The sequence below is a fragment of the Marinactinospora rubrisoli genome, from assembly GCF_042664915.1.
GTDB lineage: Bacteria > Actinomycetota > Actinomycetes > Streptosporangiales > Streptosporangiaceae > Marinitenerispora > Marinitenerispora rubrisoli.
Map to the genome: position 1 here is coordinate 393469 of NZ_JBHTBH010000004.1, position 55266 is coordinate 448734.

Below are 55266 nucleotides of genomic sequence, written 5' to 3' on the forward strand. Positions count from 1 at the left end.
CGGACATGATCCGCCACCTCATCGTGCACACCTGTGCCGAGCGGGAACGCGCCCTCGCCGAAGGCGGCCCCACCCGCCGGGCGAGCTGGGAGGCGACGGCGACCGGCCTGATCGACGCCCTCGTCGGCCTCTGGCAGGCGCCCGTGACGCACCGGCGCTCCGGCGGCGACACGTAGACGGCGGCGGGAACGCCCGCCGCGACCCCTGAAGCATGGGCGGAGGAGAAACAGCGATGAGAGTCAGTGTGGACCAGGACAAGTGCTGCGGAGCGGGCACGTGCGTGCTGGTCGCGCCGGACGTGTTCGACCAGCGGGAGGACGACGGCATCGTCGTCCTGCTCGACGGCGAACCGGCCGAGCCGCTGCACGACGCGGTGCGCGAGGCCGCCAGCGTGTGCCCGGCCGCGGCGATCCAGGTGGGCGAGGACGCGTGAGCGCTCCCGCCCGCGTCCTCGTGGTCGGGGCCTCCGCGGCCGGGCTCGCCACCGCCGAAGCCCTGCGCCGCAAGGGCTACCGGGGCGGACTCACCCTGCTGGGCGCCGAGCCGCACCCGCCGTACGACCGGCCGCCGCTGTCCAAACAGGTGCTCTCCGGCGCGTGGGAGCCCGAGCGCGCCCGGTTGCGGCCGGAGGCGGCGCTGGCCGCGCTGGACGCCGAGTTCGTGCTCGGCGACCCGGCCGTCCACCTCGACGCCGCCGAGCGCGCCGTGCACACCGCGTCCGGCCGGGTGCTGCGGGCCGACGCGATCGTGATCGCCACCGGACTCCGCGCCCGCACGCTCCCCGGACAGCAGGACCTGGCCGGCGTGCACGTGCTGCGCACACTCGACGACGCGCTCGCCCTGCGGTCGGAGCTGCCGGCCGCCGAGCGGGTGGTCGTCGTCGGCGACGGCGTGCTCGGTGCCGAGACCGCCGCGACCGCGCGCGAGATGGGCCGGGCGGTCACCCTGGCCGGCCCGCAGCCCGCGCCCCTGGCGAGCCAGTTCGGCCCGCTGGTGTCGGAACGGCTCGCCGCACTGCACACCGAGCGGGGCGTCGACCTGCGGCTCGGCGCCGCGGTCGGCGGACTGGACGGCCGGCGTGGGCGGGTCACCGGCGTCCGCCTGGAGACCGGCGAGGTGCTGCCCGCCGACGTGGTGGTCGTGGCGCTCGGCGCGGCCCCCGCGACCGACTGGCTGGCGGACAGCGGCCTGGGGGTGGCCGACGGCGTGCTGTGCGACTCCCGGTGCCGGGCGGCCGACGGCGTCTACGCCGCCGGTGACGTGGCCCGATGGCGGCACGACGGACTCGGGACCACCGTGCGCCTGGAGAACCGGACCAACGCCACCGAGCAGGCCGGTGTCGTCGCCGCGAACATCCTCGGCGACGACCGCCCCTACACCCCCGTGCCCTACTTCTGGACCGACCAGTTCGACGCCCGGATCCACGCACACGGTGTGCCCTCCGCCGACGCGGAGGCCGGGGTGGTGGAGGGAGACGCGGCGGACGGCCGCTTCGTCGCGGTGTACCGCCGCGACGGCCGGGTCACCGCGGTGCTCGGCTGGAACATGCCCAAGCAGGCGCGCCTGCGCCGACGGGAACTCCTGGAGGCTCCGCCGGACCCGGCGCCCCTGTCCGGCTCGCTCGCCGGGCAGTGACCAGGTCCGCCGATCCCCGCTGATCCCTGCTCCCCTTCTCCGACCAGCGGGAACCGCTGGCGCGACCGGCGGCGTGCCGACACCGTCCCGCGGCGCCAGCGGGCGAACACGGCTCGATCGAGAGGAAACGTCATGAGCAGTACGGTGGACTCCGCCGGCACGAACACCACCGGCATCCCGGAGTTCCCGATGCCCCGGGCGGCCGGGTGCCCGTTCGACCCGCCGCCGGCCCTGCGGGAGCTGCAGAAGGAGACACCGCTGGCCAGGGTCCGGCTGTGGGACGGCGGCACGGCGTGGCTGGTCACCCGGTACGCCGAGCAGCGCGCCCTGCTCGCCGACCCGCGGGTCAGCGCCGACATCACCCGGCCCGGGTACCCGTCGCAGGCCCCGCGCCAGGGCGGCTCACGGCTCAGCTTCATCCTGATGGACGACCCCGAGCACGCCCGGCTGCGGCGCATGGTGCAGGCGCCGTTCACCGTGAAGCGGGTGGCCGCCATGCGATCGGATGTCCAGCGGATCGTCGACGACCTCATCGATGACATGCTCGCCGGGCCGGCACCGGCGGACCTGGTGGAGGCGTTCGCCCTGCCGGTGCCCTCGCTGGTGATCTGCGAGCTGCTCGGCGTGCCCTACACCGACCACGACTTCTTCCAGGAGAACAGCAAGACCATCGTCCGCCGGGACAGCACGGCCGAGGAGCGGAACACCGCCATGATGCGGCTCGCCCAATACCTGGACGGGCTGGTGGGGCAGAAGCTCGCCGATCCGCAGGACGACCTGCTGTCCCAGCTCGCCGGGCGGGTGCAGGCCGGGGAACTGCCCCGCGACGAGGCGGCGCGGATGGGCGTACTGCTGCTGATCGCCGGGCACGAGACCACCGCGAACATGATCGCGCTCGGCACCCTGGCCCTGCTCGAACACCCCGGCCAGCTCGCCGCGCTGCGCGAGACCGACGACCCGAAGGTGGTCGCCGGGGCGGTCGAGGAACTGCTGCGCTACCTCAACATCACGCACACCGGGCGGCGCCGCGTGGCACTGGAGGACATCGAGATCTGCGGGCACACGATCCGGGCCGGCGACGGCCTGATCATGGCCAACGACATCGCCAACCGCGACGCGGACGCCTTCGCCGACCCCGACCGGCTGGACATCCACCGCCAGGCCCGCCACCACGTGGCCTTCGGCTTCGGGGTGCACCAGTGCCTGGGCCAGCCGCTGGCCCGGATGGAGCTGCAGGTCGTCTACAGCACCCTCTACCGGCGGATCCCCACGCTCCGGCTGGCCACCGACCTGGACCGGATCCCGTTCAAGCACGACGGCTCCGTGTACGGCGTCTACGAGCTGCCCGTCACCTGGTGACGCCGGCCGCGGCGCGACCCGGCCCACCGCAACCCACGAGGGGGAGAGTCCCATGAAGGTCACCGTCGACCAGGAGAAGTGCGTCGCTTCCGGCCAGTGCGTGATGGCCACGGAGGAGGTGTTCGACCAGCGTGAGGAGGACGGCGTCGTCGTGCTGCTCACCTCCGAGCCGCCCGCGGAGCTGGCCGAGGAGGTCCGTCAGGCCGCGGCGGTGTGCCCGGCGCTGGCCATCACCGTTCACGAGTGACGAGCCGGACCCGTCCGGCGCCGCGCCCGGCCGTCCGCAGAAATCGGGGCGGCCGGGCGCCGGTGTGCGGGCGCCCTCCGGCGGGACGGCGCTCACCCGGTCCAGCCGGGGAGGTGGGCGATGACGGCCTCGGTCACCTCCCGGGTGCCGGCGGTGCCGCCGACGTCGCGGGTGCGGATCCCGCGCGCGGTGCACGCCTCGACGGCGGCGTTGATCGCCTTGGCCTCGTCGGGCAGGCCGAGGTGGCCGAGCATCATCGCGGCGCTCCCGATCGCGCCGACCGGGTTGCACACCCCGCGGCCGGCGATGTCGGGCGCGGAGCCGTGGACGGGTTCGAACATGCTGGGAAACCGCCGCTCGGGGTTGAGGTTGGCGCTGGCCGCGAGGCCCAGACTGCCGGCCAGCGCACTGCCGAGGTCGGACAGGATGTCGGCGTGCAGGTTCGAGGCGACCACGACCGACAGCTCCTCGGGGCGCAGCACGAACTTCGCCGACATCGCGTCCACCAGGACGCTCTCGGTCTCGACGTCGGGGTAGTCACGGGCGACGCGCGCGAACGTCTCGTCCCAGAGCACCATGCCGTACTGCTGGGCGTTGCTCTTGGTCACGCTCGACACCTTCCGGCGTGCCCGGGTACGGGCGAGGTCGAAGGCGAACCGGAAGATGCGCTCGCAGCCCACCTCGGTGAACAGCGCGGACTGCACGGCCACCTCGCCGCCGGGGCCGCGCGCCGAGAGATTGCGCCCGCCGAGCCCGGCGTACTCGCCCTCGGAGTTCTCCCGCACCACCACCCAGTCCAGTTCGGTGTCGTCGGCGGCGCGGAGCGGGCCGGTGATCCCGGGAAGGAACGTCACCGGGCGGACGTTGGCCCATTGGTCGAACCCCTGGCAGATCCGCAGCCGGAGCCCCCACAGGCTGACATGGTCGGGCACGGTCGGCCAGCCGACGGCGCCGAAGTAGATCGCGTCGAAGTCGCGCAGCCGGTCGAGCCCGTCGTCGGGCATCATCACGCCGTGCTCGGCGTGGTAGGCCGAGCCCCACGGGAACTCCGTCCAGTCGAGCGCGAATCGCCCGGCGGAGCGGTCCGCCACGGTGTCGAGGACCGCGCGCCCCGCGGCGACGACCTCGGCGCCGACGCCGTCGGCGGGGATGCAGGCGATGCGGAAGGTCTGTTCGGCGGTCATGGTCCCTCCGGGGTTCGGGAAGCGGCATCCCGAGTCGACCGCATGCGGTGACCGGGTGTCCAAGACGCGTCCGCGATCCCGCTCATAGGTGCCGCCTATGGATCGGCGCGCGCCTCACGGGCGTAGCCGACGGCCACCTCCAGGAAGGCGCGCGCCCCCGGCGTCAGCATCGACGCCCGGTGCACGACGGCGATGCGCAGGTGCGACGGCGGGTCGATCCGGCGCACCGTGGCCCCGGCGCGCAGCGCCAGCGGGGTCCACGACGACGGCAGGACGGCGTGCCCGAACCCGGCGAGCACCAGCGGCAGGATCGACGTGCGGTGCGCCACCTCCGCCGCGAGCCGGACCTCGACGCCGTCCGCCTGCAACTCGTCCACGAGCCGGCGCATGAGGCTGCCGCGGTGCGACACCACCATCCGCAGCCCCCGGAGCCCGTCGCGGCGCACCACGTCACCGGGCGGCAGCCCGTGGCCGGGCGGTGAGACGAGGATCAGCGGCTGTTCCTCGACCGGCAGCACCCGCAGCCGCGCCGCCGCGGGCAGGTCGCCGGCCGAGCCGACCAGACCGATCTCCGCCGCGCCCGACCGCACGCTCTCCACCACCCCCTCAGGGGTGAAGGCGGCGTCGACGTTGACCGTCACGCCGGGGTGCGACTCGGCGAAGCGGCTCATCATCGTGGTGAGCGGTTCGATCCCCGGAGACGGCATGGAGACCAGATCGATCCGGCCGCTGCGCACCTCCCGGACCGTCTGCACGGCGGCGCGCGCCGCCTCCAGGTCCCGCAGCACCTGCCGTGCCGGCTCGACGAGCTGCCGGCCCGCCTCGCTGAGCACGACCCCGCGCCCGACCCGGTGGAACAGGGGGGTGCCGACCTCGCGCTCCAGGCTCGCGATCGCCTGCGACAGCGAGGGCTGCGCGATGTGCACGTGCTCGGCCGCGCGCCCGAAGCCGTCGTGGTCGACCACGGCGAGGAAATACCGCAGTTGGCGGGCGTCCACGGTGCCTCCTGCCCGGCATTCCATAGGAAACGCCTATGGGAAGCGTAGTCAAGACGTCTTGGACAGGCCATGGGCGGACGTTCAAGAGTGGTCTCCATCACATTGGATCGCTTCAGGAGGCCCCCATGACGCTGCAGCCACGCGGGACCGTGCCGGACGACGGCGGCCGAAGAACCGACGTCGCCGAGGCGCTCCTCGGCGGACGGACCTACCGCAGCCTCAGCGAGCAACGGCTCTCCCCCACGGAGGAGCGGTTCGAACGCGGCCGGCGGACGGTCGGCTGGGTGCTCGCCCCGGTCGTGGCCATCGCGTTCGGGCTGGCCCCGATCGACATGCCCGGCGACCAGCAGTCCCTCGCCGCCGTGCTGCTCGGCGTCATCGTGCTGTGGGTGTGCGAGCCGGTGCCGATCCCGGTCGGCGGCCTCATCGGCGTCGCCGCGATCGTGCTCCTGGGGGTCGCGCCGGCGGACGACGTGCTCGCGCCGTTCGGCTCCACGACGGTGTTCACCTTCATCGGGGCGTTCATCCTGGCGCAGGCGATGCTCAAGCACGGTGTCGCGCAACGGGCGGCCTTCCTCGTCCTGGGAATCCCCGGGGTGGGACGGTCCACGGTGCGCGTCGTGCTGGCCTTCGGCGGCATCACCTGCGTGCTCTCGGCCTTCGTCTCCAACACCGCCACGGTCGCCATGCTCATGCCGACCGCGCTCGGCATCCTGACGGTCATCGCCCGGCTGCTGCAGGACCGTGGCGCCGTCGCGCCCGACTTCGACCCCCGGCGCATCCGGATCGGCGCCGCGCTGATGCTCATGCTCGCCTACGGCGCCAGCGTCGGCGGGCTGCTCACCCCCGTCGGCTCCCCGCCCAACCTCATCGCGCGCGGCCTGATCGAGGAGGCCACCGGCGAGCGCATCTCGTTCGCCCAGTGGTCCGCCATGGCGCTGCCCATCTGCGCCTGCATGTTCGTCGTCCTCGGCGCCGTCCTGCTGCTCCTCAACCGGCCGGAGATCCGCCGTATCGACGGCGTCGAGGAGTACGTGCGCGACCAGCGCGCCGCGCTCGGCCGGATGAGCCGCGCGGAGATCAACACCCTCATCGCCTTCGGGACGACCGTCACCCTCTGGCTGGTGCCCGCCGTCGTCGGCCTCACCGCGGGGACCGAGTCCGCGCTGTACACCACGGTCTCCGACCACCTCGACGAAGGCGTCGTCGCCGTGGTCGGCGCCTGCCTGCTGTTCGTGCTGCCCACGGACTGGCGGCGCCGGCAGGCCACGATGGACTGGTCCGACGCGGCGCAGATCGACTGGGGGACGATCCTGCTCTTCGGCACCGGCATCATCTTCGGATCGCTGCTCGCCGACACCGGGCTCGCCCAGACCATCGGCGACGCCGCCTCCGGAGCGACCGGCGTGGCGAGCACGTTCGCCATCACCGCGTTCGCCGTCGTGCTCGCCGTCGTCATCTCCGAGACCACGAGCAACACCGCGTCGGCCGCCGTGGTCGTCCCCATCGTGATCCCGCTCGCGGCCGGAGTGGGGGTCGATCCCCTCGTCCCGGCGCTGGCCGCCGGGTTCGCCGCGTCCTTCGGGTTCATGCTCCCGGTGTCCACCCCGCAGAACGCGATCGTCTACGGATCCGGGTGCGTTCCGATCACCCGGATGATCCGGTCCGGGATCTGCTTCGACGTGCTCGGCGCGGTGCTGATCATCCTGCTGCTGCCCCTCATGGTGTCGCTCGCCGGAGTCGGGTGACCGAAGGCCGCCGCTCGCCCGGTCAGGGGCCCGCGGCTCAGACCTCGTTCATCAGGAGGAAGGCGAGCGGGGACGCGACCAGCAGCGTGCCCAACGGCTCGGGGAGCCGGAAGCGCAGGTGGAGGACGTCGCCCTCCAGACGGGCGAGTTCGGCGCCGGCCGGATCGGTGTAGATCGCGTGCCCTCCGCCGCGCGGCCGGTCGAGGTGGCCGCCCATCTCGACCGGCTCCCAGGCGACCGCGCACAACGGCCGCTGGTGCGCGTCCACCACGTGATGCGCCTGCCGGAAGGAGGACCGGCCGCCGGGCAGCGCGCTGCGCCCCTCCAGGAAGCTCTGCGCGAAGGCCGCCGCATCGTGCACGATCCCGCCGACCGGCCGCCCGTCGGGGGCCACCACGGTGCAGGGCGGTTGCAGGGCCGAGTCCGCCCGGCCCGCGGCCCGGTCGACGAAGAACAACGGGGTGCCGCCGGGCGCGTCGGCGCGCACCACGATCCGGGAGCGGTCCGGGTACGGGGAGAGGAACCGGTTCAGCCCGCTCTTCGGCGGTGGCCCCACGACCTGGTGCACCTCGGCGAGCACCTGCTCCTCGTCGGCGGTGCGGATCTCGTGGCGGCGCGGCTCGCCGACGTCCCGATAGACGAGGGTGGGGGAGTCGTACAGGCCCATTCGCCGATGGTAGTGCGGCCGGCACGGGAAGCGCCGTCGAGACCCTGGCCGGTACGGGTCTGCGCCGGGCCGCCGAGGGGCCGCCCCCCGGCCGCGCACCCCCGGTGCGGGGAGTCCGCGAAGACGGGTAATGACAGGGCCTCCCTGCGCCGCCGGCTCCGGCCTAGCGTGGATCCCGGTCCGGACACGGCACGACAGCGGGCCGGGTGCGTGTCGGGGACGAAAGACCACGCGGCGTACCGGGCCGCCTCCCGGCGCGGCGGACCCGTCACAGGAACGCGCTGCCGCGCTCCGCTCCGCACCCGGCCGCCCGCACGGTTAGCCCGGCAGCACCCCGCCCCGGAACAGTGGCCGCGAACTGCCATGCCCGGTGCGGCGCCCACACCGCGACATGAGGGGAAGAACGCAGATGCACCCGCCGTCCGACGCCCCCGGACCCGCCTCCGGCGTCCGTGCCGCCGGCGCGTCCGCCCCGGCCGTGGCCACACCGCGGCGGGATCGGCGCGCGCGGCGGCCGTCCACCCGGACGGCGTTCGTGGGCGCCACCGCGTCACTGGTCGCGGTGTTCGCGGCCTCGGCCGCCCCGATCCCGCTCTTCGACGGCTACCGCCGCCTCGACGGCCTCACCAACGCCGACCTGGCGACGGCCGCGGTCACCTACTTCGCCGGAGTGCTGACGGCGCTGCTCGTGTTCGGCCGGCTCTCCGACCACCTGGGCCGCCGCCCGGTGGCGCTCGCCGCGCTCGTTCTGGCCGCCGCGGGCTGCCTCGTGCTCACCGGCGTGGACGGCACGCCGCCGCTGCTGGCCGGCCGGGTGCTCCAAGGGCTCGCGTGCGGGCTGGCCTCCAGCGCGCTGGCCTCCTACGTCGTGGACTCCGCACCCCCGTCCCCCGGCTGGCTGGCCGCCACCGTCACCGCGTGCGGACCCATGGTCGGCCTGACCATCGGCGCCCTCGGTTCCGGCGCGCTCGCCCAGTACGGCCCCGCCCCGCAGTCGCTCGGCTATCTGATCTGCGCGGGTGTGCTCACGGTGTGCGCGGTGGCCGTCGCCGCCGGACCCGACACGGTCGCGCGCACCCGAGGGGCCCTGGCCTCCCTGCGCCTGCAGGTGGGCCTGCCGCGCACCGCGCGGCGGCTGTTCCCGGTGGCCGCGTGCGTCTTCGCCGCCACGTGGGCGCTCGGCGGCTTCTACCAGGCGTTCGGGGCGTCCGTCGCGGCCGACCAGCTGGGTACGGGCAACGCGCTGGTGGCGGCGGCGGTGCTCGCCTCCTACATGGCGCCCAGCGTCGTGGGCGGGACGCTGGCCGGCCGGATCACCCCCGCGACGGCGCAGCGCGCGGGCATGGCCGGATTCCTGCTGTCGGTCGTCGCCCTCCTCGTCTGCCTGCGGGCCGGCGCGGTGCTGCCGTTCCTGGCGGCGAGCGTGCTGGCCGGCGCGAGCCAGGGCGCGGCGTTCGCCGGCAGCATGCGCGCGCTGCTGGCCGGGACGGGACCGGCGCAGCGGGCGAGCGTCCTGTCGACCACCTACATCGCCTCCTACAGCGGTGCCGCGATCCCCAGCTTCGTCGCCGGCCAGCTCTCGCACACGCTGGATCTGGGCGAGATCTCCCTCGGCTACGGCGCGCTGGCGGCGGTGTCGTGCCTGGTCACCCTGGTCGCGGCACGTAATCCGCGCGTCGGCCCGGCATCCGTGGCCCCGGGCGAGCGCCCGGGGACGGCCGCCCCGAGACGGTGACCGCCCGGCGCCGAGGCCGAACGGAGCCGCGCGTCCACTGGCCGCCGCCGCGCACGGGACGGGGACCGGGGCCGCGTCCGGTGAAGGCGCGGCCGGGGCCGGACCGCACGCGGCTACCCTCCTCACGAGGGGCGCGATCCCCGGCCCCCGGCCGGAGCGTCCCGCGACGGCGGGAGCGCCCGCTGGCGCGACGGGAGGTACCGATGACGGAGATCGCGGACCCGTTCAGCGGCGACGAGGAGTGGGCGGCGTTCTGGGACCGCCTCTGGCCGGTGTGGCGGCGGGTGCTGTGCGGGTCCGACACCGGCACGCCTCCGCCGCGTGGCCCGATCCTGCGGCGTCGCCGGCTCACCACCGACCTGCGGTGGGTGGGAACGTTCGAGCCCGTCAGGTGGCTGCCGGCGGTGACGCAGGCACTGCTCTGGGACGAGAACGGCATGGACCTGGGGCCGCTGACCGGCCGGTGGTGGGAGCTGCTGCAACTGGCCGGCCCCGCCAACGTGGACCTGCGGCGGCTGCGCGGTACGCCGATCCGGCGGCTGATCCTGTCGAACGTGGACGTGGCCGGCCTGTCCGCGCTGCGAGACGTTCCGGGGCTGGAGTCCCTGACCCTCGCCCACGGCGACTTCGGAACGCTGCCGCGCCTGCCCGGCCTGACCGAGCTCGTCCGGTACGCGGAGGCGGACGTCGACGTCGCCGCCGGGCGGCTCCCCGGCCTCCGGGTCGTCCGCATCGACGAGCCCTACCTCCCGCCGTTCGGTCCCGAGGACGTCTGACCTCCCCGCCACTCGCGGCGGAGGCCGCAGGGACCGCCCGGGAGCCGGCCGGCCGCCGGCCCCCGGGAGTCCGTCCGGACCGTCGTGCTACCCGGGCAGCAACCCGACGGGCAGGTGCACCGGGAGCAGCGACGGCAGCCCCCCGACCACCACCGCCGCGGTCAGCGTGTACAGCACGACCGTGCGGGTGCGGACCCGCGCGACATACAGCAGGAACGCCGGGACGAACAGCAGCAGCGCCGCGACGTAACCGCCCAAGGCGACCAGGACCAGGAACGCCGCTATCCAGGCGAACGTCCGGCCGGCGACCGCCACGCCCGCCGAGGCCCCGGCGCCGACCGGCACCATCTCCCGCTCCGGCTCCGGTTCCCCGGCCGGCGTCGGCGCATCCTCCGCCGGCACCTCTTCCGCCGCCGCGTCCGCGGCCGGGGGAGAGACCAGGGGCGGAGGGGGAGAGCCGGCCCCGTCCCGGCGGCGTCGGCGGAACCGCGCCAACTCCTGGAACACCAGCCAGGCCGCCGCGAGCGCACCGGCCGCGCACACCAGCCGCGGCACGAGCTGCGCGTCTGCGGAGTAGGACCCCGCCGCCGCGAACGCCGCGCCGAACACCGCGAGCGCGCCCACTCCGGTCAGCAGGGACCAGGGGGAGTCGGCGAGCGGCGCCTCCTCCTGTAGGGCCGCCGCGCCGGACGCGGCGTCGCCCGCCCCGGAGCGCCGGGCGCGGACGGCCCGCGCGGCGGCGGTGACGCCCGGCAGCGCGAGCACGGCGAGGAAGACGAGCACCCACGGCCGGCCCACCCAGTCCAGGCCGTCGTACACCTGGTCGGTGAGGAAGTAGTACCGCTCCAGCGGGATCGCCAGGACGAATCCGATGAGGAACGGCGCGCGCGGGAAACCGGTCCCCTTGAGCAGCCAGCCCAGAACGCCCAGCGCGAGCATGACCCACAGGTCGCCGAGCTGGCCGCTCTCCTGGAACGCGCCGAGCAGCATGACGACGACGAGGCCGGGCCCGAGCACCGCGAACGGCACCTCGGTGATCCGGGCCAGCCATCGGGTGCCGAGGAAGCACAGCAGCGCTCCCAGCACGCTGGCGATGGCGAAGGACCACACGATGAGGTACATCAGGTCCAGGTGGTCGGTGACGATCGCCGGGCCGGGCTGCACCCCGTAGGTCAGCAGCATCCCGAGCAGCATCGCGGCGGGCACCCCGCCAGGGATGCCGAACAGCAGCGTGGGGATGAGGTCGCCGGCCTCGACCGAGTTGTTCGCGCTCTCCGGCCCCACGATGCCGCGCGGGTCGCCCTTGCCGAACTTGCGCCGGTCCTTGGCGGTGGCGACCGCCTGCCCGTAGGCGAGCCAGGTGCCGGCGGTGGCGCCGATGCCGGGCAGGACGCCGGCCCAGATCCCGATGAGCGAGCCGCGCAGGACGTGCGACCAGTACCGCAGCCACTCGCGGACGCCGGCCAGCCAGCCGCCGCCCAGGCGCACGGTCCGCTCCGGGCCGGTGCCGCGCTGGCCGACCCGGGAGGCGATCTCGGCCAGGCCGAACACGCCGAGCGCCACCGCCACCAGGGAGAGCCCGTCGCCGAGGAAGAGGCTGCCGAAGGTGAACCGGTACTCCGCGGTCGTGGGGGACGTGCCGACCATGCCCAGCAGCAGCCCGAGCAGGCCCGCGACCAAGCCCTTGGCGACATTGCCCCGCGACAGCACCGCGGCGAGCGCGACGCCGAGCACGGTCAGCATGAACAGTTCCGGGCTGCCGAAGGACAGCACGAGCGGCCGGGCCAGGGGGATGGCGATCGTCAGCCCGACGGCGCCGAGGATGCCGCCGGCCATGGACGACAGGAAGGCCAGGCTGAGCGCCCGCGCGGCCTGCCCCCGGCGCGCCATGGCGTAGCCGTCGAGCATGGTGACGCTCGCCGAGGCCGAGCCCGGAGCTCCGAGCAGGACGGCCGCCACCGTGTCGGAGGTGTGGACGACGGCCAGCGCCCCGATGAGCAGCGCCAGCGCCTGCGGCGCCTCCATGCCGAAGGTGACCGGGAGGAGGACGGCGACGGCGCCGGTGCCCCCGAGGCCGGGGATGAGGCCCATGAGGAGGCCGGCGAGGACGCCTGCCAGGAGCATCACCAGCAGGGAGGGGTCGGCCAGCGAGATGAGCGCGGCCAGTGCTGCTTCGCCCATGACCCGTCACCCCTCACCCAGGTCGACCTGGTAGTCGCTCGCCAGCAGCGCGAGCAGGTAGTCGCGGACGTCCGGCTCGACCTCGTAGGCGTCGCGGGTGCGTTGGGGCAGGTCCTCCCCGGCCTCCAGCGGGTAGCCGCCCAGCACCTCGGCGGCATCACGCTGGAACCCGGGGTCCGCACCCAGTTCGTGCGCGGCCCCGCGCAGCGCCGCCACCGCCGGTTCCGGTGTGTCGCCGGGGACCCACATGGCCTTCTGGTAGGTGTAGGTCAGGCCGAGCATGGTCCGGTAGGCGTCGAACGCGGGGCCGTCCGGCGCCGACCCGTGCAGTTGCTCGTACACCTCCGGCACGGTCGCCAGGTCGGGGAAGTTGGGGTCGCGGACCACGTCGCCGTTCTCGTCGAGCTGGCCCAGCGACATCAGCGGCACGGCCGTGCCGTCGTCCAGCAGCGGCTGCACGGCGGGACCCCAGGCGGACGTGGTCTGGTAGTCCAGGTCGATCTCACCGCGCTGCAGCGCGAGGTTGACCGGTCCGCGCCCCTCGAACCCGAAGATCGCGGTCACGTCCACGTCCAGCAGGTCGAAGGCGACCATGGTGGTCAGGTCCAGCCCCGTGGGGCTGATGCCGCCGAACCGCAGCGGCTGGCCGCGCTCCATCAGGTCCTCGACTCCGTCGAGCCCGGCCCCGGCGCGGCCGTAGATCGCCCCACCGGTGCCGTTCACGACGACCGGGGTCAGTCGGGTGAAGTCGTAGTCGACCTCCGAGCGGCCCAGGACCCAGGGCACGACCGTGGTCGCGGTGCTCACCAGGACCTCGGTGCCGTCGGCGGGCGCGGAGCGGGCGAAGTCGTTCGTCGCGGTGATGCCCTCGCCGCCGCCGTCGTTGACCGGCGCGAACCCGGGCTCGCCCGGGACGGTGCGCAGCAGTTCCTGCCCGACGAAGCGTGCCCAGGTGTCGGTGCCGCCGCCCTCGGCGAGGGGGATGACGACCTCCACGGTGGCGTCGGAGAAGTCGCCGTCGACGGTGGCGACGCGGCCGCCGAACAGTTCGCCGCCGGCCAGCGCGGCGACCACGGCCAAGACGGAGAAGCCGCCCATGACCGCGAACGCGGTCCGCGGCTTCGGGGGCGGTGGGTCGGCGGGCGCCTGGACGGGGTGGCGATCGAGGACGTCGCTCATCTGGTCGCCACCTCCCCTGGGACGGCGCCGACCGGGTCCATCGCCGGCTCGGCGTCGGGGAGCACGAGGCTGGCCTCGGCGAGGCGGCGGACCGTGCGGGTGACGGCGACGGCGAGCCGGCCGTCGTGCTCCCCCGTCCGGGTCGCGACCGTGCCGGCGGGGGTGGCCAGCCGCAGGTCGTCGTCCGTGCGGGTCCCCACCAGGTGGGAGACGACCGTGTCCGGGGTGCGCGCGGCGAGGGTCAGCGCGACGCTGCCGGTGATGGCGACGGCCGGGTGCGCGCGCCCCATCGAGAGCATGCGCACCACCAGGTCGGCGCCGTCGTCGGTGGGCGCGGCGACCAGCGCGATCTTGGGGACGGCGCGCTCGGCGGCCTGCGGGGTCGGGGCCAGGCCGATCGCCACCGCGGCCCGGCGCCGCAGGTCCTCCAACCGGGCCGCCAGGTCGGCGCGCGCGTCGAGTTCGGCGGGCGTCTCCGTGCCGGTCAGCCCGACCGACCGGGCCGAGACGACGACGAGCGGCGCGCCGGCGTCCACGATGGTCACCGGGAGCGTGCCGTCGCCGTCGGGGAACTCGTCTATGACCGCGCCCGTGGGGAAGAGCTTGCCGGTCGTCCGGCCGGCCGGGTCCACGAACCACATCCGCACCGGTATGCCGGCGAACGGCACTCCCGGGATCCGCGCGGTTCCCCGCTCGTCGAGGACGCCGTCCGGGGTCGGCACCTGCAGCACGATGAGCTGGCCGGTGTTGGTGTTGCGCACCCGCACCGTCGTGGAGCCGGGCCTGGGGGCGACCCAGCCGCGCAGCACCGCGTAGGGGCCGACGACCGCCGAGCAGTTGCCGCAGTTGCTGCCCCAGTCCACCACCGGCTGGTCGATGCCGACCTGCGCGAACGTGTAGGCGACGTCGGCGTCGTCCTCCTCGGCGCGGGCCAGGATGACGGCCTTGCTCGTGGTCGACGTGCCGCCGCCGACGCCGTCCACCTGACGGGGGTCGGGGCTGCCGAAGAGGCGCAGGAGCACCTCGTCGACCGGCCGGTCCGCGGCGGCGAGATCCTCCCGGTCGAAGACCCAGCACTTGCTGGTTCCGCCCCGCATCCATGTGGACGCGATCCGTGGCATGGACTTCCTCCCAGGTCGTGAAGGCGCGCGCGGCGCCGTGTGACGCACGTCATGCTGATCATGTGGCGTGCAGCACGATGATGGGGGGCGAGGTGCGTGAAGCACCATCACTAATGTCTTCACGACCATGTAGGAATGCTTAAGAGGGAGCTGCGATGCTGGACGTCCGGCGGCTCATACTGCTCGCGAAAGTGATCGAAACCGGCTCGGTCACGGCGGCGGCGGGCGAGCTGAACTACACCCCGTCCGCGGTCTCCCAGCAGTTGCGCCGGCTGGAGAGCGAGGTCGGGCAGCCGCTGCTCAACCGGCTGGCGCGCGGGGTCACCCCGACCGACGCGGGCGCGGTGCTCGCCGCGCACGCCCGCCGGATCCAGACGCAGTTGGCCGCGGCGGAGTCGGACCTGGCCGAGGTGGCCGGGGTGCGGCGCGGCCGGTTGGCGATCGGTACGTTCCCCACCGCCGGAAGTTCGCTGCTGCCGCTGGCCGTGCGCCAGTTCCGGTCCCGGCATCCGCGCATCCGGCTCAGCGTGCACAGCGCGCGGTTGGACCGGCTCATGAGGATGCTCACCAGCGGCGAGGTGGGGCTGTCCCTGCTGTGGGACTACGAGTGGAGCCGGCTGCGCGCGGAGGACGTCGAGCTGACCGACCTGCTGGAGGACCCGACGGTGCTCGTCGTCTCGGCCGACCACCGCGTCGCCGGTCAGCGGACGGTGACGATGGCCGAGCTCGCCGACGAGGATTGGATCGTCCGGGAGCCCGATCACCCGGTCGCCGAGGTGCTGGAACGAAGCTGCCGCCTGGCGGGGTTCAAACCGCGGATCGCCTTCCACGCCAACGACTACCAGGAGGCCCAGGCCATGGTCAGCGTCGGGCTGGGGATCGCGCTGGCCCCGCGCACCGCCGTCGCCAACCGCAACCCCGACGTCCGGGTCATCTCGCTCGGTAGCACCGCACCGGCGCGCCGGATCCTCGTCGCGCGCCGCGTGGACCGGGTGAGCGCGCCGAGCGAGAACGAGATGCTGCGCGTCCTGCGGGAGGTCGCCCACGCGTACCAGCGGTCGTCGGACGGCTAGCCGGCCGCGGATGGCCGCCGAGCTCTGTTGACGCAGGAGCAGTCCGCCGTTACCTTCCGCCAGGAGCGGCAGTTGGGGGCAACATGGGGCGTTCCATCGATCCGGACGTGTTCGTGCAGGTCGTCCACCACACCGACAGCGAGTGGCAGTGGCAGGGGACCCTGCACACCTTCGAAGAGGCCGGTGCCCGGCTTCGGGTCCGGCGGCCCGCCACCGGCGCCGTCTCGGGCGGGCTGGAGTGCGCCATCTGCGGGGAGACGGTGCGCTACGCGGTGCGGAGCGCCCCGGCGACCCGGCTCCGGCGGCGGATGTGGGCGGCGCTCGCCTGCCTGGCGGCGGTGGTCCTCGTCGCGACCAGCGTGAGCGCGGGGCCGCTGGTCGGCCGGGTCGTCGGCTCTCCCACTCCCGGGCCGGCGTTCGCGGTCATCGGCGTGCTGATCGCCGGCTTCGGGTTCGGGCTGTTCGGCGGGGTGCTGTTCGTGGCCCTCTGGCGCACCGAGCACGGGGTCCGGGGCCCCAAGCCGCTGCGCTTCAGCTCCGGCGCCAACGAGCACGCCCTGAAGTACTCCTAGCTCCGGCACACCCGGTCCCGCCCCGGAGCGGGACCGGCCGCGCCGGCCGCCGGGAGCGGTCCGGTGCCGGTCACTCTCCGGATCCGTCCCGCCGCCACCGGCCGGGGTGCCGTGGCTACGCCCGCATCCGGCGGGCCGCCGTCGAGAACAGCGACGCCGCCTCGTGCAGTCCCTGGGTGCTCCGGTGGATGTCGCGCGCGAACAGGTCAACGGCTTTGGCGTGTGCGAGCTGGGCGAACACGGCGGCGGCCTGGTGGTCGCCGTTCTCCTGGGCCTGCAGGGCTCTGGTCGCGAGCTCGTCGATGGTCACGTCCTCGAAGGACACGCCGCCTCCAGTGGTCGGTAGCAAGGTTCGCCCGCAACAATGCCCGATTCCGGCCACGCTCCGTGACCGAATCCGGCACATGGCCGGAGACGGACATGCGCGCCTCCCGTACCGGGCACGGTCGCGGACGCGGTCCGACGTGCGCCGGCCGGACAGCGGCGCGGCCGGCGCGACCGGCCGCCGCGATAGTTCGTCAGGTGACCGGCATATCCCGGGACAATGCGGGGCATGTTGCGGCCGTCACCCTCGGAGCCCCCTCCCACGGGCGGTGCCGAAGAGCCGAACAGGAGCTGGCAGCGTCATGATCGACCTGGGTACGTACGGCGCGGCGTTCTTCACCGACCCCTACTCCGTTTACGCCGAACTACGAGCGAAGGGTCCCGTGCACCGGGTCCGGCTTCCCAGAGGGGAGGAGGTGTGGCTCGTCGTCGGGTACGAGGAGGCGCGGGCGGCCCTGGCCGATCCCCGGCTCTCGAAGAGCTGGCAGCGGGCCAGCGGCAGTGAGATCGAGGGGGTGATGGGCGACCACATGCTCACCACCGACCCGCCCCAGCACACCCGGCTGCGCCGGCTCGTCGCGCGCGAGTTCACCACGCGGCGGGTCGAGGCGCTGCGCCCCCGCGTCCAGGAGATCACCGACGAACTGCTGGCCGCGTTGCCCACGTCCGGGAGCATCGACCTCGTGGACGCGTTCGCCTTTCCCCTCCCGATCACGGTCATCTGTGAACTCCTGGGCGTCCCGTCGCTGGACCGGGTGGCCTTTCGCGCCATGTCCAACGCGATGCTCGCCCCGAGCAATGGTGTCGCGTCCCGGCAGGCCGCGGCGGTGCCGATGCGCGACTACCTCGACGAGCTGATCGACCGCAAGTCCACGGAGCCCGGAGACGACCTGTTCAGCGCGCTGATCCGCACCACGGACGAGGACGGCGACCGCCTCTCCCGCACCGAACTGCGCGCGATGGCGTTCCTGCTGCTCGTCGCCGGCCACGAGACGACCGTCAACCTGATCGCCAACGGGGTCCTCGCGCTGCTCACCCACCCGGAGCAACTGGCCGCGCTCACCGCCGACTGGTCCCTGCTGGACGGCGCGATCGAGGAGACGCTGCGCTACGACGGTCCCGTCCAGAACGCCACCTCGCGTTTCACCCTCGAACCCGTCGAGATCGGCGGCGTCACCATCCCGGCGGGGGGCGAGACGGTCCTCGTCGTCCTCGGCTCCGCCGACCGCGACCCGGACCGGTTCCCCGGCGGAGACGACTTCGACATCCGCCGCCCGCACGGCGGGCACCTGGCGTTCGGCCATGGCGTCCACTTCTGCCTGGGCGCGCCGCTGGCCCGCCTGGAGGGCCGCGTCGCCCTGCGCTCCCTGCTGGAGCGCCACCCCGATCTGGCCCTGGACGTCGACCCGGCCGCGCTCTCCTGGCGTTCCAGCCTGCTGGTCCGCGGCCTGGCCGCCCTTCCGGTGCGCCCGGGACCGGCCCGCGTTCCCGGTGCCGCCGTGCGGGGGTGACGCGCCGCCGCCGTGCCCGCCGTGGCCGTGCGGGGGAGGCGGGCACGGCGCGGGGACGCCGCCCTCACGGCCCGGTCCGGGACCGGCCCTCCACCAGGGCGGCGAAACCGTCGAGGTGACGCGCGAGGCCGTACTCGAACAGCCCGTCCAGGTCGGCGACCGTCCCCTCCGGAATCGCCGCCAGCAGGGGAAACCGGCCATCGGCGAGGAGTTCGTCGGCACGCCGCCGCTGTGCCAGCCACCACCGGTCGAGCGTCACACCGGTCTCCTGTTCCGCCTCCACCTCGGCGGCCAGGGACAGCGCCACGGTCATGACCAGCCCGTGCAGCGTGAGCGCCTCGCGGATCCGGATCGTCATGGGCAGCCCGAGCCCGTCGAGCGCCCGCAGGGTCCACTCGGTGTACGCGGTCAGGTTCGGCATCAGCAACGGCCGGGTGAACGAGACGGCCCTGGGCAGCCAGGGGTGCCGCCGGCACAGCTCCCACTGCCGGCGGGAGACCAGTTCGAGCTTGGCGCGCCACCCGTCCGGCCCGGGGGTGGGGAGCTCCGGTTCGCCGAAGGCCGCGTCGACCATCTGCGCCACCAGCTCGTCCTTGTTCGCCACATGCCGGTACAGCGACATCGGGCCGGCGCCGAGTTCGGCCGCGAGGCGCCGCATGGACACGGCGTCGAGTCCTTCGCCGTCGGCGATCGCGATGGCGGTGCGCAGGACGTGCTCCCGGTTCAGCGCCTGCCTGGGGGCGCCGGTGTGCCGCGGTGGCGGCGACACGGCCGGGCCGGGCGGGCGCTGCCGGCCCGCGCGGGCGCTGACCACCGTTCCGGAGCCGACCTTGGCCTCGACCAGGCCCTCGTCGCGCAGGGTCGCCATCGCCCTGGTCGCGGTGGCGATGGCCACGCCCCACCGTTGCGCGATCTGCCGGATGGACGGCATACGTTCGCCCGGCCGCAGTTCACCGGCCAGGATCCGGGCCCGGATCTCCTCGACGATCCGCCGGTAGGGGGGATCCGGTCGCTGGGCGGTCGACATGGGGCCTCCGGTCCCTCGGTGTGGCGATGCCGCAAAAATGTACTAGGTCGCTTTCAACTGTACCAGTGCACTTTCTTGATTTCACCGGCGCCATCTATAGGGACAAGCGCGGTGATACGGCTACGGTGTACGCATGACATCGAATACGGCGTACGCACCCGTGTGGCGCGCAGGGGACGCGGACCAGCGGACGGTGGTGGACGTGCTCACCCAGGCGTTCACGGACGATCCCGTCGCCCGCTGGCTCTTCCCGGACGGGAGCGGTGACCTCCAGGCGCGCTTCTACCGTTCGCTGATCACCCATCCCGCCGGGGAGAGCTACCTGGCGGGCCGTGCCGAGGGCGCGGCGGTATGGCTGGCGCTGGGCGCGGGACAGCCGCCCCACGAGGACCCTCCGGGCGGGCCGGGCACGGGCGGGACCCCGCCCTCCGGGGCGGGCGGCGCGCGACTGTCTGCTCTCGGCCGGGCGCTGGCCGAACGCCACCCCATCAGCGAACCCCACCTCTACCTGTCCTGCGTGGGGGTGGCCCGTGAGCTGCGGGGCACCGGGCTCGGCTCGGCGCTGCTGCGGCACCGGCTGGAACGTGCGGACGCCGACCGCGTCCCCGCGTATCTGGAGGCGAGTTCACCCCGGAGCCGGGCGCTCTACCTGCGCCACGGGTTCGAGGATCTCGGCGAACCCGTTCGCGTGGCCGGCGGCCCGCCCCTGTGGCCGATGTGGCGCCGCCCCCGTGGCTGACCGCCGGCGGCCCACCGCCGCACCCCTCCCGCCGGCCCGTTCCGGGCCGGCGGTACCACCCACCCGGCAGCGGCCGGGAAGACAAGGAGATGACACCGATGACAACGACGCCGAGCGGCACCGGAACCGCCCCCGCCCACGACGGCGGCCACGGTGACGGGCGACCGCCGACCCTGGTCTTCGTCCACGGCACCAATTCGTCCTCGTCCGCGTGGCTGGGGCTGGTCCGCGAACTCACCCTGCGCGGCCACCGATGCGTGGCCGTCGACCTTCCGGGACACGGCGACGAAGGGTTCTTCCCCAGCGCCTACCAGGCCCCGCAGGACCCGGCCGGGCTGGCGGCCGAGCCGTCGCCGCTGGCCGGGCTGACCATCGACGACTACGTGGAACGCGTGGTGGGCGTCGTCCGCCGCGCCCGCCGCCACGGGCCGGTGATCCTCGTCGGCGCGAGCCAGGGCGGCGTCACCGTCAGCCGGGTCGGCAACGCCGTTCCCGAACTCCTCGACCGGGTCGTCTACGTCGCGGCGTACTGCTGCGTGGACCTGCCGAACATGGTCGCCTACCTCGCGGAACCGGAGAACGGCGAGAGCCTCGTCGCCCAGGTGACGGCGGCGGCGGTCGCCGATCCGGCGGTCCTGGGGGTGAACAGGATCAACTGGCGCTCGGCCGACCCGGCGGTGGTCCGCGGCATCAAGGAATGCCTCGCCGGCGACTTCACCGACGAGGGCGCGCGCCGGATGCTCAACATGCTGGAGCCGGACGAGCCCGTCAGCATCCCCATGGCGGAGGCGCGCGGCCAAGCCGGCACGTGGGGCCGGATCCCCCGGACGTACGTGCGGTTCACCCGCGACCGGCTGATCCCGCCCGCGCTGCAGGACCGGTTCATCAGGGAGGCCGACCGCCTCACCCCCGGCAACCCCACCGACGTGCGCAGCGTCCCGGCACCGCACATCGGCCCGTTCGACCGGCCCGAACTCGTGGAGATCTTCGCCGAGCTCGCCGGCCGCTGAGCCGCGAACGCGGCTGCGCGCCGCGGCGCGCGGGCCGCAGGCCGCCCTCCTCGCCGGTACGGGGGCCGAGGAGGGCGGCCTCCGGCCGCTAGCGTCCGACCAGCGCCAGGTGCGCCGCGCCGTAGCGATCGCCCCGGACCCCCACTCTGGCGGCCAGCGAGTCGAGGTCGGCCCGCTCGTCCGCGCTGAGCGCCACCCGGGTGGCGGCGGCGTTCTCGGTGAGCCGGCCGCGGCGGCGCGTACCGGGGATCGGCACGATCCACGGGTGCTGGGCGAGCAGCCACGCGAGCGCGATCTGGCCGGGCGTCGCGCCCTTCGCCTCGGCGAGCCGGGTGACGTGCGCCACCAGCTCCAGGTTCGCCGCGCGGTTCTCGCTGCTGAAACGGGGGATCGTGCCGCGGATGTCACCGGAGGCGAACGCGGTGCCCGCGTCGACCGTCCCGGTGAGGAACCCCTTCCCGAGCGGGCTGAAGGGCACGAAACCGATGCCCAGCTCGGCGCAGGCGGGCAGCACCTCCGGTTCGGGGTCGCGCGTCCACAGGGAGTACTCGCTCTGCACCGCGGTCACCGGGTGGACGGCGTGCGCCCGCCGGATCGTGGCCGCCGACGCCTCGGAGAGGCCGAAGTGGCGCACCTTGCCCGCCCGCACGAGGTCGCCGACGGCACCGGCCACCTCCTCGATCGGGACCTCCGGGTCGACCCGGTGCTGGTAGAACAGGTCGATCGTGTCGATGCCGAGCCGGCGCAGCGAGGCGTCGGCCACCCGCCTGATCTGCTCCGGGCGGCTGTCGAGCCCCACCGAGCGGCCGTCCTCGATCCGCCAGCCGAACTTCGTGGCGATGACGACGTCGTCCCGCAACGGGGCGAGCGCCTCGCCGACGAGTTCCTCGTTGACGTAGGGGCCGTACACCTCGGCGGTGTCGAAGAAGGTGACGCCCAGGTCGACGGCGGAACGGAGCACGCCGATCATGTCCCGCCGGTCACCGGGGTTGGGTCCGTAGCTCTGCGACATGCCCATGCATCCCAGGCCGACCGCGGAGACGGCCAGCCCTTGACCGAGTGTGCGTGTGTGCATCAGGTGTCCCTCTCGATGTCGTGCGCCGGCCGGGTAACCCGGCCGTTACGGGTGCTGCCGCGCCGGAGTCCCCGGCGACGCGGACCCCGCCTCAGCGCCGGTACTCCTCGTCGGTGACGTGCTCCAGCCAGGTGGTCGTGGCGGACGGGTCGTCGGCGTTCTCCAGCATCGCGAGATGCTCCATGAAGTCGTCCGGGGTGGCGCCGTGCCAGTGCTCCTCACCGGGCGGGGTGTAGATCGTCTGCCCGGGGTGGAGCTCGATGATCTCTCCGCCGCGCGACTGGACGAGCGCCACGCCCTGTGTGACGTAGAGCGTCTGGCCCCTGGCGTGCGAATGCCAGGCGGTGCGCGCGCCCGGCGCGAAGCGCACCCTTGACACGACCATCCGCTGCCCGCCCTCCTGGGGTGCGGCGATCGCGTCCAGCCATACGTCCCCGGTGAAGAACTCCGGCGGGTTCTTGACCGTGGCCGGTTTCGGGATGATCCGCATGCGAACTCCTAGTGGTCTCGTCGGGCACCGGCGCCGGAGACGCCGCCGCGCTCCGGCGGGAGCGCGGGATGGCCGGGCAGATCCTGGGCCGCCGCCCAGCTCGCCAGCAGCCGCAGCCGTTCCTCGGACTCCGAGCCCGGCTCCGCCGTGTAGATCAGGAAGGAGAGGCCGGGCTCGGCGGTCAGCTCCATGCCCTCGTAGGAGAGCGTGAGGGCGCCGACCACGTCGTGGTGGAAGTCCTTGGAGCCGGTTCCGTGGTGCCGCACGTTGTGCGCCGCCCAGCGGGTGCGGAACTCCGCGCTGCGCGTCGACAGCTCCCCGATGAGGTCGTGGAGTCCCCGGTCGTGCGGATCCCGGCCCGCCTCGGTCCGCAGGATCGCCACGCAGACGTCGGCGGCCGGCTCCCAGTCGGGATAGAACCGCTGAGAGCGTTCCAGGTCGAGGAACGCGAAGCGTGCCAGGTTCCCGGGACGCTCGGCGGTGGCGAAGACATCGGCGTAGAAGGCGTACCCGAGCCGGTTGGCGGCGAGGATGTCCATCCGCCCGTTGCGGACGAACGCCGGCCCGGTGGTGACGGCGTCGAGCGCCATCTGCAGGCCGGGCCGTACGGTCCAGGCACGCGAGGAGCGTCGCCGCGGCCGGGGCGACGGCGCGTTGCCGGCCGCGCGCGCCAGGTCGAACAGGTGCGAACGCTCGGCGTCGTCCAGCCGGAGGGCGCGGGCGAGCGCGTCGAGCACCTGGTCGGAAGCGCCCGCCAGGTTCCCGCGTTCCAGACGCGTGTAGTACTCGATGCTCAGGTCGGCGAGTATCGCGACCTCGCTGCGCCGCAGACCGGGCACCCGCCGATCGGTCCCGGCGGGCAGCCCCACGTGCCGCGGAGTGAGCCGCGCGCGGCGGGTCGTCAGGAACTCGCGCACTTCACTGCGGTTGTCCACGTTCCCCACGGTAGGCGGGCACGGCGCCGCGAGGGATGCCCTGCCAGTACCCCTCTCGCGGGGGGCTGCGCACCGTGACGCGGCCGGGCGCGCTCGTTACCGTTGGCGGCCGGCCCACTGATCGCCGGTTCGCCGGTGTCACGCCGGACGGTTGCGGCGGCACCGCCAGGACGTCGTCCTTGGGCGTTCGCGCGCACCAAGGTCCGCGCGCGGGCACGCATCGTCAAGAAAGTGGCCACTCTCCGCCAACGACGGGCGCCCGCGGCCCCGGGAGACTGGGCGTGCGCACGTCCCGGTACTGAGAAACGACCCGTGAAGGGGGAGCGGATGCTGAAGAAGGCCATCGTCGTGGCGGGGATCGCCGTCGCGGCTCTGGGGTTCGGAGCGCCGGCCCAGGCGGCGGAGGACGGCACGCTGGGCGACAACTGGGGCACCAGCCTGGGCGACAGCTGGGGAGCCGGCGTGGGAGACGACTGGGCCACCGGATTCGGAAGCGTCTGGAACTAGCGCCCACATGGTGAAGACGTCACCGGCCGCTCCGCCGGACTCGGGGAGCCGCGCCCGCTGACGTGCTGAGCCCCTGACGGCCGCCCCCGCTCCCCCGATCGAGCGGGGGCGGTCCCGTTCCGGTGCCCGCCTCCCGGCGGCATGACACGGCCGCGGTGGGTGGGGCATGCTGGACCGTGCTGTTGCGCCAATTGGAGTATCTGGTGGCGTTGGCCCGCGAGCGGCACTTCGCGCGCGCCGCCGACGCCTGCCACGTGTCCCAGCCGTCGTTGTCGGCGGGCATCCGCAGGCTGGAAGGCGAACTCGGCGTGCCGATCGTCCACAGAGGGCGCAGGTACGCCGGACTCACCCCCGAGGGCGAGCGCGTGCTGCAGTGGGCGCACCGCATCCTCGCCGAGTGCGACGGACTCCGCCAGGACCTCTCCGCCATGCGCGGCGGGCTGTCCGGCGTGCTGCGTCTGGGCGCCATCCCGACCGCCCTCACCGCGGCCTCCCTGCTGACCAGCCCGTTCTGCGACCGTCACCCGCACGCCCGGGTGACGCTGGAGTCGCTGTCGTCCAGCCGGATCGCGCACCGGCTCGCGGAGTTCGAACTGGACGCCGCGATCACCTACGTGGACGAGGAGACGCCGCCCGGCCTGCGGGCCGTCCCGCTGTACGAGGAGCGGTACCTGCTGCTCACCCCCAACGACTCCCCGCTGGCCGACCGCCGAACCGCGCACTGGGCCGAGGCCGCCGCCCTCCCGCTGTGCCTGCTGGCGCCGCAGATGCGCAACCGGCGAATCCTCGACCGGTTCTTCGCCGACGCCGGCGCCACCGTGGTGCCCGCGATCGAGACCGATACCGTCTCCGCGCTCTACGCCCACGTGGCCACCCACCGGTGGTCCAGCGTGATCGCCCACGCCTGGCTGCACATGTTCGGAGTCCCCGAGGGCATGCGGGTGGTGCGGATGACCGACCCCGCGCGGTTCCCGCGGATCGGGCTCGTCGTGGCCGACCGCCGTCCCGAACCGCCGCTGGTCGCGGCGCTGCTGGCCGTCACGCGGGAGACCGACGTGCGCGGCGAGCTCGAACGGCTCCTGTACCGCTACCTGGCCGGCGCGTGACCGCCGTCATAGGCGGCGGCTATCCCGTCATAGAAGCTTTCCCTTTGACCTGCGGTAACGTGCGAGGAGAAGCTCGAAGCGCCCTGTCCGGCATGAGCTTTGGAGTCTCATCATGGCGAAGGTGCTGTGCGTCCTCTACGACGACCCTGTCTCCGGTCACCCGGCCTCCTACGCGCGCGACGACCTGCCGCACATCGCGTCGTACCCGGGCGGACAGACCCTGCCGACCCCCCGCGGCATCGACTTCACCCCCGGGCAGCTGCTCGGCAGCGTCTCCGGCGAGCTCGGCCTGCGCCGTTTCCTGGAGGACCAGGGCCACACCCTCGTCGTCACCTCGGACAAGGACGGTCCCGACTCGGTCTTCGAGCGTGAACTTCCCGACGCCGACATCGTCATCTCCCAGCCGTTCTGGCCCGCCTATCTCACGGCCGAACGCATCGAGCGGGCGAGCCGGCTGAAACTCGCCATCACCGCCGGCATCGGCTCCGACCACGTCGACCTCGACGCCGCCATCCGGCACGGCGTCACCGTCGCCGAGGTGACCTACTGCAACAGCATCTCCGTCGCCGAGCACGTCGTGATGATGATCCTGTCGCTGGTCCGCAACTACCTGCCGGCGCACCAGATCGTCCGGGACGGCGGCTGGAACATCGCCGACGCGGTCGCGCGCTCCTACGACCTGGAGGGAATGCACGTCGGCAGCGTCGCCGCCGGCCGGATCGGCCTCGCCGTGCTGCGCCGGCTCGCCCCCTTCGACGTGCACCTGCACTACACCGACCGGCACCGCCTGCCGGCCGAGGTGGAGCAGGAGCTCGGCCTGACGTTCCACCCCAGCGCCGAGGACATGGTCCCGGCCTGTGACGTGGTGACCATCAACGCCCCGCTGCATCCGGAGACCGAGGGCCTGTTCGGCGACCGGCTGCTCGCCACCATGAAGCGCGGCAGCTACCTCATCAACACCGCCCGCGCCCGTATCGCCGACCGCGACGCCGTCGTCCGGGCGCTGGAGAGCGGCCGGCTCGCCGGGTACGCCGGCGACGTGTGGTTCCCCCAGCCGGCCCCGGCCGACCACCCGTGGCGGACCATGCCGCACCACGGCATGACGCCGCACATCTCCGGCTCGTCGCTGTCCGCCCAGGCCAGATACGCCGCCGGGACCCGGGAGATCCTGGAATCCTGGTTCGCCGGCTCCGCGATCAGGGAGGAGTACCTCATCGTGGACGGCGGCAAGCTCGCCGGGACCGGGGCGCACTCCTACTCCACGTCGGGCCCGCAGGCGTAACCCGAGCGCCACGCCGAGACCGGCCCCGGCAGTCGTCGCCGGGGCCGGTTCCGGCGGAGGCCTGTCACCGGCGGATCGGCCCGACGCTGCGGCGGGCCCCTCCGGCGCTCCGGGTCAGCGCCCCTCCCGGCGGACGCGCTTCACCTCGCGGTCGACGGCCCAGGCGTCGCCGACCGGCCCGATGTGGCGGAGTTTGTCGGGGTTGATCACCGCACGGACGGTCTGGATCCGCCCGTCGAGCACATCGAGGGCCAGGGTGTGCAGCACCCTGCCGTCCCGGTCACGGAAGACGGCGCCGGGCTGGCCGTTGACCTCGCGCGGCTCGCACGACACGCCGATCCGGATCAGCCAGGGGAAGGCCGTGCCCAGCACCCGGGCCACCCGCTCCGCGCCCACGATGGCGTTGGACCACTGCGGCGCCTTGCCGCCGCCGTCCCCGACCATCTGGACATCGGCGGCCAGCAGCTCCCGCAGTCCGCCCACATCACCGTCCTTCAGCGCTTCGAAGAACCGGGATGCCAGCTCCCGCCGCTCCTGCCGGTCCGCCGCGAACCGCGGCCGCCCGGCCGCCATGTGCCGCCGCGCCCGGACCAGCAACTGCCGGCACGCCGGCTCCGACCGTCCCACCGCGGCGGCGATGTCATCGAACCCGAAGGCGAACACCTCCCGCAGCACGAACACCGCTCGCTCCAGCGGGCTGAGCCGTTCCAGCAGCAACAGTGCCGCCATGGACACCGAGTCGGCCAGGTCCGCCGATCTCGCCGGATCCTGGTACGGATCGCTGAGCAGCGGCTCCGGGAACCACGGTCCCACGTACTGCTCCCGCCTGACCCGCGCGGAGCGCAGCACGTCGATCGAGATCCGCGTCACCGTGGCCGACAGGAAGGCCTTGGCCGACGTGGGCGTGGTCGGCGAGCCGTCGAAGCGCAGCCACGTCTCCTGCACCGCGTCCTCGGCCTCGCCCACACTGCCCAGAATCCGGTAGGCGATCGAGAACAGCAGCGGCCGCAGCTCCTGGAACTCCTCGACCTTGCGCACGCCGACCCTCCTCTTGTGGTCCTTCCGCCCGCCGCACTCGCGGCGCGGTCACCTTCTGGTGATCACCGGGCCGGGCCCCCGCACCGGCCGCCGGTGCCGTTCAGCGGAACCGCCCGGGCTCGTAGTCGCCGGCCGGCTGCCGGGTGATGACGTTCAGCCGGTTCACCGTGTTCATGAAGGAGATCAGGATGACCAGGGTGGTGAGCTGCTCCTCGTCGTAGTGCTCGGCGGCGCGCGCCCACACCTCGTCGCCGACCCCACCGGCCGCGTCCGCGATCCGGGTCCCCTGCTCCGCGAGCTCCAATGCGGCGCGCTCGGCCTCGGTGAAGACCGTGGCCTCCCGCCACCCCGCGACCAGGTTCAGCCGCACCGGGGACTCGCCGGCCGCGGCGGCCTCCTTGGTGTGCATGTCGATGCAGACGGCACAGCCGTTGATCTGGCTCACCCGAAGCGACACCAGCTCCTGCGTCGCCGCCGGCAACGGCGACTCCTTGAGGGCCCTGCCCGCCGACATGATGTACTTGGTGATCTTGCCGGCGGTCGGGCTGGCGAAGTAGTTCAGCCGCGCGTCCATGGTGTGCTCCTCTGCGCTCGTCAGTGGCTGCACCCCCTGAGACGAGACGGCCCGGCCGCCTGTGACATGGCGGGGAGTGACCCACGTCTCATCACCTCCGGCGCGGGTGCGGCGGCCCGCTGTGGGCCGTCGGCCAGCGGGTCCCCCGCCGCGGCCCGAACCCGGCGCCCCGCAAGCCCCACCTGCTCGACCGATCGCGCATTCCCCCGGACGTCCGCGGCACACCGGCGGAGGAGGAGTACGACGAGCAGCCCGGCGTGGCTACGAAACCGGCGGCATCGAGCGGTTCGACCAGCGTTCCGGCGCCGAACTTCCGCTCCGCCCCCGATCGGCCTCGCCCTGGCCGCGGTGGCGCTCGCCGGGTCACTCCGCCGTCAGCTCGGTGACCAGTTCGCCGAGTCCGCCGAACCGCCGGTCGAAGGCGTCGGAGTCCACCGGCGGATCCCCGCCCGGCCGCTGGACGTAGGCGGTGCGCATGCCCGCCGCTTGGGCCCCGCGAAGGTCCCAGGCGTGCGCCGCGACCATGAGCACGCGTTCCGGCGGGCAGCCCGCGGCGTCGATGGCGAGCCGGTAGACCTCCGGCGCCGGTTTGTACGCGCGGACGGTCTCGCCGGACAGGGCCAGGTGCCAGCGCAGGCCGGCATGGGCGCTGAGCCGGAGCAGAGCGGTCCGGCCGGCGTTGGACAGCGCGACCACGGGGAACCGGCGCGCGAGCCGTTCGAGGCCCGCGACGGAGTCGCTCCACGGCGGGAGGCGCTGCCCGGCCGTGGCCAGCCGGGCTACGGCCGCCGGGTCGGCGAGCCCGGCACGGTCGGCCACCCGTTGGGCGGCCTCGCGGTCGAGGACCTCGGTGCCGACGTACGGGCGGTCTCCACGCGCGATGCGCTGCTGTTCCACCTGTAGATGCCGCTGCCACAGCGCGACCAGCCCGTCGACCGGCACCGTGCCGGACGCGGGAACCGCGTCCCGGATCTCGGCTCGGAGCCCGCCGGATTCGTCGACCAGTGTGCCGAGGACGTCGAAGACGACGACCTCGATGTCGCGGCTCCCGGCCATGCGCTCTCCTCCTCGCTGTCGTGTCACCTGCTCAACCGGTGACGACTTTGCCAGCGGGCCACGTCACCGGTCAAGATGGTGACGTGTATTTCTCGTTCGTGAGCGGAAACCCGGCCCTCGACCTCGCCGGCACCGTGGCGACTCGCCGGGACGACCCCGTCGACCTGCTGGCCGCGCCCGCGGACCTCGAACGGTGGGTGGCGGAGTGCGACGGTCTGCCCGATCGTGTCACCGCCGATCCCGCGGCCTTCGCGTCCGCGATCTCCCTGCGAGAGGCGGTCTACCGGCTCGCTCTCGACCGCGTGCTGGGCCGGCCCTTCGATCCGGGTGGCCTGGACATCGTCAACGGCACGGCCGCCGGGCCGGTGCCCACGATGAGGCTCAGCGACGCGGGCCTCCAGGTGTCGGGAGACATCCGCGCCGTCCTCTCCCACCTGGCCAGAAGCGCCATCACCGTGCTCGCCGATCCGCACGCCCGCCTCAAGGAGTGCGGCCGCGCCGCCTGCACCCGCATCTATCTCGACCGCTCGCGCGGTGCCCGGCGCACGTGGTGTGGGATGGACGAGTGCGGCAACCGCGTCAAGGCCGCGGCCTATCGAGCCCGCCGACGGGCGTCGGCGACGGCCGTCGGCCGCGAGTCCGGCGCGGCACGTGACGACCTCCCGCCCCTCTCCCGATAGGAATCGCCCCATGGACCACCATTTCGATCTCGTCATCATCGGATCCGGATCGGGAAACTCGATCGTCGACGGGCGATTCGCCGACCGGAAGGTCGCCATCGTCGAGAAGGGCGTCGGCCCGCAGGCGGCCTACGGCGGCACCTGCCTCAACGTCGGCTGCATTCCGACGAAGATGTTCGTCCACACCGCCGACACCGCCCGCGCGCCCCAGCACGGCGCGGTACTGGGCGTCGACCTGACGCTGCGCGGCGCCGACTGGCCGGCGATACGCGACCGGATCTTCGGCCGCATCGACCCGCTCGCCTCGGGCGGCGAGCGGTACCGCGCGACGGGCAGCGACAACGTCACCCTCTATCGCGGCACGGCCCGCTTCGTGGGTGAACGCCGGCTGGCCGTGGAGACCGCTGAGGAGGCGGTCACCATCACCGCCGACCAGGTCGTGGTGGCGGCCGGCAGCCGCCCGGTCATCCCGGACGTGCCCGGCCTCGACCAGGCGCTCGGCTACCACACCAGTGACAGCGTCATGCGGATGGACCGGCTCCCGCGCCGCATGACGATCCTGGGCTCGGGCTTCATCGCCGCCGAGCTGGCCCACGTGTTCTCCGCCCTGGGCGTGGAGATCACCGTGATCGCCCGTGGCGGCGTGCTGCTGCGGCACGAGGACGCGGCCGTGGCGCGGCGCTTCACGGAACTGGCGCGGGAACGCTGGGACGTCCGCCCGCACCGCAAACTGCTGCGCGCCACCAGGGACGCGGACACGCTGCTCCTCGACCTCGAAGGCCCTCAGGGGGCGGAGACACTGCGGACCGACGAACTGCTGGTGGCGACCGGCCGCCGGCCCAACTCCGACCTCGTGGACGCCGCCGCCGGAGGACTCGCGCTGCACGCGGACGGCCGCATCGCCGTGGACGAACGGCAGGCGACCTCGGTGCCGGGAGTGTGGGCTCTCGGCGACGTCTCCTCCCCCTGGCAGCTCAAGCACGTCGCGAACCACGAGGCCCGCACCGTTCAGCACAACCTGCTGCACCCGGACGATCCGCGTACCTCGGACCACCGGTACGTGCCGCACGCCGTGTTCTCCTCCCCGAAGATCGCCGCGGTGGGGATGACCGAGCAGGAGGCACAGGCCGCCGGGCGCGACTACGTGACCTCCGCCCGGGAGTACAGCGGAGTCGCGTACGGCTGGGCGATGGAGGACACCACCAGCTTCGTGAAGCTGCTCGCCGACCCCGGCACCGGTGAGCTGATCGGCGCGCACATCATCGGCCCGGAGGCACCGACACTGATCCAGCCGCTCATCCAGGCCATGTCCTTCGGTCTCGACGCCCGGTCCATGGCCAAGGGCCAGTACTGGATCCACCCGGCCATGCCGGAAGTGGTCGAGAACGCGCTGCTGGACCTCCCGCTCGGCTGACCGGGTACGGTCGCCCACCGGAAATCCCGCGCGGCCGGGTCGTGCCCGGCCGCGCGGGACCCGCTCGGCAATCCCAGGGGCGACCCCCGACCCGGGAATGAACTCCACCGGCCGCCCGGCCCGGCGGCCTGCCCGGGCCGCCACGCGGCCCTAGGCTGGTGTGATGCTGTCGGCAGCACAACTGGCCGTTTTCGTCCCTGCCGCCCTGGCCGTGGCGGCCTCTCCGGGCGCCAACAACCTGCTGGCCTTCCGCAACGGCCTCCGCCAGGGCCCGCGCGCCGCCGCGGTGGCGCTCACCGGCCGCTTTCTCGCCTTCACGATCATGCTCGCCGTGGTCATCACCGGGCTGGGGGCGCTCCTGCACACGTCCCAGGCGGCCTTCGAGATCCTGCGCTTCGCCGGGTCCGCCTTCCTGATCGGCCTGGGCGCCTGGGTGGTGTGGTCCGCCCACACCACGGCCGACCCGGACCGGGCCCCGGACGGCGCCGATACCGGCGTCCACGCCAACGTCGGCACGGTGGGGAAACTGGCCGCCCAGGAGTTCATCACCGCCGCGGCCAACCCCAAGGCGCTGCTGCTGTTCACCGCCTTCCTCCCACAGTTCGTCGCCGCGCAGCCCGGAGCCGCACCGGCGAGTTCGCAACTCGTCACGCTGGGCGCGCTCTACATCGTCTGCGAAGCGGCCATGGCGCTGGTCTGGGCGGCGTCAGGATCCGCACTCGCCGCCCGTCAGCTGCGGCCGGCAACGCTACGCCGACTGGACCAGGCCTCCGGCGGCGCCCTGATCGCCTTCGGCGGAGGACTGGCACTGGCGGACCTCCGGCAGCGGTAATGAATGTGCCGATCCGGCCGTTCCCGGCACGCCCTACATCGGTGTGAGCACCGCCGTGGCGTAGGGGTCCAGGACGATGTGGCCTCCGTTGAGCGTCGTGGAGACGGCGGGGCCCGAACCGGTGCGGGCGCTCACCTGCTCGATGCGGAGTTCGTCCGTGGCGCCGGCCAGTGGGTTGGACTGTTCGAGTGCGACCGTGAGCGTATTGCCGGTCTTGTTGACGATGAGGAGTTTCGGCGGCCCCGCCTTCGTGATGAACCCCTGGGCGTGAATCCGGGGATCGGGGATTCCGGGGACGCCGGTGCCGGTGGACACCAAGGTGTCGCCGGCGCCGAAGTGCCGCATCAGCAGGTCGAGGGCGCGGTAGCGGGCGTTGGGCGCGCCGGTCTCCCAGTCGACCAGGGTGACGCCGGGGATCATCGTCGGGTAGTCCATGAATTCGGCGATGCCGACCAGGTCGACCCCGAGTTCGACCAGACGCGCCCACAGGTAGGACTGGACCGACGCGCTCAGTGCCCAGTATTCGTCCGGAATCTGCGGTTCGGGGTTCATGACGTCGGACGGGTAGGTGCCGAGCTCGTTGATGAACGTCCGCACTTCGGGGGCGAGCCGGCGGCGGATCGAGTCGATGTAGCGGACCTGTTCCAGGAATCCGTCGGCCTGCGCGTAGAAGATGTCGCGCCAGTGCGCGTAGGGCGGGTTCTCCTCGGTCGAGAACGGATCGCTGATTTCCGGCGAGGCGTAGAAGTGGTAGGAGAAGGCGTCGACCGGGACGCCGTCGGCGTGCCTGGCGGGATCGAGGAACTCCCAGAAGTACTCCGGGTCGCCGTGGACGTGGCTCAGTGACAGGCCGACGAACCGCATCTCCGGGTCGAGCGGCCGCAGCCGGGCCACGACGGCGTCGTAGAGGGCCCGGTAGGTCTCGGGGCCGAGCCGGTGCCCGAGGTCCGGCTCGCAGAGCACCTCCCAGTAGGCGAAGCGGTAGTGGTGGCCGGACTCGTGGCGCACGCCGAGTTCGTCGGTGAATCCGCCCGCGATGTACCAGCTGGCCACCCGGTAGAAGTAGTCGGCGACCTCCGCGAACGTCGGGTCGCGCAGTTCCGTGCCCTGCTCGTAGTCCCAGTGGTTGGCCGCGATGTCGTCCTGGACCCGGACCGGTTCCGGGGTGCGGAACATCCACGTCGGGATCGTGGCGAAGTTCGCGACGACGGGGCGCCCCTCCGCCGCGGCCATGAAGTCCTCGACGAACGGGTCGAGGTTGTCGAAGTTCCAGGAGGTCGTGGTGGCGGTCGGGGGCTCCAGAGCGGGGACCGCGATGCGCGGATGGGAGAACCAGGGGAGGAACCGCACGTAATCGGCCTTGAGGTCGCGCAGGGCGCCGAACGCGCGATCGTGGATGGGGGACTCGCGCCGCAGGGGCGGGGCCGTCCACAGGTGCGTCGTCAGGACGGTCTCGTTGACTCCCGTGGGCACGGCCCAGTCCGTGTGCACCACGTGAGCGGCCTGCCGGGCGGCCGTTCTTTCCGCGTCCGGGCCGGTGCCGGTGTGCGTAAATTCAGACGTCATACGCGCACATTAGCAACGGAAGCGTAGCTACGGCAACGTAGCTTACAGATCCGGTGATACCGGATGGCGCGTTCCAGGGCGCGCCGCCGAAGGTGTGGGCGCCCACGGGGTCCCACGGGGACTCCCACGTGATGAGGTCAGGCCGAGCGCTTCGGCCCACCCGACATCGGCGTGAACAGGACGGGCCTCGCGCGGCCCCGCCCGAACGACGGGGCCGCGTGCTCGCGGTGCACACTGCGGCGTGGTGGGCCGATCGGAACTCTCACGACGTCGCCGCCCGCGCCCGTGTCACCTCGTGCGGCGCCTTGGGTCATGCCGGGGAGGCAAGGACGCTCTCGTTGTGGGAGTCGATGAGGGGAACGAGGTCGCCGACGCCGTCGAGGATGTGCGTGTGCGGGGCCTTCTGGAGCCGCTCGCGGCCGTGCGCGCCCGTGAGGACTCCGGCGACGATTCCGGCTCCCGCTCGCGTTCCGGCGAGGAGGTCGTTGCCGGTGTCCCCGGCGACGGCGATGTGCTGGGCACTCTCGGCCCGCAGCCGGAGTGCGGCGGTCCAGATGAGATCGGGATGGGGGCGTCCGCGCCCGGCGTCGTCGGGGGAGAGGGCGAGGTCGACGAGTTCACGCCAGCCGAGGACGTCGAGCAGCCGGTCACGGATGGCGGGTGAGAACCCGGTGGTGAGCGCCGTGCGGATGCCTCGGTGCCGGAGACCGGCGAAGGTCTCGGCGGCGCCCGGCATGGGCGTGACATGTCCGGATTCGATGCGGTGGAGCAGATCCTGTTCGAACAGGTGGTGAGCGCGGCGGGCGAGACCCTCGTCGCCGCCTAGCACGCTGCGGAGCATGTCGATCTTGGAGCCACCACGGGCGGCGTGAAAGCGTTCGGCCAGATCGGGGGGTGCCCCTCCGTCCGTGACGGTGTGGACCACGGCGCGCACGGCCGCTTCGACGACTCCGTCCTCCCGTGCCGTGGTTCCAGCGAGGTCGAGGACCGCGACGCTGATGCGGGTCATCGGGCGACCTCCCGCTCGGAGATGATGGCGTCATCGCGCAGGAGCGCTTCGTCCGTGCGGTCCGGATCCCGCATGGCCAGCGCGACGGTGACGGCGTCGACGACGGCGAGGTGGGCGAGCCGGCTCGACACCGCGTCCGGGCGGAGCGTGGGGTCGGGGGAGGCGACCACGATCTCGATGTCGGCGAGTTCGCCGATGGGGGTCCCGCGGAAGCTCGTGACGAGCACGGTCCGCGCTCCGGCCGCGCGCGCGTGCCGGAAGGTGGCGTGGGTCTCGAACGAGCGCCCGGTGTGGGAGATGCCGAACGCGACCGCGGTGTCGGGGAGATGCGCGGCCGACGTGGCCTGCATGTGCGGGTCCGTGGCAACGCTGGTGGGAATCCCGAGTCGCAGCAGCCGGTAGTAGAGGTCCAGGGCGACGGGAATGGAGCTGCCCACGGCGAAGCACTCGACCCGTGAGGCAGCGACTATGGCGTCCACGGCGGCGGTGACGGCGTCGGCGTCGATGGTCGCGAGCGTGTCGGTGAGGACGCGTATCCCGGAGCGCAGCACCTTGTCGGTGATGGTCGCCACGTCGTCGTCGGGGGATACCGGCGAGGTGCTGTCCCCGGTGGTGACGAGCGCCCGCGTGGCGAGCTCGATGCGCAGACCACGGAATCCGTCGTATCCGATGGACCGGCAGAACCGCACCACCGTGGCCTCGCTCACCCCGACCCGCTCCGCGAAGGCCTTGAGGGGGAGCCGGAGCAGCTCGTGCGGTGTCGCCTCAAGCGCGTCCGCGACTCGGCGCTCGGCGCCCGACAGGGCGGGGTAGGCGCTCCTGCTCCGGGCGAGTATCTGCCTCATCGGATCCGGCGTCGCCACGGTGTCCTGCGGCGGTGATGGCATGCGCTCCTCGATTCGTGATCGTACCCGACTCGTGAAGTTTACTTTCAGTTCAGAGTCCTCGATTAGAAAGTCTACTCGTTCGACCGTTGCCAGGTCACGGAGAGGAACGCGGTGAACAGTGAACATCGAGAACCACCCGCCTGAACGCGAAGCGACACGGCCGCTCGTCGCGTTACTGGTCGTCGACGGTCTGCGCGCCGACGACCTCACCGAGTCCGTGCTCCCGAGGCTCGCCCGGATCGCCGCGGACGGGGTGCGCTGCGCTTCGGCGTCGACCGTGATCCCGTCGGTGACCCGAGCCGCTGCCGCTTCCCTGGTCACCGGCCGTCTCCCGCGTCACACCGGCGTGCTCGGCAACCGTGTCTGGACACCCGACGGGCTGCTCGACACCGCGTCGGTGCGCGACCTCCTCGCGCTGCGGTCCGCACGCGGCCGGGTCATCGAAGCGCGCACGCTCGGTGAGATCCTCGCCGCGGCGGGCCGGCGCCTGATGGCGGTGGGGACCGGCAGCCCCGGGTGCGCCTATCTGCTGCACTCCGAGGCCGCCACCGCCGGAGGCGCCGTGGTGATGGCCGCGCCCGATCCGGCCCTCGGGCCGGTGCTGCCCGTCACCCTGCGCGAAGAACTGCGCCACCGGCACGGGCCCCCACCCGCGCCCGAGGCGGACTCCACGGACGTTCTCGCCTGGGGGGTCGACGTGGCGTCAGGCCCGCTCTTCGGCCGCATCGACCCCGACGTCCTCGTGTTCTGGTGCGGAGAGCCCGACGAGGCCCGGCACGCCCACGGCCTCGACGCTCCCCGCGTTCGGGACGTCCTCGCCCGGATCGACCACGAGCTCGGCCGGCTGATCACCGCCCTGCGCGGCACCGGACGGCCCGTCGACGTGATCGTGACCTCCGATCACGGCATGGTGGACCTTCCCCCCGGAGCCCTCCTCGGCGCGGAGCTGTTCGCGGACCTCCCGCCACACCTGGCGGAGCACGCGACGATCTGCGGCAACGCCGCGGCCTTCGCCATCCACCTCCCGGAGGGAACCGGCCCGCAGGTCCGCCGGGAACTCGCCCTGTGGTGCCGCGCACAGACCTGGGCGGACGGCGTCTTCACGAGCGACCACGAGCCCCCGCCCGGAGTACTCCCCATGGCGGGAGCCGGCTGCGACCACCCGCGCCTCGGCCCCGCGGTCCTCGTGACCGCCGACCCCCGGGCCCTGCCCATCGGCACGAGCGGACGGCGCGCGGCCACGCACGGCAGCCTGCTACCCGAGGACACCGGCATCCCGCTGGTTCTGCACGGCCCCCACTTCGCCGACGGCCTCGTCGTCGACCGCCCGGTCACGGTCATGGACGTGCTGCCCACCCTGCTCCACGTCCTCGGCGTCCCGGCGCCGGACCGACTGGACGGGGTCACCATCACCGAGGCCCTCGCCGGCCACCCGACAGAAAGCCCCACCCCGTGAACAGTCCACGCATCACCGCCTCACCCACCGGCGCCCTGCGCGAACTCGCCCGCTCACTGCGGGCCGAGGGCCGCGACATCGCCGACCTCACCGCCGGCGAACTCGCCACGCCGACCCCGCCCCACATCGTCGAGGCGGCCGTCGCGGCGGCGCGCGACCCGGCGCGGCACGGCTACGGGAGCGCGGCCGGCGACCCCGCTCTCCGCGACGCCGTCGCCGACTGGGCCGGACGCAGCCTCGGCATCGCGGTGGACCGCACCCAGGTCGCCATCACCAACGGCGCGAAGCAGGCCCTCCACAACGCCCTGCGCACCCTGTCCGGCCACGGCGACGAGGTCATCGTCCCCGCCCCCTACTGGGTCACGTTCCCCGAGGCCGTGCGGCTGTCCGGTGCCGTTCCCGTCGTCGCGCACCCGCGACAGGGGAACGGCCTACCCGACGTCGCCGACCTGGAGGCGGTCCGCACCGGGGCGACCCGCGCGGTGATCATCTGCTCCCCGCACAACCCCACTGGACTCGTCCACGACGAAGCCCAGCTCGAAGCGATCGCGCGGTGGGCCGCCGCACACCACATCTGGATCATCTCCGACGACACGTACCGGGACCTGACCTTCGTCCGGACCCGTTCCACGCCCGAGTTCGCGCGGACCGCCGGATGCGACGTGGTCTCGATCGGCAGCACCAGCAAGAGCCACGCCATGACCGGGTGGCGCACGGGCTGGCTCATCGCCCCGGCGGAGGTCACCGCCACCGCGACCGCCATCCAGTCCCACACCACCTCCAACGTGGGCAGGGTGGCCCAGGCGGCGGCACTGGCCGCGCTGACCGGCCCCGACGTCGCGGCGCGGACCAGCCGCCGGCTGGTGGATCTCCGCGACGAACTCGTCGGCATCCTCCAGGACGCCGGCATCCCGATCCGGCCGCCGCAGGGCGCGTTCTACCTCTTCCCGTCGATGCCGGGCACCGACCGCGACGATGTGGCGCTGGCGAGGACGCTGCTCGAAGACGCGGGAGTCGCCGTGGTACCGGGGACGGCGTTCGGCATGCCCGGTCATGTCCGCGTCAGCTACGCGGGCGCGCCCGAGGCCGTCGCCGATGGTGTGCGACGCCTGGCGACGGCCATGGGGTCCCGCTGATGGGCGCCGTGCTTTCGGGCGGGGCGCTCGGTGCCGAGGAGGCGAGAGCCCGGCTGCGCCCGGTCGAATTCCCCGCGGCGCGGCTGCGCCTGCCGGCCCGCCTGGAGCCGTTCGCGCTGGTCACCCCGGCGATCGCGCTCCTGCTGCTGTTCGTCGTCGTCCCCGCCGTCCTCGCGTTCGCGATCGCGCTCTTCCACTGGAGCCCGCTGTCCGGCCGGAGCACGTTCGTCGGCCTCGACAACTACGTCCGGATCCTGACGAGCGGCACCCTGCGCACCGCGGTGGGCAACACGCTGCTGTACGCGGTGCTGACCGTCCCCACCTCGGTCGCCGGCGGACTGGTCGTCGCCGTCGGCATCAACGCCCTCACCCGCGGCCGGACGTTCTGGCGGGCGGTGTACTTCCTGCCGATGGCGGCCGTCCTGGTCGCCATGGCCGCCGCCTGGCGGTGGATCTTCTACCCGGAGTCCGGGCTGTTCGACCAGACCGTCGGCGGCCTCCTGGGCCGGACCGGATGGCTCAGCTCGTCCGACCTCGCCCTGCCGGGCCTGGCGATCGTCGGCAACTGGCAGAACATCGGATACGTCGCGGTGATCTTCCTCGCCGGCCTCACCGGGGTACGCAAGGACCTCCACGAGGCCGCGATGCTGGACGGGGCGAACGCCTGGCAGCGCTTCTGGCACGTCACCTGGCCGGCGATCTCCCCGGCGACCGTGTTCGCGATCGTCATATCGACCACGTCGGCGCTGCGCATGTTCGAGACGGCCCAGGTCATGACCCGCGGCGGACCCGGCGAGAGCACGACGACGCTCTCCTATCTGCTCTGGCAGCAGGGCGTCCGCAACGTCGACTTCGGATCGGCCGCGGTCACCACCGTCGTCCTCTTCCTGCTGTGCCTCCTCGTCACGGCGTGGCAGATGCGCGGCTTCGGTACCCGTCTGGAGAAGGCAGGAACGCGATGAGACCGCGCCACTGGACCGCACAGGCCGGAATCCACCTCGCCCTCGCCGTCGGCGCCGTGGCGATCCTGGCACCCTTCGGGTGGATGGTCATGGGCGCGTTCACGCCGCAGGACCAGATCTTCCGCGACGAGCTGCTGCCCGACGCGTTCACCTTCGCGAACTTCGCCGAGGTGTTCGAGGAGGTGCCGATGCTGCGGTACTACCTCAACAGCTTCGTCGCCGCCGCCACGATCTTCGTCCTCCAGGTGATCGTGTGCCTGCCCGCCGCCTACGCACTCGCCCGGCTGCGCTTCCGCGGACGGGAACTCAGCCTGTGGATCGTGCTCGCCTGCCTCATGGTCCCCACCCAGGTGGCGGCCATCCCCATCTACCTGATGTTCAGCAGGGTCGGGATCCTCGACACCTTCCCCAGCCTGGTCCTCCCTTTCGTCAGCTCCGCGTTCGGGATCTTCCTGCTCCGACAGTTCATCCTCACCATCCCCCAGTCGGTGTTCGACGCGGCCCGGCTTGACGGCGCACGGGCGTGGTCGACGCTCACCCGTGTGGTGTTCCCCCTCGTCAAGCCCGCGCTCGTCTCCTTCGGCGTGTTCAGCTTCGTGTCCCACTGGAACGACTACTTCTGGCCGTCCGTCGTGCTCCGCAGCACCGACTACGCGACTGTTCCGTACGGAATCGTGCGCTTCGTCAGCTTTGAGTCCGGGACGAGCTACGGCGCGCAGATGGCCGCCGCGCTCCTGGCGATCGCGCCGCTGCTACTCGGCTTCCTCCTCGCCCAGCGCCAGTTCATCGCCGGATTCAGCATCGTCTCCGACTGACCCCTCCCACCCCGACCCAAGGAACACACCATGGACTTAAAGACCGCCCTGAACCGTGGCGGAGCGCCCGTGCTCGCCACCGCCCTTTCGCTCTCGCTGCTCGCCGGATGCGCGTCGGACAGCGCCGGGCAGCAGCCGGACACCGAGGGAGCCACGGTGAACCTCGTCTACGCCTTCGACGGACTCTTCACCGAACCGTTCGGTGAGATCACCAGCGACCTGGAGTCGCGCACCGGCATGACCGTCGACCTCCAGCTCGCCGGCAACTCCTACGAGGACAGCCTCGCCCGCCTGCAGAACGACCTGACCGCCGGCAACCCCCCGGACATCACGATGGTCGGCCTCAACCAGGTCCGGATGCTGGCCGACGCCGGCGCCGCCGTCCCGCTCGGCGAGTTCATCGAATCCGACGACGAGTTCGACTCCGGGCAGTACAGCCAGGAGATGCTCGATCTCACCACGATCGACGGCGAAATGTACGGGATGCCGAACGCCGTCTCCACCCTGGTCATGTACTACAACGCGGACGTGTTCGCCGAGGCCGGACTCGACCCCGACGCGCCTCCGCAGACCTGGGAGGAGGTCGAGGAGGACGCCCGCGCGATCGTCGAATCCGATGCGGCCACCTACGGCCACTGGTCCGACTTCGAGAGCGTGTGGTCGTTCGAGAACTTCCTCCGATCCAACGGCGGATCGATGATGGACGACACCGAGACCGACATCGCCTTCAACGACGCCCCCGGTGTCGAGGTCCTGGAGTACTGGCGCGGCATGGTCGAGTCCGGCCTCATGCCGGCGTTCGGCACCGACGACGGCCGGGAAGCCTTCTTCCGCGGCGACGTCGCGATGGCGGTCGACTCCAGCGCCCAGGTGGGCAACTACGAGCGCACGGCCGGGTTCGACATGCGCACCGCCATGCTGCCCATCCCCGCAGACGGCGAACGCCAGGCACCAGGTGGCGGCAATGCTCTCGTCATCACCGCGACCGACCCCGAGCGCCAGCGGCTCGCGTGGGAGGCCCTCAAGGCGTTCGTGGGCCCAGAAGGGTCGACGACCACGACGGAGGCCACCGGTTATCTCCCCGTCAACGCCTACGCCGCCGAGAGCGACGAGTACCTCGCCGAGTTCCTGGACGGCAGCCCCAATCGCGCCGTCGTGCTGGAGCAGGGCACGTCGTCGCTGGTGCCCTGGTTCAGCTGGCCGGGGGAACGGGGACCCGAGATCGCCGAGGAGCTCCAGAACGGGATCTACCGGGCCGTCTCCGGCGAACAGCCACCCCAAGACGCCCTCGACCAGGCAGCCGACGCCGCGGCGGAGCTGCTGCCATGACCGCGCCGACCGACGTCACCGGAAAGACGACACCTGTGGGCGGCCGACCGGCCGGCCTGGCCCGCCCCGAGCCGGCCGGCGTCGGCATCCACGGACTCACCAAGCGCTACCACGCCGGCGCCATCGCCCTCGACCACGTCGACCTCGACTGTCCCGCCGGCGAGATCACCGTGCTCGTCGGACCTTCGGGCTGCGGGAAGACCACCCTGCTGCGGAGCATCGCCGGGCTGGAACAACCGACGAACGGCTCGATCCGCATCGCCGGCCGCGACGTCACCCGCACCGAACCGCAGCGGCGCGGCGTGGCGATGGTCTTCCAGAACTACGCCCTCTACCCCGACAAGACCGTCCGGGAGAACATCGCCTTCCCGCTTCGCATGGCGCGGGTCGGCAAAGCGGAGCGGAACGACCGGATCGACGCCGTCGCCCGGCTCCTGCGCATCGACCGGCTGCTCGACCGAAAGCCGTCCCAGCTCTCCGGCGGCCAACGACAGCGGGTCGGCATCGGCCGCGCCCTCGTCCGCGGTCCGAACGTGCTGCTCATGGACGAACCGCTCAGCAACCTCGACGCCCAGCTCCGCGTGGAGATGCGTGCGGAACTGCTCGCGCTGCAACGCGACCTGGGGACCACCATGGTCTACGTCACCCACGACCAGGTGGAGGCGCTGACCCTCGGCAGCACGGTCGTCGTCATGAACGGCGGGAAGATCTCCCAGGCGGGCACGCCCGAGCAGGTGTACACCCGGCCCGGGAACGCCTTCGTCGCCGGGTTCCTCGGTGGGATGAACCTCATCGACGGCCGTGTCGAGGCCGGTCACCTGGTCTCCGGAGAGTCCAGGATCTCGCTGCCCGGGCGCCTGCACGGCTTCCAGGGGCAACGCATCACCCTCGGCATCCGCCCGGAGTCGCTCTCCCGCGGCCACGCGGGCGACGACGAACTCGGCGCGGCCGGCCCCGTGGTGCTCACCGAGATGCTCGGCAGCGACCGCATGGTCCACATCGGCGGCCACTCCTCCCCGCTGCGGATGCGAGAAGAGCACCACGCGCCCGTCGGCGACGTCGTCACCGTGCGCGCCGACGCGGCCGACATCCACGTCTTCCTTCCCGACCACGACGGGGCAAGAGCGGAACACCCATGACCTCCACCACCCCCGAGCACATCACGGTCCTCGGAGCCGGAATCCTCGGCGCCGCCGCGGCCCACCACCTCTCCCGGCGGGGAGCCCGCGTCAGCGTCATCGACGCCCAGACCGCGGGCGATCGTGCGACGACGGCATCCTTCGCCTGCGTGAACGGCAGCGCAAAGAGCGAGCCGGCCCTCGCCGCCCTCAACGACCGCGGCGTCGCCGAGTACCACCACGTCGCCGCCGCACTCGGCGACGCGGCCGTCCGATTCACCGGCCAGCACTTCGTGGCCACGGACGCGGAATCCCTGCGCGTGGCCGAACTACGTGTGCACGCCGCACGCGCACGCGGCTACGGCGGCGAACTCCTTGACGGCGCCGCACTCCGTGAACGCGAGCCGCGCATGCGCCTCGACACCGTCCCGCTCGCGGTGGCATGGTTCGACGCCGACGGATGGGCCGACCCGGACGCGATCCGGAGGCACTTCCTCACCGGCTTACAGGTGCGCCAGCGGCGAGCCACCTCGATCGTTCCCACGTCTTCGGGGCGCCTGCGCGTCGAGTTCGCCGACGGCGACTCGACCGACACCGACCGCGTCGTCAACGCGACCGGCGCCGGCGCGCCCGACATCCACCTACCGGCGGCCCGCACCACGCGGGGCGCGGCCTCGTTCGGTCTGGTCGTTTCGGTGGACACCCCGGTCGACCTCGTGTCCACGGTGATCCGGACCCCGCGCCTGGGCATCCGCCCCGACGGCCACAACCGGGCCCTTCTGCACAGCCACGACGTGGACGCCGTGATCACCAGGGGCGAGATCACGACACACGACGCCACCGAGATCCTCCTCGACCGGGCACGGCACATGTTCCCCGACGCCGTGGGAATCAACGCCCGACGCGCGACCATCGGCCCCCGCCCGATCCCGCCCGACGGCGCCCCCTCGGTCGGAGCCCTGGCCGCCGTGCCCGGGTACTACGAGCTGTCCGCCCACAGCGGCGTCACCCTCGCCCCGCTGCTCGGACGCCTCCTCGCCGAGGAAATCCTCACCGGCGCGCACAACCCGCTAACGGCCCCCTTCCGGCCGGACCGCTTTAGAAAAGCCCCATCATGACGACGGCGAAACGATCCACGTCATCGAATTGACGAGGCCGAGGGCACACGCACGAAACCGCACGGTCCCCGGCCCGTCGGCGGTGCCGACCGTGCCCCAGCCCACGCCCGGCACCCGGCCGAGTGCCCGGCCTTAGCGGGAGATCCAGTTCCCGGGCCACTAGTGGCCCGCCTCGTCCACGTGCCGCCGGATGGCGCGGGCGTCGACGTAGGAGCCAAAGGGCTCGGACTGCGACACGCCTCCCGCGGTGGTTGCCGAGGGAATCCGGACGAGAACGTCGAGGTTCTCGTCCGGGTCGGCGGACCGGATGACGGGATCTGAAACCGGGGTAGTGCACCCGCTGGTGCACCCGGAACGCGAAAACAGGCCCTGCCTGTACGAAGTGTTTTCGCAGGTCAGGGCCTGTTTTTCGAACAGAGCGGATGACGGGAATCGAACCCGCGTTATCAGCTTGGGAAGCTGAAGTTCTACCATTGAACTACATCCGCGTGGTGACCCGCTGTGCGGCTCGTACCGAAGGTTATCGTACTCGACACCCCGGCGGTACCGGCAACTCCGGCTCGAGCGGTGGGGTGGTGCGGGTACCAGGTAAGTTCTGGATCGTGTTGCTCTGCGATCGCGATATCAGGTCGGAAATCGAGGCCGGGCGGGTCAAGATCGATCCGTATGACCCGGGGCTGGTGCAGCCGTCGAGTATCGACGTGCGGCTGGACCGGTACTTTCGGGTGTTCGAGAACCACAAGTACCCGCACATCGATCCGTCGGTGGAGCAGCCGGATCTGACTCGGCTGGTGGAGCCGGACGGGGATGAGCCGTTCGTGCTGCATCCCGGCGAGTTCGTGCTGGCGTCGACCTACGAGGTCGTGACGTTGCCGGACGACATCGCCAGCCGGCTGGAGGGGAAGAGTTCGCTGGGGCGGCTCGGGTTGCTCACGCATTCCACAGCGGGGTTCATCGATCCCGGTTTCTCGGGGCATGTCACGTTGGAGCTGTCCAACGTGGCGACGCTGCCGATGAAGCTGTACCCGGGTATGCGGATCGGGCAGCTGTGCATGTTCCGGCTGACCTCGCCGGCGGAGCATCCGTACGGGTCACAGCGGTACGGGTCGCGGTACCAGGATCAGCGGGGGCCGACGCCGTCGCGGTCGTATCTGAACTTTTCGCGGGCTCGCGTCTGACGGGTCAGTAGCCGGGGTAGCCCTGCTGCGGGCCGTAGCCGCCGGTCGTGGGGGTGGGGCGGCTGCGGCGGGGGAGGGCGTAGGCGGCGAACAGGCCGCCGAGGAAGCCGAACAGGTGGGCCTGCCAGGAGACGCCGGCCTGTTGGGGGAGGACGCCGAAGACCATCGTGCCGTAGAAGATGACGACGCAGATCATGATGACGATGTCGATCGTCTTGCGCTCGATGATGCCGCGTAGCACCAGGAAGCCGAAGTAGCCGAAAATCAGTCCGCTGGCGCCGAGCGTGACGCTGTTGGGCGGGGAGATCAGCCACACGCCCAGTCCGCTCACCACGATGATGATGAACGATGCCCCGACGAAGCGGCCCAGGCCGCTGAAGGCGACCAGTGAGCCGAGGACCAGCAGGGGCACGGTGTTGGCGGCCAGGTGGTCGAAGCCGTAGTGCAGGAACGGCGCCGTGAACACGTGGCTGAGGTCGTCGATGGCGCGGGGGCGGATGCCGTAGGTGTCGAGGGCGTTGCCCGACAGCAGGTCGAAGATCTCCAGGATCCACATCACGGCGGTCAGGGCCACGACGGCGAGGATGGCGCGTATCCGGGACTGCGTCACGCTGCCGACTCTATGCGACCTGCCCCTGCCGTGCCGAGTGGCGTGATGTCCGGTTTGCTGCTCCTCACCGACCGGACACGTGGGGGATCATTGCGTAACCGATCTGAGCTGGCCGGTTGCCGAAAAAGTGCGGCAGATCACATTCTTTCATTGAGTGGCTTAAATCACAAAACCTTGCGTCGTGCGCGCGGTTTTGCTGGGCGTAGGTCGGGGTTCCGGCTTTTCGGAACTTAAACGCGTTACCTCGCCGTGATGTCGTTCCAGGGGCTCTTTGGGATCACGTCTGTATGGTGACCTATCGACCTAAACCGGACGTAAAGTGCATGTTTCGCGGCTGCCGTCGGGCGATCGCGGCGGTTCGAGACCGGTGCACTGTCTCGGCGGCCGAGCGACCGAAGAGGAGACCGTGCCAGCAGTACGCGCAGCCCAGCTGTACAAGATATTCGGAAAACGCGCGAGCAGAGCGGTTCAGCTGCTCTCCGACGGGCGGCACCGCGACGAGATCGGCCACCTGAACGTGACGGCGGCCGTCATCGACGTCTCCTTCGAGGTCCGGGCGGGCGAGATCTTCGTCGTCATGGGCCTGTCGGGGTCCGGCAAGTCGACGCTGATCCGGATGCTGAACGGCCTGCTGGAGCCGACCTCCGGCTCGGTGGAGATCGACGGGACCGACATCACCCGGCTGTCCGGGGCCGAGCTGCGCCGGCTGCGCAGCCGCAAGATCAGCATGGTGTTCCAGCACTTCGCGCTGTTCCCGCACCGCAGCGTGCTGGAGAACGCCGCCTACGGCCTTGAGGTCCGCGGCGTCGCCCGCGAGGAACGGCTGGAGCAGGCGCGCCACGCGCTCGGGCTGGTCGGCCTCGCCGGGTGGGAGGACCGGCTGCCGCACCAGCTCTCCGGCGGCATGCAGCAGCGCGTCGGGCTGGCCCGCGCGCTGGCCGCCGACACCGACATCATTCTCATGGACGAGGCCTTCAGCGCGCTGGACCCGCTGATCCGCCGCGACATGCAGGCGCAGCTGCTGGAACTGCAGGCCACCCTCGGCAAGACCATCATCTTCATCACCCACGACCTCAACGAGGCCATGCGGCTGGGCGACCGCATCTGTGTGCTGCGGGACGGCCGGGTCGCGCAGATCGGCACCGCCGAAGAGATCCTCAACGACCCGGCGAACGACTACGTCGCCCAGTTCGTCGAGGACGTCGACCGGACCCGCGTGCTCACCGCGTCCTCCGTGATGGAGCCGCCGATCCCGGTGATCGACCCGGCCAACGGCCCACGCGCGGCGTTGCGCACCATGCGGGACAACCAGACCGTCTCGGCGTTCGTCGTGCGGCGGAACCGGCAGCTCGTCGGGGCCGTGCGCGAGGGCGCCATCGGCGAGGCCGTCCGCACCGGGGTCACCGAGCTCGACGGGCTCATCGACACCGGCATCGAACGCGTCCACCCCGACACCGCCGTGGCCGACCTGTTCCACCAGGCCGCCGAGAGCCCCTACCCGCTCGCGGTGGTGGACGACGACGGCCGGCTGGTCGGCGTGATCCCGCGGGTCACGCTGCTCGCCGCGCTCGCCCCCGCCAACGGTGAGAGCGGCGATCGGAGCGGCCCGCCCGACGCCGACGCCGTGGTGACTCCGGCCCCGGAGGCCCCCGCCCCGGCCGCGCAGGACGACGAGGGGAGGGAGCGGTAATGGAGATCACGCTGCCCAAGGCCCCCGTCGGCGCCTGGTTCGAGGCCGCCATCCGGTGGCTGCAGCTCACGTTCCGCCCGCTGTTCGACGTCATCGGCGAGGCGATCGGCGTCAGCGTCGACACCCTGGTCGACCTGCTCACCGAGCCCACGGCCGCCCAGCTCACCGTTCTCGCCACGGCGGTCATCGCCTTCGGGGCGGTCCGCCGCGGCCGGGCCAGGCCGGTGGGTATCGCGGTGCTGGTCTGGCTGGTGCTGGCCGTCGCCGAGGCCGCGGCCGGAGTCGCGGCCCTCGCGGTCCAGAACCTGCCCGCCCCGCTGTTCCTGTGGGCCATGAACCTGTTCGGCGCGGAGTACACGGATCCGCAACTGGTCCTCGCGCTGCTGCTGCTCGCGGCGGTGGTCGCGATCAGCTTCGCGGTGCCGTCCGCCCGGCAGCGCGGGCTGGCCCTCGGCGCCACGGCGGCGCTGCTCGCGGTCTTCGTGGTGCACCACATTCTCGGCGTGCAGCTCGCGCTGGTGGTGGTGCTGCTGTTCACCGCGCTGGCGCTGGTCGTGGCCGGCTGGCGGCTCGCGCTGTTCGCGCTGCTCGGCTTCCTGCTGATCCTCAGCATGGACAAGTGGGAGGCGGCCATGAGCAGCCTCGCGCTCATCCTGGTCGCCACCGCCGTCGCCGTGGTCATCTCGGTGCCCATCGGCATCCTCGCCGCCTACAACGACCGCGTCAGCCGGATCGTGAAGCCGGTCCTGGACTTCATGCAGACGCTGCCGGCGTTCGTCTACCTGATCCCCGCGATCTCGTTCTTCGGGGTCGGCCAGGTGCCGGGCATCATCGCCACCGTCATCTTCGCGATGCCCCCGGGGGTGCGGCTCACCGAGCTGGGCATCCGCCAGGTCGACAAGGAGCTGATCGAGGCGGGCGAGGCGTTCGGCGCGCCCGACCTGCAGATCCTGCGGCGCATCCAGCTGCCCCTCGCGCTGGCCACGATCATGGCCGGAATCAATCAGGTGATCATGCTCAGCCTGTCCATGGTCGTCATCGCCGGCATGGTCGGCGCCGGTGGCCTCGGCAACGACGTCTACACCGGCATCGCGCGCAGTGACGTGGCGCTCGGCTTCGAGGGCGGAATCGCGGTGGTCATCCTCGCGATCTTCCTGGACCGGCTCACCGGGGCGGTGACCCGCTTCTCCCCGGCGGCCCGGGCGCAGCGCGCCGCGCGGTGACCGCCCACGACGACCACGACGGGCGGCCGCGGCGCCGCGCTCCGCGGCCTCCCGTCGCCACCCCCGCACAGGAAGGAAGAGGACACGTGCGAGTCACGGAACGCACCGGCCGATCGCTCGGCCTGGGGGCCGCGGTCGCCGCACTGGCGCTGCTCGCCACCGCGTGCAACGGCGAAGGCGGCGGAGTCGCCACCGGCCCGCAGGACGGCGACCCCGCCGGCCAGGAGATCAGCATCGGCATGATCCCCTGGGAGGAGGACATCGCGGTCACCAACCTGTGGAAGGTGGTCCTGGAGGAGAAGGGCTACGACGTCACGATCGAGAACGTCGACGTCGCACCGCTGTACGAAGGCATGGCCGGCGGCGACGTCGACCTCTTCCTCGACACGTGGCTGCCCGACACGCACGGCGACTACTGGGAGCAGTACCAGGACCAGCTTGAGGACATCGGCACCTGGTACGACGAGGCCACCCTGGAACTCACGGTGCCGTCCTATGTCGAGGACGTCGACTCCATCGCCGACCTGCAGGGCCGTGAGGACGAGTTCGGCGGCGAGATCGTGGGCATCGAGGCCGGCTCCGGCCTGGTCCGCACGGTCAAGGAGAACGCCATCCCCGGTTACGGGCTGGAGGACTACCAGCTCGTGGAGTCCTCCACGGCGGCCATGCTGACCGAGCTGGAGAGCGCGATCAACGCGGAAGAGCCCATCGTCGTCACGCTGTGGCGGCCGCACATCGCCTACGCCCAGTACGACCTGAAGGACCTTGAGGACCCCGAGGGCCTCATGGGCGAGGGCGAGCAGATCCACATGGTCGGCCGGTCCGGCTTCGGCGCGGACTTCCCCGAGCTGAACGGCTGGCTGCAGAACTTCCGGCTCACCGACGAGCAGCTCGGCGAGCTGGAACAGAGCGTCCTGGTGGACCACGAGGACGACGAGGAGGAGGGCGCCCGCGCCTGGCTGCGCGAGAACCCCGGCTTCCTCGAAGAGGTCATGGGCGAGGACGCCGCCGACCTCAGCTTCTGACCCGTACGCCCGGAATGGGCGAGGGGCCGCCCCCATGTCACGGGGGCGGCCCCTCGGCGTTCCGTCGCGGCGCGCGGCCACCGGCCGGTGCACCGAGGTCACGACCGGTCGGACGAACCGCCCGACGTCAGGGAGCGGTCGCGCGGCGGCACCCCGGCCGCGCTCATGAAGGCGTCGATCCGCGCCGGTGAGACCATCCCGGTCAGCGGCAGGTACGGCCGGCTGGCCCGGCGGCCCGCCACGGAGGGGAAATTGCGCGGCCGCCCGGTGACGTCGCACAGCCCGAGCGAGCGGGTCCGGCCGCGCAGCACGTAGTAGGAGCCGATCTCACCGAACGGGATCCGCACCACGTAACGCCCGCGCGTGTAGCGGAACTCGTCGGTGTCGATCTCCAGGACGGGCTGGTGCATCCGGGACCCGTGCCAGGCGAGCGCCGCGCCGCCGAGCAGCAGGATGATCCCGAACGTCAGGTTCAGCCATCCCGCCGGGTCGAGCGCGACGAGGACGGCCCCGGCGGCGACCAGCGCGGCGCCGCCCCACAGCTCCGCGTGCTTGCGGCCCAACGGGCAGACCAGGCGAACCCTCTCGGTCACAGACACGCCTCTCTTGGTGTGCGTCACAGCGAATGGTGGGAACCGACGAAGGAACACTATCGGGTTCGCGGGGGCCAGAACGGCCGAATCCGCAACGTCTGAAACACCGAAATCCGGCTGTCCGGAAACGCGGAAACCGTTGTGGCGCAGGCGATGCCGACGCCGGGACGGGCGGGCCGTCCCGGCCGCCGTCCCGCCGCGGCCGGGCGTGTCCGCGGCACCGCCCGAAGACGCCCGAGGGGCGGCTCACACGTTCCACCGCCCGGCCGGAGTCTCCGGCCGGTAGCCGGAGATGAGCTCGGCGTCGCGATGGTCGTGGCACAGCGGGTCATCGCCGTCGCGGGGCAGGACGCACCCGGGATCGGCGCAGCGGCGCTCGCCGAGAGCGGCGCGCAGTTCGCGGACATGGGTGTGGCAGTGCGAGAGGTCGGGATCGGTCAGCTCGATGCAGTCGGGGACGGCGCACACCCGTACGCCGTTCATCCAGCGGGACAGCAGCACCCACCAGGGGCGGGCGGCGGGACCCCGGGAGGCGGGGGCGGGGTCGGGGACTGACATAGCCCCAAGTTCAGCGGGTGGGCGGTGATCGGCAAGCGGATCGGCCACCTCCGGCCGAATGCGCCCGGCGGCGTTTCCGGCGCGGCGCCCGGGGGACCCGGCCCGGCGGCCGGCGGACCAGGCGCGACGCCGGGCGGCCCGGTTGCGGGCCGGCGGGAAACCGGGTGATCCGGGCCGGACGAAGCCGCGGTCCGCCGCTCCGGGCCCGCTCCGGCGGCGTCCCGCGGCGGCCGTGCGCACCCGCCGTCCGGCCCTGGCCGCGCGCGGGGCCGGGTGCCACAATGGCGGCGAGTACGGGCTGCCGGACCCGGCCGCCCTTCGGTGAATCATGCGGAGGCGGGCGGTGCGGCGGACGAACTGGGCGGGCAACCTCACCTTCGGCGCCGGACGCGTCCTCCGGCCCTCGTCGCTGGCCGAGCTCCAGCGGGCGGTCGCCGGAGCGGACCGGCTGCGCGCCCTCGGTAGCGCGCACTCCTTCAACGACATCGCCGACTCCCCCGGCGTCCAGGTGGACGTCTCCGGACTGCCGGCGACCGTCGAGGTGGACGGCGCCGCCCGGACCGTCCGGGTGGCCGCCGGGATCCGGTACGCCGAACTGGGCCGGCGGCTGCACACGCTCGGGTACGCGCTGCACAACCTTGGGTCGCTGCCGCACATCTCGGTCGCCGGTTCCTGCGCGACCGCGACGCACGGCTCCGGTGTCCGCAACGGCAACCTGGCCACCGCCGTCGCCGCCCTGGAGCTGGTGACGGCCGACGGCGACGTCGTCACGCTGGACCGGCGGGCCGACGGCGACCGGTTCCGCGGCGCCGTCGTCGGGCTCGGCGCGCTCGGTGTGGTCACCAGCCTCACGCTCGACATCGAGCCCGCGTTCGAGATGCGCCAGTACGTGTACGAGGGGCTGCCCCTCGACGTCCTCGACGACCACTTCGACGACGTCGTCTCCAGCGCCTACAGCGTCAGCCTGTTCACCGACTGGCGCGGGCCGCGGATCGGCCAGGTGTGGGTGAAGCACCGCGCCGACGACCCCGCCGCCGGAACCCCGCCGCCGGACTGGTTCGAGGCCAAGCCCGCCGACGGCCCCCGCCACCCCGTACGCGGCATGCCCGCCGGGAACTGCACGGAGCAACTGGGCGTTCCCGGGCCCTGGCACGAGCGGCTTCCGCACTTCCGGTCCGGATTCGTCCCGAGCAGCGGCGAGGAGCTCCAGTCGGAGTTCTTCGTCGCCCGCCGGCACGCCCGGGCCGCGGTACGCGCCCTGTACGGGATCCGGGACCGGGTGAGCCCGGTGCTGCACGTCTCCGAGATCCGCACCGTCGCGGCCGACGAGCTGTGGCTGAGCCCCGCCTACCGGCAGGACGTCGTCGCCTTCCACTTCACCTGGACCAGGGACGACGCGGCGGTCCGCCCCGTCATCGCGCTGGTCGAGGAGGCGCTGGCCGGCCTCGGCGCCCGGCCGCACTGGGCGAAGCTGTTCGCGACACCGCCCGCGACGCTGGCGGAACGCTACCCGCGATTCGCCGACTTCCAGGCGCTGGCGCGGGAGTTCGACCCGGCCGGGAAGTTCCGCAACGCCTTCATCGATCGCCACCTGCCGGCCGCCTGACCGCGTAGGCCGGTGCCGGCCGGCACCGGAATCCTCCGGACCGACGGCGGCCGTCCCCACTGCACATCGCCGCGTGGCGTAGCCGCGTCCCCACCCGCGCACGGGCGGCACACCCCGTGACCACCTCCCGTCCCCCCTGGTTGCCTGGTCCGGCACGTACGACCCGGCCGCTCCGGGCCGGACGCGGGCCCGGTCCGTCACGGCGCCCTCGATCGTCCCGTGGGCGGCGACAGACGAGAGGCGGTCCGGTGACGCTACGGACGCGAGGGGTGCTGGTCTTCCTGCTGCTCAGCTTCGGGCTGGCCTGGGGAGGGATGTTCGGAGCCGTCGCGCTCGGGTGGTCCCTGGTCGACCCGCTGGTGCAGCTCGCCACGATCGCGTTCACCCCCGCCATCGCGGCCGTGGTGGTGCGCCGGTGGGTGACGCGGGAGGGCTTCGCCGATGCCGGTCTCCGGCCGCGGCTGCGGAGCGCCTGGCCGTACTACCTGGCGGCGCTTGCCGGGCCTCCGGCGCTGGTGGCGGCCACGGCCGGGCACGCCGCCGTGCTGGGGTTGTGGACGCCCGACCTGGCCCCGCTGAACCAGGCGGTTCCCGGGGTCCCCGGCTGGCTCTTCGTGCTGCTGCTGGTGGCGGCGATGCCGCTGCTCACGCCCGTGTACCTCGGGGAGGAGTTCGGCTGGACCGGCTACCTGCGGACGCGGCTGTTCCCGGGCCGTCCGGTCGCCGCGACCGTCGCCACCGGCCTCGTCTGGGCCGTGTGGCACTACCCGCTCGCGTTCCTCGGCTACATCCACTTCGACAACGTCGTCCTCGGGCTGGGCGTCTGGACGGTGTCGTTCCTGCTCCAGGAGATCGTGCTGTCCTGGCTGTGGCTGAACAGCGGCAGCGTGTGGACGGCGAGCCTGGCGCACGCCGGCAACAACATGGTGTGGTCGCTGCTCAACACCATCCTGCTGACGGAGGGCGGCGGGGTGGCCGACTTCGCCGTCATGGTGGTGGGCCTGGTGCCCCTGGCGGCGCTGTGCGGCTGGATCATTCTCAGCGGCCGGCTGCGGGGCCGGAGCGGGCTGCCGGGCGGGCCGGCCGCCGAGGCGGGGGACGGGCGGGACACCGTTCCGCCGGTCGGGTCCGCCGTCGAGCGCGCCGCGGGGGAGTAGCCGGCCGCCCGCAGCCGGATTTATGCCGGGCGCGACCGCGATCAGCCGTCCGGGAAATGCTGGCGCAGGCTGTTGGCGGGCGGAGCGGATTCCTTACCGGTCCGCGCACCGACACCGAGGCCGAAGGGGCGCGGTTGGTGCCGCCGGACCGCCCCCTCATGACGGTCCGGCGGATCTGGGGGGCCGGCCACCCCGCCGGTGGGCAGTGGGCGGGGCGGCCGGGTGCCGGGGCGGAGGGGCCCCGGCGCCGCGCGCTGGCCGGACGGCCACGTGCCGGCTCGCGCGCGGGTCTAGGCGAGGACGTCGACGCGGCGATCGATCCTCGGGGAACAGAGAGGCGGCACGGTCGGGATCAGGCGGGCGTAGGCGGCGCGCAACGCGGCCTCGATCTCGGCGCGGGTGGTGGCTTCGATCAGGTAGCCGGGGCCGAGCGCCCACCACCGCCGGGTGCTGCGGCCGTACCAGATCACCGAGCACCCCCGGCCGGAGCGGGCGGCGGAGCGTGAAGGTAGAGCCGGACACGCTCAGACTCGGGGGATGTCTCAGCGGCAGTGATCACCGCCGCGAGACCAGCCGGCGTGGCTGCTCGCACGGTGCCGTACACCGAGTGGTGAGCGGCGTACAGCCACCCCCTGGGCCTGTTCGGCACTGGCAGGATTTCCCACGCGGGGTGGGCTTCTCGCAGGTCACGCAGCGCCGCCTGATCGGTGCTCTGCGGACCGGGGATGGCCCGCGCCTGGGCGCGCGCCGTGAGTGCGGTACCGGCCGGTCGGCCGACCGCAGCCGCCTCGGGGCGGCCGACGGCGCCGACCACAGGGCGCAACCACGCGGCCAGCAGGGGAAGGGACAGGATGAACAGTCTCATCGTGGGACCTCACGGGTTGTGCGGCTGGGAAGGCCGCAGGAACACGAACACCAGGGAGCCGCGCGGCCGGTGACCGCCAAGCCGACGGCCGCGCGACGGCGAGGGGAACGGGGGTGCGGCAGACTGGGGCCGTGACCGCCAATCCGCTCGCGCCCCTCTATGCCCCAACAAGTCCCATATGAGACCCTGTTTATAGGGGCTAAACTCCTCGCGTATCGAGACGGTAACCCAGAGGCGCACTCGAACGCAATAGGGGGGCTAAAGTCCGCGTGAGCGACCTACCAGCAGAGGACGACCATGGATGCGAGGACCCTTCACGACATCGCGGCTATCGCCGATCCCCTCGACAGGGCGCTCGCCGCGTCAAGCGCGATGGCGACACTCCAGGGCCAGTCCGTCGAGCTGTCGCGCATCCGCCGCGGCGCCATCATCGAGGCGCAGGAAGCGGGGCTACGTCAGGACGACATCGCCCGACGGTTGGGCGTGACGCCGGGGCGAGTCAGCCAGATGAAGAAGGCCGGAGCCGGCGACGGTGAACACCGGGCGCCCACGGGACCGGTCGAGCCTCGGCCGCGGGTCCTGGTCGAGCGCGCTCTCCCCACGCCGCCAACCGTGCGTGGATCGAAGTCGCTCTACCTGACGGAGGCCGAACGGCAGGGACTCACGCCCAAACGCGAAATGCTGTTCGTCGGACAGGAACCGGCCAACGAACACGTGGCTGCCGGTCTGCGTCTGGAAGCGGGCGCCCCGGTCATCGCGCGCCGCAAGATGTTCTGGGCCAATGACGTTCCGGTGCGCATCGCGACCTCGTACTTCCGGTTGGACGTCGGTGAGAACACGCGGCTCGACTCTGAGGGCTTCGTGCTCCCGACCCTCCAAGCGGCGCTTGAGGAGATGGGGCACCAGTTCAGCCACGCGACCGAGACGCTAACCGCCCGGCCGGCTACACCGTATGAGGCCGACCTGCTCGACATTGCGGGCGAGTGGGTCGTGCAGGTTCTCCGCGTGAGCGTCAGCACGGACGATGTGCCCATCCACGCGTTGGAGACGATCTGCGCCGCGACGCGGCATGTTTTCCCGATTGGCCAGGTTGCGGGCAGCGATCAGTTCTGATCGTGGAAACGCCACAGGCCCCGCTCGGCGGGGCCTGTCGCCTACATCCCTGGTGGGATGTTCCCGCCAGAGATCGTAGCGGACAGTCCACCATCACCCCGACGAGTGGGTCGGGCCTCCGGGGCCTCCAGCGCTACCCCGCCCGGCGCGCACAGGCTCTGCCAAGTTGGGGGACCC

Annotated in this window: 55 protein-coding genes and 1 tRNA gene (2 of these 56 cut by a window edge); 34 read left to right on the top strand and 22 right to left on the bottom strand. The window is 72.6% G+C overall.

Annotation, left to right across the window (positions count from 1 at the left end; all coding sequences use genetic code 11):
- The 5 genes from ACFQRF_RS10925 to ACFQRF_RS10945 all read left to right on the top strand — a co-directional run.
- On the top strand, positions 1–176 hold the final stretch of the coding sequence (locus ACFQRF_RS10925) for a TetR/AcrR family transcriptional regulator (protein WP_379870903.1). It extends 496 nt beyond the left edge of the window; only the last 176 of its 672 coding nucleotides appear in the window; its start codon lies off the left edge, out of view; its stop codon occupies positions 174–176.
- Between the two features lie 56 nt (positions 177–232).
- Positions 233–433: a ferredoxin gene (locus ACFQRF_RS10930; RefSeq protein ID WP_379870904.1), complete on the top strand. Its 201-nt coding sequence runs from the start codon at positions 233–235 to the stop codon at positions 431–433.
- Complete coding sequence (locus ACFQRF_RS10935) at positions 430–1635, top strand: NAD(P)/FAD-dependent oxidoreductase (protein ID WP_379870905.1); 1206 nt, start codon at positions 430–432, stop codon at positions 1633–1635. The genes ACFQRF_RS10930 and ACFQRF_RS10935 overlap by 4 nt, the downstream gene beginning before the upstream one ends.
- Before the next feature lie 132 nt (positions 1636–1767).
- The gene (locus tag ACFQRF_RS10940) at positions 1768–2994 is read left to right on the top strand and encodes a cytochrome P450 (protein WP_379870906.1); all 1227 of its coding nucleotides are present in this window, start codon (positions 1768–1770) and stop codon (positions 2992–2994) included.
- Between the two features lie 52 nt (positions 2995–3046).
- Positions 3047–3241: a ferredoxin gene (locus ACFQRF_RS10945; RefSeq protein WP_379870907.1), complete on the top strand. Its 195-nt coding sequence runs from the start codon at positions 3047–3049 to the stop codon at positions 3239–3241.
- A 92-nt stretch (positions 3242–3333) separates the two neighbouring features.
- Here the strand turns inward: ACFQRF_RS10945 and ACFQRF_RS10950 are convergent, their stop codons facing one another.
- Both ACFQRF_RS10950 and ACFQRF_RS10955 read right to left on the bottom strand, forming a co-directional pair.
- A complete protein-coding gene (locus ACFQRF_RS10950) occupies positions 3334–4425 on the bottom strand; it encodes a tartrate dehydrogenase (RefSeq protein WP_379870908.1) in 1092 nt (363 codons plus the stop codon).
- 95 nt (positions 4426–4520) lie between these two features.
- Entirely contained in the window at positions 4521–5423 is a 903-nt protein-coding gene (locus ACFQRF_RS10955; protein ID WP_379870909.1) for a LysR family transcriptional regulator, read from the bottom strand.
- A gap of 125 nt (positions 5424–5548) precedes the next feature.
- Here ACFQRF_RS10955 and ACFQRF_RS10960 point away from each other — a divergent pair, with 125 nt between their 5' ends.
- Complete coding sequence (locus ACFQRF_RS10960) at positions 5549–7171, top strand: SLC13 family permease (RefSeq protein WP_379870910.1); 1623 nt, start codon at positions 5549–5551, stop codon at positions 7169–7171.
- Positions 7172–7208: 37 nt separating this feature from the next.
- On the opposite strand, the gene ACFQRF_RS10965 is transcribed toward ACFQRF_RS10960, so the two are convergent.
- Positions 7209–7838, bottom strand: coding sequence for a hypothetical protein (locus ACFQRF_RS10965; protein ID WP_379870911.1), 630 nt, complete (start codon positions 7836–7838; stop codon positions 7209–7211).
- 409 nt (positions 7839–8247) lie between these two features.
- Between ACFQRF_RS10965 and ACFQRF_RS10970 the strand changes: the two genes are divergently transcribed.
- Both ACFQRF_RS10970 and ACFQRF_RS10975 read left to right on the top strand, forming a co-directional pair.
- The gene (locus ACFQRF_RS10970; RefSeq protein ID WP_379870912.1) at positions 8248–9573 is read left to right on the top strand and encodes an MFS transporter; all 1326 of its coding nucleotides are present in this window, start codon (positions 8248–8250) and stop codon (positions 9571–9573) included.
- Positions 9574–9776: 203 nt separating this feature from the next.
- Positions 9777–10349, top strand: a complete 573-nt coding sequence (locus ACFQRF_RS10975) for a hypothetical protein (protein WP_379870913.1) — start codon at positions 9777–9779, stop codon at positions 10347–10349.
- A gap of 87 nt (positions 10350–10436) precedes the next feature.
- Here the strand turns inward: ACFQRF_RS10975 and ACFQRF_RS10980 are convergent, their stop codons facing one another.
- From ACFQRF_RS10980 to ACFQRF_RS10990, 3 genes are read right to left on the bottom strand one after another with little or no spacing between them, the layout of a single operon-like run.
- Positions 10437–12530, bottom strand: a complete 2094-nt coding sequence (locus ACFQRF_RS10980) for a tripartite tricarboxylate transporter permease (RefSeq protein ID WP_379870914.1) — start codon at positions 12528–12530, stop codon at positions 10437–10439.
- Between the two features lie 6 nt (positions 12531–12536).
- A complete protein-coding gene (locus ACFQRF_RS10985) occupies positions 12537–13709 on the bottom strand; it encodes a hypothetical protein (protein WP_379870915.1) in 1173 nt (390 codons plus the stop codon).
- On the bottom strand, positions 13706–14830 hold the full coding sequence (locus ACFQRF_RS10990) for a PrpF domain-containing protein (RefSeq protein ID WP_379870916.1): 1125 nt from the start codon (positions 14828–14830) through the stop codon (positions 13706–13708). Before ACFQRF_RS10990 ends, ACFQRF_RS10985 begins: the two co-directional genes overlap by 4 nt.
- 155 nt (positions 14831–14985) lie before the next feature.
- Here ACFQRF_RS10990 and ACFQRF_RS10995 point away from each other — a divergent pair, with 155 nt between their 5' ends.
- Together ACFQRF_RS10995 and ACFQRF_RS11000 are read left to right on the top strand one after the other, a co-directional pair.
- Complete coding sequence (locus ACFQRF_RS10995) at positions 14986–15903, top strand: LysR family transcriptional regulator (protein ID WP_379870917.1); 918 nt, start codon at positions 14986–14988, stop codon at positions 15901–15903.
- 83 nt (positions 15904–15986) lie between these two features.
- Positions 15987–16475 carry a hypothetical protein gene (locus tag ACFQRF_RS11000; protein ID WP_379870918.1) on the top strand — a complete coding sequence of 163 codons (489 nt, stop codon included), beginning with the start codon at positions 15987–15989 and terminating at the stop codon, positions 16473–16475.
- Between the two features lie 115 nt (positions 16476–16590).
- Here ACFQRF_RS11000 and ACFQRF_RS11005 read toward each other — a convergent pair whose 3' ends face one another.
- On the bottom strand, positions 16591–16800 hold the full coding sequence (locus ACFQRF_RS11005; RefSeq protein ID WP_379870919.1) for a hypothetical protein: 210 nt from the start codon (positions 16798–16800) through the stop codon (positions 16591–16593).
- 301 nt (positions 16801–17101) lie between these two features.
- Between ACFQRF_RS11005 and ACFQRF_RS11010 the strand changes: the two genes are divergently transcribed.
- Entirely contained in the window at positions 17102–18310 is a 1209-nt protein-coding gene (locus ACFQRF_RS11010; RefSeq protein ID WP_379870920.1) for a cytochrome P450 family protein, read from the top strand.
- A gap of 64 nt (positions 18311–18374) precedes the next feature.
- Here the strand turns inward: ACFQRF_RS11010 and ACFQRF_RS11015 are convergent, their stop codons facing one another.
- Positions 18375–19337: a GntR family transcriptional regulator gene (locus ACFQRF_RS11015; RefSeq protein ID WP_379870921.1), complete on the bottom strand. Its 963-nt coding sequence runs from the start codon at positions 19335–19337 to the stop codon at positions 18375–18377.
- A 133-nt stretch (positions 19338–19470) separates the two neighbouring features.
- Here ACFQRF_RS11015 and ACFQRF_RS11020 point away from each other — a divergent pair, with 133 nt between their 5' ends.
- Together ACFQRF_RS11020 and ACFQRF_RS11025 are read left to right on the top strand one after the other, a co-directional pair.
- Entirely contained in the window at positions 19471–20076 is a 606-nt protein-coding gene (locus ACFQRF_RS11020) for a GNAT family N-acetyltransferase (protein WP_379870922.1), read from the top strand.
- Positions 20077–20174: 98 nt separating this feature from the next.
- On the top strand, positions 20175–21086 hold the full coding sequence (locus ACFQRF_RS11025; protein ID WP_379870923.1) for an alpha/beta fold hydrolase: 912 nt from the start codon (positions 20175–20177) through the stop codon (positions 21084–21086).
- Between the two features lie 88 nt (positions 21087–21174).
- Here ACFQRF_RS11025 and ACFQRF_RS11030 read toward each other — a convergent pair whose 3' ends face one another.
- The 3 genes from ACFQRF_RS11030 to ACFQRF_RS11040 form a co-directional block, all read right to left on the bottom strand.
- On the bottom strand, positions 21175–22161 hold the full coding sequence (locus ACFQRF_RS11030) for an aldo/keto reductase (protein WP_379870924.1): 987 nt from the start codon (positions 22159–22161) through the stop codon (positions 21175–21177).
- Between the two features lie 91 nt (positions 22162–22252).
- A complete protein-coding gene (locus ACFQRF_RS11035; protein WP_379870925.1) occupies positions 22253–22651 on the bottom strand; it encodes a (R)-mandelonitrile lyase in 399 nt (132 codons plus the stop codon).
- Positions 22652–22659: 8 nt separating this feature from the next.
- Entirely contained in the window at positions 22660–23586 is a 927-nt protein-coding gene (locus ACFQRF_RS11040; RefSeq protein WP_379870926.1) for a helix-turn-helix transcriptional regulator, read from the bottom strand.
- A 327-nt stretch (positions 23587–23913) separates the two neighbouring features.
- On the opposite strand from ACFQRF_RS11040, the gene ACFQRF_RS11045 reads away from it, so the two are divergent.
- The 3 genes from ACFQRF_RS11045 (at position 23914) to ACFQRF_RS11055 (ending at position 26481) form a co-directional block, all read left to right on the top strand.
- The gene (locus tag ACFQRF_RS11045; protein WP_379870927.1) at positions 23914–24093 is read left to right on the top strand and encodes a hypothetical protein; all 180 of its coding nucleotides are present in this window, start codon (positions 23914–23916) and stop codon (positions 24091–24093) included.
- A 176-nt stretch (positions 24094–24269) separates the two neighbouring features.
- Complete coding sequence (locus ACFQRF_RS11050; protein WP_379870928.1) at positions 24270–25199, top strand: LysR family transcriptional regulator; 930 nt, start codon at positions 24270–24272, stop codon at positions 25197–25199.
- Between the two features lie 112 nt (positions 25200–25311).
- Positions 25312–26481 carry an NAD-dependent formate dehydrogenase gene (locus tag ACFQRF_RS11055; protein ID WP_379870929.1) on the top strand — a complete coding sequence of 390 codons (1170 nt, stop codon included), beginning with the start codon at positions 25312–25314 and terminating at the stop codon, positions 26479–26481.
- 114 nt (positions 26482–26595) lie between these two features.
- Here the strand turns inward: ACFQRF_RS11055 and ACFQRF_RS11060 are convergent, their stop codons facing one another.
- The 3 genes from ACFQRF_RS11060 to ACFQRF_RS11070 all read right to left on the bottom strand — a co-directional run bounded on the left by ACFQRF_RS11060 (position 26596) and on the right by ACFQRF_RS11070 (position 29149).
- Positions 26596–27519: an RNA polymerase sigma-70 factor gene (locus ACFQRF_RS11060; RefSeq protein WP_379870930.1), complete on the bottom strand. Its 924-nt coding sequence runs from the start codon at positions 27517–27519 to the stop codon at positions 26596–26598.
- Positions 27520–27619: 100 nt separating this feature from the next.
- Positions 27620–28093, bottom strand: a complete 474-nt coding sequence (locus tag ACFQRF_RS11065) for a carboxymuconolactone decarboxylase family protein (protein WP_379870931.1) — start codon at positions 28091–28093, stop codon at positions 27620–27622.
- A gap of 363 nt (positions 28094–28456) precedes the next feature.
- Positions 28457–29149: a haloacid dehalogenase type II gene (locus ACFQRF_RS11070; protein WP_379870932.1), complete on the bottom strand. Its 693-nt coding sequence runs from the start codon at positions 29147–29149 to the stop codon at positions 28457–28459.
- 83 nt (positions 29150–29232) lie between these two features.
- Here ACFQRF_RS11070 and ACFQRF_RS11075 point away from each other — a divergent pair, with 83 nt between their 5' ends.
- The 3 genes from ACFQRF_RS11075 (at position 29233) to ACFQRF_RS11085 (ending at position 32075) form a co-directional block, all read left to right on the top strand.
- Positions 29233–29829 (top strand): CGNR zinc finger domain-containing protein, encoded by a 597-nt coding sequence (locus ACFQRF_RS11075; RefSeq protein WP_379870933.1) that lies wholly within the window; start codon positions 29233–29235, stop codon positions 29827–29829.
- A gap of 10 nt (positions 29830–29839) precedes the next feature.
- Positions 29840–31243 carry a mycothione reductase gene (locus ACFQRF_RS11080; protein ID WP_379870934.1) on the top strand — a complete coding sequence of 468 codons (1404 nt, stop codon included), beginning with the start codon at positions 29840–29842 and terminating at the stop codon, positions 31241–31243.
- Positions 31244–31406: 163 nt separating this feature from the next.
- Positions 31407–32075: a LysE family translocator gene (locus tag ACFQRF_RS11085; RefSeq protein ID WP_379870935.1), complete on the top strand. Its 669-nt coding sequence runs from the start codon at positions 31407–31409 to the stop codon at positions 32073–32075.
- 33 nt (positions 32076–32108) lie between these two features.
- Here ACFQRF_RS11085 and ACFQRF_RS11090 read toward each other — a convergent pair whose 3' ends face one another.
- The 3 genes from ACFQRF_RS11090 to ACFQRF_RS11100 all read right to left on the bottom strand — a co-directional run bounded on the left by ACFQRF_RS11090 (position 32109) and on the right by ACFQRF_RS11100 (position 35495).
- Positions 32109–33641, bottom strand: coding sequence for a hypothetical protein (locus ACFQRF_RS11090; RefSeq protein ID WP_379870936.1), 1533 nt, complete (start codon positions 33639–33641; stop codon positions 32109–32111).
- 310 nt (positions 33642–33951) lie between these two features.
- Positions 33952–34650 (bottom strand): HAD family hydrolase, encoded by a 699-nt coding sequence (locus tag ACFQRF_RS11095; RefSeq protein WP_379870937.1) that lies wholly within the window; start codon positions 34648–34650, stop codon positions 33952–33954.
- Entirely contained in the window at positions 34647–35495 is an 849-nt protein-coding gene (locus ACFQRF_RS11100) for a MurR/RpiR family transcriptional regulator (RefSeq protein WP_379870938.1), read from the bottom strand. The genes ACFQRF_RS11095 and ACFQRF_RS11100 overlap by 4 nt, the downstream gene beginning before the upstream one ends.
- Positions 35496–35655: 160 nt before the next feature.
- Between ACFQRF_RS11100 and ACFQRF_RS11105 the strand changes: the two genes are divergently transcribed.
- From ACFQRF_RS11105 to ACFQRF_RS11135, 7 genes are read left to right on the top strand one after another with little or no spacing between them, the layout of a single operon-like run.
- Entirely contained in the window at positions 35656–36993 is a 1338-nt protein-coding gene (locus ACFQRF_RS11105) for an alkaline phosphatase family protein (protein ID WP_379870939.1), read from the top strand.
- On the top strand, positions 36990–38129 hold the full coding sequence (locus ACFQRF_RS11110) for a pyridoxal phosphate-dependent aminotransferase (protein ID WP_379870940.1): 1140 nt from the start codon (positions 36990–36992) through the stop codon (positions 38127–38129). Before ACFQRF_RS11105 ends, ACFQRF_RS11110 begins: the two co-directional genes overlap by 4 nt.
- Positions 38129–39091 (top strand): carbohydrate ABC transporter permease, encoded by a 963-nt coding sequence (locus ACFQRF_RS11115; protein ID WP_379870941.1) that lies wholly within the window; start codon positions 38129–38131, stop codon positions 39089–39091. Before ACFQRF_RS11110 ends, ACFQRF_RS11115 begins: the two co-directional genes overlap by 1 nt.
- On the top strand, positions 39088–39906 hold the full coding sequence (locus ACFQRF_RS11120) for a carbohydrate ABC transporter permease (protein WP_379870942.1): 819 nt from the start codon (positions 39088–39090) through the stop codon (positions 39904–39906). The genes ACFQRF_RS11115 and ACFQRF_RS11120 overlap by 4 nt, the downstream gene beginning before the upstream one ends.
- Positions 39907–39936: 30 nt before the next feature.
- Positions 39937–41235: an ABC transporter substrate-binding protein gene (locus tag ACFQRF_RS11125; protein ID WP_379870943.1), complete on the top strand. Its 1299-nt coding sequence runs from the start codon at positions 39937–39939 to the stop codon at positions 41233–41235.
- A complete protein-coding gene (locus ACFQRF_RS11130; RefSeq protein WP_379870944.1) occupies positions 41232–42374 on the top strand; it encodes an ABC transporter ATP-binding protein in 1143 nt (380 codons plus the stop codon). The genes ACFQRF_RS11125 and ACFQRF_RS11130 overlap by 4 nt, the downstream gene beginning before the upstream one ends.
- Entirely contained in the window at positions 42371–43471 is a 1101-nt protein-coding gene (locus ACFQRF_RS11135) for an NAD(P)/FAD-dependent oxidoreductase (RefSeq protein ID WP_379870945.1), read from the top strand. The genes ACFQRF_RS11130 and ACFQRF_RS11135 overlap by 4 nt, the downstream gene beginning before the upstream one ends.
- Before the next feature lie 417 nt (positions 43472–43888).
- On the opposite strand, the gene ACFQRF_RS11140 is transcribed toward ACFQRF_RS11135, so the two are convergent.
- Positions 43889–43959: transfer RNA gene (locus tag ACFQRF_RS11140), tRNA-Gly, on the bottom strand.
- Here ACFQRF_RS11140 and dcd point away from each other — a divergent pair.
- Positions 43945–44649 carry a dCTP deaminase gene (gene dcd / locus ACFQRF_RS11145; RefSeq protein WP_379870946.1) on the top strand — a complete coding sequence of 235 codons (705 nt, stop codon included), beginning with the start codon at positions 43945–43947 and terminating at the stop codon, positions 44647–44649. The genes ACFQRF_RS11140 and dcd overlap by 15 nt on opposite strands.
- A 4-nt stretch (positions 44650–44653) precedes the next feature.
- Here the strand turns inward: dcd and ACFQRF_RS11150 are convergent, their stop codons facing one another.
- Complete coding sequence (locus ACFQRF_RS11150; protein WP_379870947.1) at positions 44654–45259, bottom strand: rhomboid family intramembrane serine protease; 606 nt, start codon at positions 45257–45259, stop codon at positions 44654–44656.
- Between the two features lie 439 nt (positions 45260–45698).
- Here ACFQRF_RS11150 and ACFQRF_RS11155 point away from each other — a divergent pair, with 439 nt between their 5' ends.
- From ACFQRF_RS11155 to ACFQRF_RS11165, 3 genes are all read left to right on the top strand, one after another.
- Entirely contained in the window at positions 45699–46949 is a 1251-nt protein-coding gene (locus tag ACFQRF_RS11155) for a quaternary amine ABC transporter ATP-binding protein (RefSeq protein ID WP_417498559.1), read from the top strand.
- Entirely contained in the window at positions 46949–48172 is a 1224-nt protein-coding gene (locus ACFQRF_RS11160) for an ABC transporter permease (RefSeq protein WP_379870949.1), read from the top strand. Before ACFQRF_RS11155 ends, ACFQRF_RS11160 begins: the two co-directional genes overlap by 1 nt.
- An 86-nt stretch (positions 48173–48258) precedes the next feature.
- On the top strand, positions 48259–49197 hold the full coding sequence (locus tag ACFQRF_RS11165; protein ID WP_379870950.1) for a glycine betaine ABC transporter substrate-binding protein: 939 nt from the start codon (positions 48259–48261) through the stop codon (positions 49195–49197).
- 98 nt (positions 49198–49295) lie between these two features.
- Here the strand turns inward: ACFQRF_RS11165 and ACFQRF_RS11170 are convergent, their stop codons facing one another.
- Positions 49296–49790 carry a hypothetical protein gene (locus ACFQRF_RS11170; protein ID WP_379870951.1) on the bottom strand — a complete coding sequence of 165 codons (495 nt, stop codon included), beginning with the start codon at positions 49788–49790 and terminating at the stop codon, positions 49296–49298.
- A 246-nt stretch (positions 49791–50036) separates the two neighbouring features.
- The gene (locus tag ACFQRF_RS11175) at positions 50037–50348 is read right to left on the bottom strand and encodes a hypothetical protein (protein ID WP_379870952.1); all 312 of its coding nucleotides are present in this window, start codon (positions 50346–50348) and stop codon (positions 50037–50039) included.
- Between the two features lie 343 nt (positions 50349–50691).
- On the opposite strand from ACFQRF_RS11175, the gene ACFQRF_RS11180 reads away from it, so the two are divergent.
- Positions 50692–51954, top strand: a complete 1263-nt coding sequence (locus tag ACFQRF_RS11180) for an FAD-binding protein (RefSeq protein ID WP_379870953.1) — start codon at positions 50692–50694, stop codon at positions 51952–51954.
- A 248-nt stretch (positions 51955–52202) separates the two neighbouring features.
- Positions 52203–53111 carry a CPBP family intramembrane glutamic endopeptidase gene (locus ACFQRF_RS11185; protein WP_379870954.1) on the top strand — a complete coding sequence of 303 codons (909 nt, stop codon included), beginning with the start codon at positions 52203–52205 and terminating at the stop codon, positions 53109–53111.
- A gap of 290 nt (positions 53112–53401) precedes the next feature.
- Here ACFQRF_RS11185 and ACFQRF_RS11190 read toward each other — a convergent pair whose 3' ends face one another.
- Positions 53402–53581, bottom strand: coding sequence for a hypothetical protein (locus tag ACFQRF_RS11190; protein ID WP_379870955.1), 180 nt, complete (start codon positions 53579–53581; stop codon positions 53402–53404).
- 692 nt (positions 53582–54273) lie between these two features.
- On the opposite strand from ACFQRF_RS11190, the gene ACFQRF_RS11195 reads away from it, so the two are divergent.
- On the top strand, positions 54274–55089 hold the full coding sequence (locus ACFQRF_RS11195) for a GntR family transcriptional regulator (RefSeq protein ID WP_379870956.1): 816 nt from the start codon (positions 54274–54276) through the stop codon (positions 55087–55089).
- 166 nt (positions 55090–55255) lie between these two features.
- Positions 55256–55266, top strand: the 5' end (the start) of a protein-coding gene (locus tag ACFQRF_RS11200; protein ID WP_379870957.1) for a BBE domain-containing protein. The gene runs 229 nt beyond the window's last position; the window shows 11 of its 240 coding nt (coding positions 1–11); the start codon lies at positions 55256–55258; its stop codon lies beyond the right edge, outside the window.

What these genes read in the sequence shown, in the direction of transcription:
- ACFQRF_RS10965 (WP_379870911.1), bottom strand. Translation starts at nt 7,838, where the DNA reads ATGGGCCTGTACGACTCCCCCACCCTCGTCTATCGGGACGTCGGCGAG.
- ACFQRF_RS11175 (WP_379870952.1), bottom strand. Translation starts at nt 50,348, where the DNA reads ATGTCAGTCCCCGACCCCGCCCCCGCCTCCCGGGGTCCCGCCGCCCGC.
- ACFQRF_RS11015 (WP_379870921.1), bottom strand. Translation starts at nt 19,337, where the DNA reads ATGTCGACCGCCCAGCGACCGGATCCCCCCTACCGGCGGATCGTCGAG.
- ACFQRF_RS11070 (WP_379870932.1), bottom strand. Translation starts at nt 29,149, where the DNA reads ATGGCCGGGAGCCGCGACATCGAGGTCGTCGTCTTCGACGTCCTCGGC.
- ACFQRF_RS11010 (WP_379870920.1), top strand. Translation starts at nt 17,102, where the DNA reads ATGATCGACCTGGGTACGTACGGCGCGGCGTTCTTCACCGACCCCTAC.
- ACFQRF_RS10940 (WP_379870906.1), top strand. Translation starts at nt 1,768, where the DNA reads ATGAGCAGTACGGTGGACTCCGCCGGCACGAACACCACCGGCATCCCG.
- ACFQRF_RS11090 (WP_379870936.1), bottom strand. Translation starts at nt 33,641, where the DNA reads ATGACGTCTGAATTTACGCACACCGGCACCGGCCCGGACGCGGAAAGA.
- ACFQRF_RS11025 (WP_379870923.1), top strand. Translation starts at nt 20,175, where the DNA reads ATGACAACGACGCCGAGCGGCACCGGAACCGCCCCCGCCCACGACGGC.
- ACFQRF_RS10990 (WP_379870916.1), bottom strand. Translation starts at nt 14,830, where the DNA reads ATGCCACGGATCGCGTCCACATGGATGCGGGGCGGAACCAGCAAGTGC.
- ACFQRF_RS11160 (WP_379870949.1), top strand. Translation starts at nt 46,949, where the DNA reads ATGGAGATCACGCTGCCCAAGGCCCCCGTCGGCGCCTGGTTCGAGGCC.
- ACFQRF_RS11100 (WP_379870938.1), bottom strand. Translation starts at nt 35,495, where the DNA reads ATGAGGCAGATACTCGCCCGGAGCAGGAGCGCCTACCCCGCCCTGTCG.
- ACFQRF_RS10975 (WP_379870913.1), top strand. Translation starts at nt 9,777, where the DNA reads ATGACGGAGATCGCGGACCCGTTCAGCGGCGACGAGGAGTGGGCGGCG.
- ACFQRF_RS11035 (WP_379870925.1), bottom strand. Translation starts at nt 22,651, where the DNA reads ATGCGGATCATCCCGAAACCGGCCACGGTCAAGAACCCGCCGGAGTTC.
- ACFQRF_RS11055 (WP_379870929.1), top strand. Translation starts at nt 25,312, where the DNA reads ATGGCGAAGGTGCTGTGCGTCCTCTACGACGACCCTGTCTCCGGTCAC.
- ACFQRF_RS10960 (WP_379870910.1), top strand. Translation starts at nt 5,549, where the DNA reads ATGACGCTGCAGCCACGCGGGACCGTGCCGGACGACGGCGGCCGAAGA.
- ACFQRF_RS11115 (WP_379870941.1), top strand. Translation starts at nt 38,129, where the DNA reads ATGGGCGCCGTGCTTTCGGGCGGGGCGCTCGGTGCCGAGGAGGCGAGA.
- ACFQRF_RS11085 (WP_379870935.1), top strand. Translation starts at nt 31,407, where the DNA reads ATGCTGTCGGCAGCACAACTGGCCGTTTTCGTCCCTGCCGCCCTGGCC.
- ACFQRF_RS10950 (WP_379870908.1), bottom strand. Translation starts at nt 4,425, where the DNA reads ATGACCGCCGAACAGACCTTCCGCATCGCCTGCATCCCCGCCGACGGC.
- ACFQRF_RS11135 (WP_379870945.1), top strand. Translation starts at nt 42,371, where the DNA reads ATGACCTCCACCACCCCCGAGCACATCACGGTCCTCGGAGCCGGAATC.
- ACFQRF_RS11045 (WP_379870927.1), top strand. Translation starts at nt 23,914, where the DNA reads ATGCTGAAGAAGGCCATCGTCGTGGCGGGGATCGCCGTCGCGGCTCTG.
- ACFQRF_RS11030 (WP_379870924.1), bottom strand. Translation starts at nt 22,161, where the DNA reads ATGCACACACGCACACTCGGTCAAGGGCTGGCCGTCTCCGCGGTCGGC.
- ACFQRF_RS11125 (WP_379870943.1), top strand. Translation starts at nt 39,937, where the DNA reads ATGGACTTAAAGACCGCCCTGAACCGTGGCGGAGCGCCCGTGCTCGCC.
- ACFQRF_RS11065 (WP_379870931.1), bottom strand. Translation starts at nt 28,093, where the DNA reads ATGGACGCGCGGCTGAACTACTTCGCCAGCCCGACCGCCGGCAAGATC.
- ACFQRF_RS10995 (WP_379870917.1), top strand. Translation starts at nt 14,986, where the DNA reads ATGCTGGACGTCCGGCGGCTCATACTGCTCGCGAAAGTGATCGAAACC.
- ACFQRF_RS10930 (WP_379870904.1), top strand. Translation starts at nt 233, where the DNA reads ATGAGAGTCAGTGTGGACCAGGACAAGTGCTGCGGAGCGGGCACGTGC.
- ACFQRF_RS11120 (WP_379870942.1), top strand. Translation starts at nt 39,088, where the DNA reads ATGAGACCGCGCCACTGGACCGCACAGGCCGGAATCCACCTCGCCCTC.
- ACFQRF_RS11080 (WP_379870934.1), top strand. Translation starts at nt 29,840, where the DNA reads ATGGACCACCATTTCGATCTCGTCATCATCGGATCCGGATCGGGAAAC.
- ACFQRF_RS10980 (WP_379870914.1), bottom strand. Translation starts at nt 12,530, where the DNA reads ATGGGCGAAGCAGCACTGGCCGCGCTCATCTCGCTGGCCGACCCCTCC.
- ACFQRF_RS11000 (WP_379870918.1), top strand. Translation starts at nt 15,987, where the DNA reads ATGGGGCGTTCCATCGATCCGGACGTGTTCGTGCAGGTCGTCCACCAC.
- ACFQRF_RS11020 (WP_379870922.1), top strand. Translation starts at nt 19,471, where the DNA reads ATGACATCGAATACGGCGTACGCACCCGTGTGGCGCGCAGGGGACGCG.
- ACFQRF_RS10985 (WP_379870915.1), bottom strand. Translation starts at nt 13,709, where the DNA reads ATGAGCGACGTCCTCGATCGCCACCCCGTCCAGGCGCCCGCCGACCCA.
- ACFQRF_RS10970 (WP_379870912.1), top strand. Translation starts at nt 8,248, where the DNA reads ATGCACCCGCCGTCCGACGCCCCCGGACCCGCCTCCGGCGTCCGTGCC.
- ACFQRF_RS10945 (WP_379870907.1), top strand. Translation starts at nt 3,047, where the DNA reads ATGAAGGTCACCGTCGACCAGGAGAAGTGCGTCGCTTCCGGCCAGTGC.
- ACFQRF_RS11195 (WP_379870956.1), top strand. Translation starts at nt 54,274, where the DNA reads ATGGATGCGAGGACCCTTCACGACATCGCGGCTATCGCCGATCCCCTC.
- ACFQRF_RS11095 (WP_379870937.1), bottom strand. Translation starts at nt 34,650, where the DNA reads ATGACCCGCATCAGCGTCGCGGTCCTCGACCTCGCTGGAACCACGGCA.
- ACFQRF_RS11130 (WP_379870944.1), top strand. Translation starts at nt 41,232, where the DNA reads ATGACCGCGCCGACCGACGTCACCGGAAAGACGACACCTGTGGGCGGC.